Raw genomic sequence first — 55269 nt, 5'->3', positions numbered from 1 at the left:
GCCTATCAGGTCATGTGGAACCGGCTGATCTCGGTGGTCGAGGAACAGGCGCAGGCGCTGGTGCGCACGGCCTTTTCGACCTCCGTCCGGGAGGCCGGCGACCTGTCCGCCGGGGTCTATGACACCCACGGCAACATGCTGGCGCAGGCCGTCACCGGCACCCCGGGGCATGTCAACGCGATGGCTGACGCCGTGGCGCATTTCATCCGCCGCATCGGGCGGCAGAACATATTCGAGGGCGATGTCTACATCACCAACGACCCGTGGGAGGGCACCGGCCACCTGCACGACATCACCATGGTCACGCCGTCGTTCCACAACGGCGTGCTGGTAGGGTTCTTCGCCTGCACCGCGCATATCGTCGATATCGGTGGGCGCGGCTTCGGAGCGGACGCGGCCAGCGTCTATGAAGAAGGGCTTTATATCCCGATCATGAAATTCGCCGAGCGGGGCGAGGTGGACGAAACGCTGGTGCGGATCATTCGCGGCAATGTGCGTGAACCCGACCAGCTGATCGGCGACATCTACGCGTTGGCCACCTGCAACGAGATCGGCCACCGCCGCCTGATAGACATGATGACCGAGTTCGATCTGGATGACCTGGATGGCATCGCGGTGTTCATCCTTGAAAACTCGCGCCGCGCCACGCTGGAAGCGATTGCCGCCCTGCCACGAAAATCCGCCGAAGGCGAAATGACGGTGGACGGGTTCGACGCGCCGATCACGCTGAAAGTACGCGTCACGGTGCACGAAGACCGCATCGTGTCGGATTTCACCGGCTCCTCAGGGCTCGACAAGAAGGGCATCAACTGCCCGCTGGTCTATGCCAAGGCCTATGCGTGTTATGCGCTGAAGGTCGCCATCGCGCCCTCGATCCCCAACAACGCAGCCTCATTGGCCCCGTTCGAGATCACGGCCCCGGAAAACACCATCGTCAACGCGCTGCACCCCGCACCCGTCGCGCTGCGCCACATCGTCGGTCACTTCGTGCCGGACACGGTCTATGACGCATTCGTCAAGATCGTGCCGGGTCTGGTGCCTGCCGAAGGGGCTGGATGCCTGTGCAATTTTCAGGTCTCGCTGCGCCCGCGCTCTGACGCGCCGGCTTCAGTCGACGCACGGCGCGCCGAGGTGCTGACCTTCAATTCCGGTGGCTCCGGCGCGCGGCCCAAGCTGGACGGGCTTAATGCAACCGCCTTCCCTTCGGGCGTGATGACCATGCCGATCGAGGCAACGGAACACGCGGGGCCCGTGATCATCTGGCGCAAGGAGCTACGCCCCGACAGCGGCGGTGCGGGCAAGGCGCGTGGCGGGCTGGGCCAATACATGGAGGTCGGCGCAATGGAAGGCCACGAGTTCGACATCCAGGCGATGTTCGATCGGGTCGAACATCCCGCGCGCGGGCGGCGCGGGGGCATGGCCGGGGCCTGCACCACCATCGCGCTGGACGATGGCACGCCGATGCGCGGCAAGGGTAAGCAGTTCGTGCCCCACGGGCGCCGCGTCGTGATGGCTTTCCCTGGTGGCGCGGGCTATGGCTACCCTGCCGAGCGGCCACGGGATATGGTCCTGCGCGATCTGGCGCGGGGATACATCTCGGCGGAAACCGCAGCGCGTGATTACGGCCTGACGGCCGATGACATCAAGGCGGTCGAGGATGCCGTCGCAAAAGGGGAGATCGCCTGATGGCCGGACAAACGCAAAGCCCGAAACAGGCCCAGTATGACGTAGTGATTGTCGGCGGGGCGATCATGGGGGCCTCGACCGCCTGGTTTCTGAGCGACAACAAGGATTTCGACGGCTCGGTTCTGGTGGTGGAACGCGACACGACCTACCAGGCCTGCTCAACCGCCCACACCAACAGCTGCATGCGCCAGCAGTTCTCGGCCGAGCTCAACGTGCGGATCAGCCAGTTCGCGGCAAATTTTGTCAAGAACCTGCGCAGCTACATGGGCGGTGACGAACGGGTGCCGGAACTCAGCATCCGCAATTTCGGCTACATGTATCTGGCCGACAATGACGCCTTCGCCAATGTCCTGCGTGAAAGCCACAAGGTTCAGGTCGCGGCGGGGGCAGGCACGCAGTTGATGACACCCGACCAGATCAGGGCCGCCTATCCCTTCTACAATGTCGATGACATCGTGCTGGGCTCTATCAACACGGTGGACGAAGGCTTCTGGGACGGGTCGGCCGTGTTCGACTGGTGGCGACGGTCCTCGCGCGAACGCGGCGTGGAATATGTCGAGAACGAGGTCGTGGCGATGACGCTCAACCCCGCCGGCACGCGTGTGGACAGCGTCACGCTGAAATCGGGCGAGGTGATTGCCTGCGGCCATGTGGTCAACGCCTCGGGCCCGAGAGCGGCGCGCACCGCAGCCATGGCCGGCATCGAGACCCCGGTGGAGCCGCGCAAGCGCTATTCCTGGATTTTCAAGGCCGAACAGCCGCTGGAGATGGATCTGCCGCTGACCATCGACCCATCCGGCGTGCATGTGCGCGAAAACGGCGGCGGCACCTATCAGTGCGGCGGCCATTCCGAGATCGACCCGGCGGTGGACTACGACGATTTCGCGATGGATTTCTCGCTGTGGGAAAACCACGTCTGGCCGATCCTTGCCACCCGAATCCCGCAGTTTGAGGCGATCAAGGTGCAATCCGAATGGGCCGGGCATTACGCCATGAACACCTTCGATCACAACGCAATCTTGGGGCCGCACACGAAGGTGGAGAACTTCCTCTTCCTCAACGGATTCTCCGGCCACGGGCTGCAACAATCCCCTGCGATGGGGCGCGGTACGGCGGAATGGATCACCTATGGCGGCTATCGGGCGCTTGACCTGACGCCCTTCAACTACGAGCGCATCCCCAACCACTGCCCGATCATTGAAAAGGCCATCATCTGATGCAGCTTGCCGCCAATCCCTTTACAGCGGCGCTCACGGCGGGGCGCAAACAGGTCGGCCTGTGGATCAGCCTTGCCAGCAATTTTTCGGCCGAGGTCGTAGCGCCCGCGGGCTATGACTGGGCGCTGATCGACATGGAACACAGCCCGAACGACTATTTCAGCACTCTCGGGCAGCTTCAGGCTTTTGCCGCCAGCGACACAACCGCCATCGTGCGTGTCGAATGGAACGACCCGGTGGCGGTCAAGCGGCTACTGGATCTGGGCGCGCCTGGGCTCTTGTTTCCGATGATCCAGACGGTCGAGGAAGCGCGCTGCGCGGTGGCCGCCACGCGCTATCCGCCCAACGGGACCCGTGGTGTCTCTGGCGCGACGCGGGCGACCAAGTTCGGGCGGATCAGCGACTATACGGCGCGCGTCGAGGCGGAAACGGCGGTGCTGCTGCAGCTGGAAACCCGTGCGGCCGTTGAACAGGCCGAGGCGATTGCCGATGTCGATGGCGTCTCTGGCATCTTCTTCGGCCCGGCGGATATCGCGGCCGACATCGGCAAGCTTGGCAAGCCGATGGACCCCGAGGTCTGGGCGCTGATCAAACCGGCGGCGCAGAAGCTGATCGCCAAGGGCGTGCCGGTCGGAACGCTGGTGTTGGACCCGGGCTTTGCAACCGAGCTTTTGAACGAGGGCTTTACATTTGTGGCCTGCGGCACCGATGCCTCGATCCTGGCCCGCGGCGCCGACGCGCTGCTGGTGCAGGTGCGCGGAGGCATGGCATGATCGCGCTGTCGTCGCGGCTGGATCCGGTCAAGCCTTCGGCGTCAGCCTGGGTCAGTCAGGCGGCGAAAGTGGCCCGTGTGCGCGGCGAAGATGTGATTGACCTCGGGCTCGGCGAGCGGGATTTCGACACGCCCGAACACATCAAGCACGCCGCCCATGCCGCTGCCATGGCTGGACAGACGAAATACCCGCCCACCAGCGGCACGCTGGCACTACGCAAGGCGGTGGCCGACAAGCTGCGTCGTGAGAAAGATCTCGCCCATGGCGTTGACGAGTTCATCGTCGCCAACGGCGCCAAGCAGGTGATCTTCAACGCGATGAGGGCCACGCTGGAGGACGGCGACGAGGTCCTGCTCTGCGCGCCCTATTTCGGCCAATACAAGGATATCGTTCTGATCCTTGGCGGCAGGCCCGTCACGATCCCTTGCGTGGCCGAAAACGGGTTTCGGTTACAACCCGGAGACCTTGTCCGCGCCATCACGGCGCGCACGCGCTGGATCATACTGAACCTGCCCTCCAACCCCGCCGGCGCCGTTTACTCCGACGACGATCTGCGCAGCTTGGGCGTGGTGCTGGCCGACCATCCACAGGTGATGATCCTGTCGGACGAAATCTATGAGCACATCCTGTTCAACGGGCGCAAGTTTCGCTCTTTCGCCGCGATCAACTCGGACCTCAAGGACCGCACGCTGACGGTCAACGGCGTTTCCAAGGCCTATGCGATGACCGGCATTGCGTCAGCGGTCGCCCAACTTGAAAAGGAATCCAACTGATGAAGAAACTCGTCCTGACAGGCGCCGCCGGGCGGCTTGGCTCTTACTTGCGCGAACCGCTGACCATGATGTGCGACCAGCTTGTCTCGACCGACATCGCGGACGATATCGGCACGCTTTATGACGGCGAAACCTATGCTAAGGCGGATCTTGCCAGCCTTGACGACATGATGCGCGCGCTGGAAGGCGCCGACATGGTCGTGCATATGGGCGCCTATGCGGACGAAGGGCCGTTCGAGAAGCTTTTGGGGCCGAATTTCATCGGCGCCTACAACATCTGGGAGGCCGCGGCGCGCAACGGATTGCGGCGGGTGGTCTATGGCAGTTCCATCCACGCTGTCGGAATGTACCCCAAGACCGATTTCATCGACACCGAGGTTCGCCATCGCCCCGATACCTTTTACGGGCTGGCCAAGTGTTTCGCCGAGGATCTGGGATCGCTTTACTGGGACAAGCGCGGGCTGGAAAGCGTGCATATGCGCATCCTCTCCTGTGCGCAGGTCACCAGTGCCCGCGCGCTTGGGTCTTGGCTGTCCTATGATGACCTGATCCAGCTGGTGCAGCGCAGCATCGAAACACCGGTGACCGGGTTCGCCGTTGTTTACGGGGTTTCCAACAACGAACGCTGCCCGGTGGACAACAGCAAGGCCAGCTTCCTTGGCTATCGCCCGAAGGACAATGCCGAGCAATTCGCCGAACAGATCCTGGCTGAGACGCCTCCGCTGGACCCGCGCGACCCCGGTAACACGTGCCACGGCGGACCATTCGCGGCCGTGGAATTGGGCAATAGCGGCCTTGCCACGATGAAAATCGTGGACGATACGAAAAAGACCTGAAGGAAGGACCACTCGATGACGGCACCCCGCCCGATGCGCGATTTCGGCCTGGAAGTGTTCTTCTCGGAATGGGAATTCACCGCCCGCCACCACATGACGGCCTAGGACCTGGAAAGCATGTCGGTGCCGGACCTGTTGGCGCTTGCCACACCCGAAGATCGGGACGCCTATGAAAAGCTCTGGCTCGGCTATACCGAGACATGGGGGGCGCCCGCCCTGCGGGCGGAAATCGCGGCAACCTATGACGGACTGGCGGCCGAGAATATCCTGTGCCTCGCGGGCGCGGGCGAGGGGCTTTACGCGGTGTCCAAGGTTCTGCTGGATGGCGCGTCCCATGCCATCGTGCCGACCCCGAACTACCCGAGCACCGAGACCATTCCGCTGTCGGTCTGCGACGCCACTGGCGTGCCCATGCACCGGACGCAGATGAAAGGCGGCTGGCGGGTTGATCTTGATGACATCCGCGCCGCGATCCGCCCGAACACGCGGCTGCTATCGCTGAACTTTCCGCACAACCCGACCGGCATGTTGATGCCGCGCGACGATCTTCAGGCGCTGATCGACCTTGCCCGCGAGCATGGCATCTGGATCCTGAGCGACGAGGTCTATCGCGGCGTCGAACTCGACCCCGCCGACCGGATGCCTCAAATCGCCGATATCTACGAACGCGGTATTTCGCTCAATGTGATGTCCAAGGCCTATGGCCTGCCGGGCCTGCGCATCGGCTGGATCGCGGCGCAGGACAGGGACTTGCTGCAACGGGTCGAACGCTACAAGCACTACCTGTCGATCTGCAATTCCGGCCCCTCTGAGGTGCTGGCCCTGATCGCGCTGAAGGCGCGCGAGCGGATCCTTGCGCGCAACCACGCGCTTCTGTCCCGAAACGTTGTGGCGCTGGAACGGCTCTTCGCCGATTTCCCGGGCTTGATCGAATGGACGCGCCCCCTGGGCGGGTGCGTGGCCTTTCCGCGCTTTGTCGGGCCGGAAGGGGGCGATGCGTTTTGCTGCAAACTGCTGGAAGAAAGCGGTGTGCTTCTATTGCCCGGCGCGATCTATGCTTCGGAGCTGACCGAGATCCCGCAGAACCATTTCCGCATCGGTTTCGGCCGCGAACAGGTGTTCGAAGACGGTTTGGCCGCGATGCGTGCGCATTTCGAAACCCACTACGCCGATTTCCGGGCCTGAGGCAGCATCATGAGGATTGTGGCACTGGACGAATTGCGAGAGCTGATCGACATGCCCGCTGCCATTGCGGCGGTGCGACAAGGGTTCATCGACATGGCAAACGGGCTGATCGACCAGCCCGAGCCGATGCAGTTCCTGTTTCCGGGAGCGGTTGGCGAGCTGCTTGGCGATTGCCACATCAAGGGGGCCAAGGCCAAAGGCCGGCCGTGGTTCGTCGTCAAGCTTGCCACCGGGTTCTACCGAAACCCGTACCGGGGCTTGCCGGTGAATGATGGTCTGGTTCTGGTCCTGTCTTCGGAAACTGGCCGCCCTGTTGCGATCCTGCAGGACGAGGGCTGGCTGACCCAGATGCGCACGGCCGCAGCCGGCGCACTGGCGGCCCCGCTGAAGCCGGCAGAACGAGAGGCCACGCTGGGTATCGTTGGAACCGGCACACAGGCCCGCCTGCAAGCCGAGGCGATCCGTGCCGAGACCGGGATCTCGCGCCTGATCGTGAAAGGGCGCTCTCCCGAGAGCATGCGCACCTATGTCACTGACATGGAAGAGAAGGGCTTTACCGTCTCGGTCGCATCCACCGGGCGCGATCTCTGCCATGCTGCGGATATTGTCGTGACCACGACCCCGGCCACATCGCCGGTGCTTCACGCGGATGATCTGACGGACAGGCTCCATATCGTGGCGGTGGGTGCCGACAGTCCCGGCAAGATCGAACTGGCCCCCGAGGTATTGGCGCGCGCCGCCATCATCGCCACAGACAATCACGCGCAATGTCTGCATCACGGCGATTTCGGCGCCGCCGTGCGCGCCGGGTGCGTTTCAGATATGGCAGATCTGTCCCTTTGCGACATTCTTGCGGGCAAGTCGGAGGGGGCAAATTTCGCTGACGCGAGCCTTTCCGTCGTGGATCTGACAGGGCTTGGGGTCCAGGACCTGGCAATTGCCTCGGCTGTTGCATCAAGCCTTGGTGAGCCATAAGGGTCTCTCAGCTATATGCTGGATGCGCTCGCTGCTTCCCGGCGGCGCAGCCTGGGTCCAATCGGCTCACTTCTGACTGGGCGCAACCTTCGTCACGTACCGCGAAAGATGCGCGAGAAATGAACCGCTCCCCAAAGAGCCCGCGTTGACTGGTTAGCTCTGTTCGGGTTTTGGCCCACGGCGGACCGGTTAGCTTATTCCCTTGGTGTCAACCCACTCAGGCTCGAATGCGGGCGGTATTGGTTGTAGTCGTCGCGCGATGCCGCAATCAGATGACGGGCATGCCCGTCCGAACCCGAGGGTAGAGGCAGTTCCTCGCACACGTAGAAGACGGTGCGCAGGATCCGCATGAAGCCGTAGTTCCTGTGGAAATCTTAGTTCAAAAGCAGAAGCTTTGCACAACGATGAAGGCGAGCGATGTCACCGACACGCTGGAGTTGGCATAGGACACTTCAGGCCGCAACAGCGCTACCGGTGTGCACAAGAGGAAGCTGCTCAGCGACAACGGCTCGTCTTACGTGGCGGCTGATCTGGCAAGTTATCTTTAGGACAAGGGCATGGTTCTTGTCCGCGGTGCGCCAGTTGGCTCTCGAAATAGCGACGATTGAATGGCGGCGGCTCGCTGTCGAGCAATTCGCGCCATTGTTGCTTCAGGTCTGGCGTGGACTTGGTCTTGAGTGCGGCCACGCGGGCGGGAATAGGATCTTGATTGGTCATGTATTTCTCCGTCGAGTTGGAGTTGCATGACGTCATTCGCCGGCCGGATAGCTCGGCTCGGCGTACTGCAGGGGTCGGACATCTTGAGCGCGGTCAGGTCGCCTTGAGCCAGCTGCGCCGGTACCGGGAGCCGCGCCACCCGCACCGGAGCCTCGACCCGATGCGCGAAATGAAAGCGCGCCACGTCGCGGAAGGCCGGCACGCGCACCCCCTGGGGATCGGTGAAGCTGGTGCGGAACTAGAGCGTGCCGAGCAGCGACAAGCGGGTGAGGATATCGCTGAGCAGGTCTAACATGGTTTCCATGATTGTCCAGTTCTTCGGACGATCGAGCATGGAATGCGGACTTGGCAGCATTCAAACGTCGGAGATCCTCGGGCAGATCGGAGGAACCGAAACCACGAAACGGAGAATGACCGATGAAGACTATGACCCTTGCCCTCGGCCTTGCCCTTGCCAGCGGCGGTCTCGCTGCCCATGCCGCGGAGCCGATGAACGACCTCGAGATCGCCCACACCGCCTACACCGCCGGCGGTCTCGACATCCGCTATGCCCATTTGGCGCTGGCGATTTCCGAGAACGAGTCGGTGCGAGAGTTTGCGCTGACGATGATCCGTGACCATTCGGCGGTGAACGAGGCTGCGGGCGCGCTAATCGCCGAACTGAACGTGACCCCGCAGGACAACGCCCTTTCCCAAGCTCTTGTAGAGGGTGCCGAGGCCAAGCGTGCGGAGCTGATGGCGCTCAGCGGGAAGGCCTTCGATTGCGCCTATGCGACGAACGAGCTGGGCTATCATCAGGTCGTCAACCAAACCGTCGCCGAAAGCTTCATCCCGACGGTCACGGTCGAACCCCTGAAGGCACTGCTAGAGGATGCGCTTGTCACCTTCCGTGTGCATGAGCAGCACGCCGAACGGATGGTTGCGAGTCTGTCATGCATCGGCTGACGCGACGTGACTTTGGCCGGGGCCTGGGCTGTGCGCTCGCCCTGGCCGGGTCGGCCCCACGCGTGCTAGCCCACGACGGCCCACACGTGGTCGAGGTCCGTATTTCCCGATTTGCGTTCGAACCGGCACTGGTCGAGATCGCGATGGGCGACACCGTTGTCTGGATCAATGACGATCCAGCACCCCACACCGCCACAGCGGCGGACAGCTCCTGGGACACCGGCGAGATGACGCGCGACACCCGCGCCGCGATCACCTTCGACCAGCCGGGCGAACACCCTTACCTCTGCACCTTTCACCCGCAGATGCAGGGCAAGGTGGTCGTCCGATCCGAATCCAACCACTGAAATACCTGGTTCATGCAGGTAAACTGCCATGAACCGGTTGAATCACGAGGCTGCTATCATGACCGAAAACCTGACGCTGGTCAGCCATGCGCTCTGCCCATATGTCCAGCGCATCGCTATAGCCTTGGCGGAAAAGGGCATCGCCCATGACCGCGTGACTGTGGACCTTGCCGACAAACCCGGCTGGTTCCTCGAGATCTCGCCGATCGGGCGGACGCCGGTGCTGAAGGTGGGCGATGCGGCGCTATTCGAATCCGCCGCGATCCTGGAATATCTCGAAGAGACCCGGCCCAATCCCCTGCACCCGGCCGACCCGATCGACCGAGTGCGCCATCGCGCCTGGATCAGCTTAGGTTCGGAATGCCTGGGCGACATCGCCGGGTTCTATTCGGCCCGCGACGACGCAACGCTGGAGGCCACGGCCGGCAGACTGCACGCGCGTTTCCGGCTACTGGAGGATCAGCTTGGCGATGGCCCGTGGTTTGCGGGCGCACGGTTCAGCCTAGTTGACACCGTCTTTGCGCCGGTCTTCCGATACTTCGATACTTTCGACCGCATCGCGAATTTCGGTGTGTTCGGCGGGCTTGCGAAGGTGTCGCAATGGCGCGCGACACTGGCGGCGCGTCCATCAGTCCGCGACGTCGTGTCATCGGACTACCACACGTTGCTTGCGGCTTTCCTGCGCCGTCGCGAAAGCGCGCTGGATGACCGAGGGGGATCGAAGGCCGGGTTGTCGACATGAGCCTTTCCCACGACATACGCTTTGGTCGCCTGACCGAGGTCGCAATCGCCGATCTCGTTGCGCATATGTCGGACCCGCGCCTGCGCGAGCACATGCCCTTGCTGAAAGGCCCTTGGGGCGAAACGGACGCACGCGCCTTCGTCGCCGCCAAGGAGGCCTGCTGGGCGCGTGACAGTCTCTGCCACTGGGCCTTTTTCGCCGGGGAACGCTATGTCGGCTGGGGTGGCTTCCAGAAGGAAGGTTCCGAGTGGGATTTTGGTCTGGTCCTGCGCCCGCAGGACTTTGGCCTTGGCGCGTGCATCACCCGGCAGGCGCTTGAATTCGCGCGCCGGGAACCGAACATTCCATACGTGACATTTCTTCTGCCACCCAGCCGAAGGAGGCTGGCTGCACTGACTCGTCTGGGCGCGCGGGCATGCGACCCGGTTCAATGTGCGGGAACGGCCTTTCTGAAATTCTGTTTAAAGACAGATAGTTAAGATTGTCATAATGTCACTCGCCGCCCTCGCGGCCAGGCGCGATCCCTCGTTCGGACCCTGCGGCAACTCGGCTCGGATCAGAACGCCTGCCCCCTGTGGAGTGATGCACAAGCTGCTTCGGATACGGGCCGGCGCCGCACCCTTCGGGGCAGACGCTGTCGCCCAAAACCGGTGTGCCGTCGGGTTCGTATCCGGTTACGACGGGTGTCCACCACCAGACGGGATTGGCTTCGAAGCTTTCTCGCTCGTCGAGCCGGTCCAGCAGGGCCGCGATCTTGGCGAACCTTTCGAGCCCGACGTCGATGTCCAGCGGCCGTGCCTGAATGAAATGGACATGAGCGGCAAGAAAGATGCCCTGGATAGAGACACTTCCGGGCAGGAAACCCTCGGCGGGCGCGCCGATCTGCTTCTCGAGCCTTGCCAGAATGTGATGGAGCTTTTCGGCCGATCGCGCCAGGTGGCTGTTGTCGCTGACCCGAACCCCGGTCAGGTCATCTGGGAAATCGTCGTTGCCGCGGTGCCGAAGGTCTGGATGGTGGCCAGGATCATCTTGTCGCGCCAGAGGGGCTTGGGCCGGTAGGCCAGAGCGGCCAGTGACGGAGTTGCCGCCGGTCTTTCAGGATAGGTTTGCAGCAGGTATTCGGCGATCAGCCCGTTTTCCAAAACGCGTGACCGCACCGTCCCGAAGGATGGGCACCTGCAGGGTGGGCGCCGAGGCCGGATCGTCGGCCCCGGGGGGCCGAAAGCGCCTCGTTTCGGTCATAGTCGAGCCCGAGTTCGTCAAGCAGGATCCGCACGCCACGCGCGAAGGGGGACCCGGAGGTATAGAGCAGGCTTCGCATCGCGTCACCCGCTGCCGGAAGGCGCGCCTCGCCTGTCGAGGCGATGGGGCTGATCAATGGCTGCCGATGACATGGCAGCTCTCGAATATCGTCGCGTTCTGCGGTTGACCGTCATTCGTCATCGCATGTTCGACAAAGGCCGGCAGGCCGGGCGGGATGACCGTGTCGACACGGGCGACACCAAGGAAGATGTGCTTGGACGTTTCCGGTTCGATCGGGAACCAGCAGGGGTAATCGAACGTGCCGGCATAGATGCCGATCGCGCCGGGGAAGCGTTCGAAACTCAGCCACAGCCTTGTGCCGCAATCGGCGCAGAAATGGATATGGACGGTCTTGCCCGACCCGGCCGAGACCTGGTCATAGACCTTGGGCGTCCCGGTCAGGATCTCCAGCGCCGCCTCGTCGAAAATCGGTTCGACCATGTAGGCCGAGCCGGTCGCCTTCTGGCAGAACCGGCAGTGGCAGATCGTGACTCGGCTTGGCGGTGCCGATACCGCATAGCGAATGCTGCCGCAAAGGCAGCCCCCTTCCTGTCTGGTCATCATCTTCTCCTTTTGCCGCCGAAGTGTCTTGCCCGTTATTTTCCCCGGGCTTCTTCCTTTCTGCCAATTCTCGTGCGCCATGAGATTTACGACAAGTCGTTTCACCTTCGAGCTCCGCCAGCGCGAAGGCAAAGAGATCCGAGATCACATTCGCGGTCGAATTTTGGAGTTCTGCACAGTTCTTGGGGAATACGCCCGAAAGTTTGGTTTGGCTCCAGAGCAGGACCGCTCCGGCCATGCAGCAGAATTGTCGTGGATCGTCGAAGGTCTGATTGGTTCGACAGTCGCTTCCTCTCCAATTGGCCCCTACAAATGAATCCAAACAATCGATAACAGTGACTTATCAGCCAGAGAACGTTCGACTCTGGTCCCGTCCGCTCCGCCACTCAACATTCTTTTTCATTCTGTCCGGTGTGCGCAGGTCGAAGCTGTCAGAGCCCTTGATGCCTATTTGCACTAGGTATTGCATCTTCCCGAAAGATTAGAGGGCAACGGTCGCGCATAGCTTCTGTGCCGCGAGTCTCCTTAATCGTAAGACCGTCTTAAGGTGTTTCAGAACAAGAAAAACCCTTTCCGAATTACCGGTCACGATCCGGTAACGGCTTCATGCGAATCGTTGTTCCGTAGATCGGGAGAACAACATGCCGCAACATACTGTTCCATCTGAACCCTGGCAGGGCCTCGAGACGCGTATCCAAGGATTGGGCCGGGATCGGTGTCATTCGAACGCGCCGGTTGGAATCCGAGAGAGGGCGGCCGAAGAACATAACGGCGAAACAGATTTGTTTGCCGGGATTTGGCCCACGAGCTTTTCGAAGGGCTTGCGGCATGACGAAAATGGTATTGTTGACGCGCAGGTTTATACCGAATTTCTGGAAGAAGTGGCTGACCCTACCTGCACCGACAATTATGGAAACAGGCTGACGCTGTTTGATACTCCAGCCTATTCCGGGCCCTTCCGCACCACGCCATCAGAGGGTGGTGAATTTAGATGGCGTGCGTGGGAAGGGCCAATCCTGGGTCACCGGTTGGGCCTGAATGGTTTGGATGCCGGCGTTTTGGGTATCGCTCCGGCACCCAGGCTTGGATCAGATGAACTTGCAGCAGAAATGGCTGAACTCTATGCGATGGCCTATTTGCGGGATGTGCCGTTTGAAACCATTCGAGAGGGTGCCGAGGTATCCGACAAAGTGGTAGGCGCCCTTGGCAAGTTGGAGTGGTTCCGTGAAGACGGTTGTCCAAAGGACGCCAACGGCGCCGAGATCGGTAAAGTACCTTCGGCACGCCGGGTTCGAGATGGCCAGGGTCTGTCTTCCCGAACCTTGTTCCGCGGCTCGAGCCAAGGCTGCTTGGAAGGGCCATACGTGTCGCAGTTCCTTTTACAGGGGCATGACACGCTGACGTCAGACCAAGCGCATGCGCAAGGGCAGCGGTTGGCAAAAACAACGGCATCAGGGGCAATGCCATTTGGTGCATTGCGGCTTGACCAAAGGGTTGCTCCTCAGGCTGTTGGCGTGGATTATTTGCGGGACTGGGCCGAATGGCTGGATGTTCAGAACGGGGCAGACACAGCCGGCGAACAAGCCTTTGAGACGAGTGGCCCGAAATTCATTGAAACGCCGCGTGACCTTGCAACCTATGTACATTTTGACACGATCTATCAGGCTTTTTTCAACGCTTGCCTGTTGATGTTGGGCCGAGGTGTTGACGCAGATGACGGTCTGCCTGAGGGCGGGCATTCCTGCGCGAATGGTGCCAAGGCTGATTGGGGCGGGACCCATGTGCTGTCAATGCTGGCGGAAACTGCGACCAGGGCGTTGCGGGCCGTGCGACGCCAGACCTTTCAGGTGCACAACCGTGCCCGCCCTGAAAAGCTAGGCAATATTGCTACTCTGGTGGCGAATGGTCATGGCGCGGTGCTTGGAACAGCCGAGCCGTTTGCCGCAGCGCATCTGGAGAAATTGGAAAGCGTCGCCAGCGAAGACTTCAGTCTGATGGACGCCATTGCCGCTGCACCGTCCATCAGGCGGTTCGCGCACAACGCGGTGTCTCATAATGGGCTGCCGAAAATCGATTGCAACTTGCTGTTGCCAATTGCGTATCCAGAAGGCTCACCTATGCACCCGTCCTACGGCGCGGCGCATGGGGCAGTTGCCGGGGCGTGCGTCACATTGCTCAAGGGGTTTTTCCGGACCCATGCGCCGGACGGGTCCCGGGTGTCTTTGGCCGAGGCGGGTATGCCGCGCGTTTTTGTTCCGGCTGCAGGCGGCAAAACACTGATTGATTCTGAGCGACCAGACGACAGCTCAGAGAAACTGACGCTGAATGGCGAACTGAACAAATTGGCTGCGAATATCGCGATCGGGCGCAGTTTTGCAGGGGTTCATTTCTACAGCGACTACTTCGACAGTGTCCGAATGGGTGAACGCGTTGCCGTCGGCATTTTGGCCGAGCATATGGCGAACTTCCGGGGCACCGCGAAAATGTCGCTCGAAACGTTTGATGGAGATCGCCTCAGCATCGTCAGCGGTCGCTCCTCCGGTAGTGAAATTCATATCGCGAACAGTACGCCTGAACTTTGGTGGACCCGTCATTTGCCTGAACAGGCGGGCTGGGCAGGATGAAGGTGCCCGCCCCATGACAGGTCGTTTTTCATGATGCTCCCGTATTCGTCACCCGCCGGGACCCTCCCATTGGAAATGAAACCGCGCGGGCATAGGCCTCTGACTTTCCATTCTTGTATTTCTGATGCCCAACGGTGTTCGTTGATGTCTGTATTTCAATCGCCTGGACTTGCCGATCAGCGCGCGAACGACGCTGCCCTGTCAGCGTGGAATTCAAGCATTCAGAACACTTTTGAAAGGCAAGGCGTCAGCCCTTTTCTGGTCATGGATCCGCGTGACATCGAGGCGGGCCAGCCATCGAATCGGTTCAGATGGCGCGCCAGTCCACGAGAGCCGCGGGATTGTCTGGGCGATGAACTGGCAGCTCGCCTGTCAGACCAAGGCTGGTCCAGCAGGGTTGAACTGCACAACGAATACCTTGAATACGCGCTGGTAATGCGACCCGATGCCGGCGGCAGAATGCGTCCGAAGCGTTTTGTGGCCACCACCGAGTTGATGGAATGGTGGCGAACCATGGCGGTCTTCGATCTCGATCACTTCCTGTCGGTGGTCGCATCGGCGTCCGGGCGCTTCTACTCCTGCAAGGACCTGTTTGAAGTCTCGCGGTCGGTATGGACGTCGATGGATGTTTCCGAGCGCGCGGCCCTCTTTCACAAAAGGCTGGTGGGTACGGATTACGCGCATCCGCCGGAACATCCATTGAATATCCAGCATGTTTTGTTTCTGGCCAAGGATACGAACAGATTGACCGATCTGATCCAGACCATGCACTTATTCTCGTTCCCTTACGTCGTTAAGAATGGCGATAGCAGGCGGCGTGCCCGACCCGAAGAAGTGCTTGATTTCGCGAACCGGAAAGATCTGTACTGCCGGCATGCCGGGGTCTGTTTGGCGAGCGATACGCTCGAACTGGCCGTGGGAAAAGGTGGTAAGTCACCTACAGGCAAGGCAATGGCATTCTCTGATCCGCTTGGGCTTTATTTTCGGGCGTTCCAAACGTCAGAACTGTTCTTGGGCGAGCACAAGGTGCCTCTGGACTGGGTCCGGTTCCGGCGCGGCGCACCTGGAATGCCCATGCGCCTTGACTTCGGGCCTGCCGACGATGATCCCCGGTTTCTGGACGATATTATGCTGGGAACAGGCACATCGGCGCGCCCGGTCTCGGGCTATACACTCGCCAGTCTGATCGAGGTTGGACCCATGATCACAGTTGCCGCCAAACCACGCGTGATCACCCGTGTCGAATTTGTTGAAATCCCGCATGTTGACCCGGGACGGTTTGTCTGCGGCTTGCCCGAGACCCAGCGTTGCAGGCAGCTCTCGGAATTCGCGGATCGTTGCGAAGCAGGGACCAACCGCAACACGACGCGCTTTCGTAAAGACGGATCCTGACAGGTGCTCAGACTGGCACGGCTTTGACCACTGGCAGCGGGATTTCAGGTGCCGTCATATCAAAAATCGCAACCGGACGACCGAATGCACAGCTTGCGGCCGTTAATACAGTCGTCAGCGACGGGTTCGGGGTCTTCCACGCCTGAACGTCGAACAACTCTGTCGGAGCCGTGGGCCGGTCATTTAGCGCGCCGCGATAAAGCCGGAATAAACGTGCCTGCTCGGCATCCATGCCGTGATCCGTCACGCCGTTATGATCAAGCATCACCATGTTGCGCCAGGACACTACCGCCTCGGATGCTGCGTGCCAGACGCCCTGCGCCAGATTTGCGGAAAGCGCCGATCCATAGGTGGGCCTGCCGCCATCCGCGTCTGCGCAAACCGCGCGCAGCAGAAGGCCGATGCCCGGGACTTCGAGGGTGTGAATGCTCAGTTGCCGCAGTTGAACATTCAGCCACTGCGTCAAATCGTGGGGCAGTGCAGTCTCCGGCACCAGATGGTCAAATCCGTGTGATCCAAGAGCGTGTTCCAAACACTCCAGCGCCGCCCAAAGGGCGGCGGCTTCGTGTGTTGGACCGGCAGCGGCACCTTTCGAAGTGACCGTTCCGTCGCTGCCCGGAACACCCAGTGCAAGCGCTTCGGTTGACATCCCATGGGATGCACCATCCGACGCGATCAGGCTTTCGCGGGTTTGTGGTGCTTCGGTACTGTATTGCAAGGCATAGCGCTCAATCGCCTCAAACCCGGCCAGCCGCGCCGCCTCCTCCGGTGTGCGGCCGGTGCCGAAAGACACGCGATGGCCCATCCCGCCCTTGGGGGGCAGAGTCCCATTGCGCAGCTCGATCAAGCGAAAAGCCGCGTGGATTGGCGCACCCTTGGGGAATTCGGCAAACGAGGGTTCGGAAATTAGCCGAGCAGTTTCAGCGCGTTCAATCAACGTGTCGGTCATTTTCGTTTCCGGATAAGCATGTAACGGGGTATACAAATGGGCATTGTTGTTTGAGAAGGAGATTTTACATGGCTCGTTTGACAATCAACCCGAATTATTCATTGAAAGACTTGGGGTGTGAAGTTCTGAATGCCGCGCGCGGTCGTGCACTTGGGTCGCAAGATGATCAGGATGCGGCGGAACGCAAAATTCAAGAAATCCTGGCGGACAGTGGTAACCCAGAGGTCAGGTTTGTCTATGACACCAAGGATCTGGTTCATATCGTTGTTCCGGACCTGAGTGACAAAAAGCCGGATCCGAACCCCGATCACGAGTCATGGTGCTGCAAACTTGCCTATGAAGCGATGGGCGGTATCGTCATTTTTGGATGCAGCGGTTAACGACAACCCCCGAACGCTTTTGAGGGCCGTTAGTGACTGAGGCAAGAACCAAGGTTTTTTTGACCGGACCGTTTCAGATTATTTGCGACGACGGTCAGGATGTAACGCCTCGGGGCACCAAAGCGAAAGCTCTTCTTGCTTTGGTGCTCCTGTCGAAAAACGCGATACGCAGCAGGGCTTGGTTGCAGGACAAGCTCTGGAGCGAGAGTTCGCCCGCACAAGGCGCGGCGTCGTTGCGCAAAGAGCTTAGTGTTCTCAGCAAACACTTTTCCAAGCATAAAGTTGATTTTCTTGAAGTAACCCGTGAAACGGTGTCGATCAATCTGGCAGCAGTCGAGGTTGATCTGTTTGACGAGCAGCTCAGTTCAGACCGCGCTGAGTTGCTGGAAGGGTTGGACGTTGCCGACCCCGAGTTCGAGGCATGGCTGACGGTTGAGCGGCAGGCTTATTGGGACATCGATACAGAGTCAGACGGTCCGGTTCTGGCGGGCCGCGGTTTGCCGGTGCATTGGGGGCGTTTGCGTCCAGCGGTTGTTGTAGAGCCTTTTGAAGTTGTCGGGGAAACGCCGGATATCAGCATCGCTGCATCCTCCATACGAGACGAGCTCATGTTTCTTCTGGGCACAATGTCCGACGTGATCGAGCTTCGTGACGCGCGCAGGCAGGAAGGCCCGGTTGAAGGCTATGTTCTCAGCGGCAGTGTGGTCGGCGCAGAAGGCCTGCGGGTGGCCGCTCAACTGACGTCAACCGCGGATCAGGTTTGCCAGTGGACACAGCGGTTCCGCTTTCGCGCAAAGGAAACATTCGACGCGGTCGAAGAAATCGCCATGAAGGTCGTCGAGGCGCTCCAACTGCGATTGCGCGACGGGTATTGGTCAGAAATCTGGTCAGGTCGTGCCACATCGACCGAGGCTTGGTCGGCGTTCCAGAAGGCCCGCATTCTGGAAAGTCAGGCAACAGAAGACGGGTTGCAGGATGCCATCCGTCAATATCGCGCCTGTCTGGAGTTTGACCCGGGATACCTTCCGGCACGTGTCGCGATCGGTTTCTGTCATTTGGACATGATCCGCCTAGGCATGGATGCAAACCCGACCGAGACGCTGGCAATGGTAGAGGCCGAATGCAAGAAGCTGTGCAATCTGAACCCAACGGACCCGTACTGCTCGGCCCTCCATGCCTTCACCCACAGTGTTGCTGGCAACACGTCAGAGGCTTGCAGCTTGATGCTAGCCGTCGTGGAACGTTTCAGCGGAAGCCCGGAATTGTTGGGATATTACGGCATCCTGTTGGTGTATGATGACAGGGCTGAAGAAGGCGTTTCGGTCTGCAAGAAAGCGCTGGCATTGACGCCGCATCCCCCTATTTGGATCGAAGCAAACCTGGCAATTGCAATGATGATAACCGGGGACAAGGCCGCGTGGCAGCATGCCCATAACGTGTTGCGGGTTGACCCCGGACGCGTTCGTCCCAGGGTCGTGCTGTGCATGCTGTCCGCCGCCGCCGGGAACCATTCCCTGGCGCGTCGACATGCCCGACAGATTCTGGAATTGCAGCCGGGCTTTACCGCCGAGCGCTGGGCCTGGCCCGGCTGTTTCAAGAACAGGCGACACTACGAAGAAGGCGCGCGGCTCTTGTCGGCGGCTGGTCTGTGACGGGTCGTCAGGTTTCGTCCAGCACCTTGCGGGCCACGCGAAAACACTCCAGCGCTTGAGGGACGCCGCAATAAATCCCGATCACGTGGATGATGGCGCGGATTTCTTCCTTTGACACTCCGTTGTTGATGGCGCCCCGGCAGTGGATTTCCCATTCATGCATCTTTCCCAGCGCACCGATCATCGAAAGGTTCATCATCGACCGGGTCTTGGCGTCAATCACGTCGTCGCCCCACCCAAACCCCCAGCACCAGGCCGTCATGGCTTCCTGAAACGGGCGGGTGAAGTCGTCGGCGGCAGCAAGGTTTTTCTCCACATACTCTGCGCCCAGCGTGTTCTTCCTTTGCTCCAGTCCTTTCAGAAACAGGTCTTCGTCGAAAATGTCGGCCATTGCGGGTCTCCGGTGTGTCAGTGTGTCAGGCGGTGTTTGTAAAGGTGATCGTAATGCGGTTTCATCCTGCGGTGCACCTGTTTCACACGGTCTGGCGCGTCCGCGATTTCGATATGCGTGCGTGTCTGCGGCGCAAGCCCGGTCGATTTCACGAGGTTGCCATGGAACGACCCGCCGTCCCACCAACTGAGGGCGGACGGATCACCGCCCGGTTCCCATGTCAGCGCCTCTTGGATGAATGGGATTCCCACCGCGTCACAGAAGGCCCGGGTCATGCCGTGTGGGTCTTCCAGCAGGTCATCGCTGTCAATGACCGGCGGCGGAGTTCCGTTCAGTGCGGTCAACAGATCGAACAGGGCACGCTGTTCGGGAAAGCCAACCTCGCCTTCGGCAAAGTCCGGCCATTGCTTGTACATCGAAGTGATGGTCTTGGCCGGGTCCCGGATCAGGAAGGCGTGGGTGAAATGCGACAGCAACTCGGCATCCCACATGTGGTTGATGTAATGCGGAAAGTCCTTGAGGAAGACCGGCCCCCGTTTTGCCCGCTGTTGTATGTCCAGCCACACGCTGTCCAATGTCAGGCCTGGCGTTGTCACGTCCCCTGGTTGGAACCGATGCCAAAGCGGGTCTTCACCCTGATACCACGCCTCGCCGAAGGGCTCGTGCAGGCAGTCGAGATCACCGCGTTGCCGCATCATCCACTCGAACGCGGTTGACGTGGACCTTGGTACGGCCCAGAGCGCGAGGATTGTGTGCATGGTCATGGCCTCTCGAATAACTAAAGACGTTTCAGCAATTGCCCGTGCGGTGTACCGGGTGCGATACCGAGGGATTTGAAGACACGCCAGTAAAGCGCGATGTCATGACCAATCACCGGTTTGCCCAGCGCATCTTCAAGGGTATCGGCCAGATGCAGTGGGCGCTGCGGCAAGCCACCGGGCCCGGTACGGAAATTGCACATGCCATTGATCAAGATCGCTTCGGCCCGGGGTGCCTTGTCGGCCACATATTCAAAGCTTTTCAGTGCCAGATCGCCGTCAAAGACCCAGCGACAGGAATTGACCTCTTCCTGACTGCCGAACCAGCCCTGATCGTGGAAATTCCCGGCCCAGACCACATCAAACCCGGCTTCCTTCAAGAAGCCGGCCGTGCCCTGCCACCATTCCGGCCAATGATAGGCGGCGTTCAGGGCAACCTTTTCGACATTCAGGTCACGCAGTGCCTCGACCATGGCATATCCGGCCATGTGAAAGCGCGTGCCATATTTGTCTGACAGGTCTTCGCAGTGTTGCCGAACGCCTTCCACGCCCAGCCCGCAGGCATGGACCCAATTCGAACCGACCTGACCGCAGACATCCACACCGTTGCGGGACATGCAGTGCACGAAGTCTTCGAGCATGCCAAAGTTCTGTCTCCGCTGATCCAATCCGTGCACGTAGTCTGGCACGTGCAGCATCCACCCGTGAACGCCCACGGTTTCGGGGCACATGCGCAGGAAATCCGAGGGCGCGGCGTCAAAGTCGAACGGCGGGCAGGTGAACCCGACCTGATGGGGGAACAGTTTGTGTTCCGGGCGCCAGACTTCAGGCATCAGCATCAGCGTGCGACCTCGGCCACTAATCCACAGCCTCGCGCATCCATTGCTGAAGTCGCGCAATGGAATGTTCCGACATCACCCCGCAGCCCGGATCCAGAACAAGCGGTCCGGGGCGATAGCCCCGCGACTTGAGCCCGCGATGAACGGATTCCACAAGGCGGATGTCTTCCTCGACCGTCGTTTCGCGATCCTGGACCGCCAGTTGCCGGATAACTGCGCTGTCCGAGCCGCCTTCGGTGTACCAACCGCGCCAGACGGTGCAGTGATCGGCATCAACCGCGCGCCAGTGATAGGTGTTCAGCACATTGCCGGGATAACACTGGAACGAGAACATCGGCCACAGAAACCATGACTGATAATCGCCTGCGTGGGGTACCGACAGGTCGATGGGGTAGGTCATCTTGTCGAGGCTTTGGCATTCCGTCGTGTGACGCAACACATAGCCGCCACCCGCGTCCGGCTGAATGTCATAGGTCTCGGGCTTGACCACACCTTCGGCAAAGGTCGGGTGATTGGTCGGGCAATGGTAGCATTCCGAATAGTTCTCGATACTGACTTTCCAGTTGCAGTTTTCGGGAATCTCGACCCATTCCAGCGGTTCCAGATCGTCGATTTGCGGGACAAAGGCGCGGATTTCCTCGCGCACGCCGGGGTACCATTCATCCATCGGGGCGGCGTTGTCATCGAGATTAACGAAAATGAAACCATTGAACACTTCGGTGCGCACCGAGGTCAGGCAAATGGCGCTGCGGTAGAACCCGGGGACGGATTTGATGTTGGGTCCGGCGCGCAATTGACCGGACAGCTCATAAGTCCAGGCGTGGTAGGGGCAGACGACGACACGCGTGTTGCCCGCGCCGGTGACCATTTCATGCGCGCGGTGCTGGCAGACGTTATAGAAGGTGCGGATTTCGCCGTCGCGGCCGCGAATGCAGAACAGGTTCTGGCCGGCGATCTCAAACGCAAAGTAATCCCCCGTTTCCCGGACCTGCGCGACATGGCCCGCAAACTGCCACGTTCGGGCCAGAAGCCCCTGTATTTCCTGCTCGAAAATCGCAGGGTCGGTATAGTATCGCGCGTCCAGTGAGTGGGTCAGGGGTGCGTTCATTCGGGCTCCTCCGCGTAGAGGCCAAGTTGGTGTCTGCGTTGGTGAAACCGTTCCACCCTCTCGACGATCTCATCGCTGGACACGGCGATCACGAAGGACAGCAGTGTTTCCAACAAGGCGATGGTCGAGACGGATGACGGAAAAAACTGCGGCGTGTCGGCTGCAACGACAAAGCCGTGATGAGCATTCAGGATCACCGGGCTGGCCGGACTGTCGGAAATACCAATGACGGTCAGACCCTGTTGTCGGGCCAGCTTGATCGCCTCGATGACTTCGGTGCGATAGGGGTGGCACGTGATCGCGATCAGCACGTCCTGCTCATCGGCCCAGGCCAGATCATCCACCGGGGTCGAGCCGGGACGCGGGATGGCGTGAAACTGCTTCATGCCGGTTGAGGCCAGATAGGTGAAGTTTCGCGCGTTCGAATTGTTGACGCCTACACCCAGCGTGAAAATCTGGCGACAATTCCAGATATCCTCGGCCGCGGCCTTCAGCTTTGCGGCGTCGATCCCGGCAAAGGTCTCTTCAATATTGCGGATCGCGGAGCCGATCATATCGGCGTAGAGGCCGCCCAGTTCCCCTGACTTGCCGATGTCCTGCAACCAGCGGGCGCGATCCGGAAATGACACACGTCCCTGCCGGATCGCATCCCGGAACGGGGCACGGAAATCTTCGTAGCCTTCGAACCCCACCTGCTGGGCCATTCGCACGAAGGTGTTCGGTTTTACTCTGGCGGCCTCGGCAATCTCGCGCACAGTAGAAACCCCAACGTCCGTTGGGTTTTCCAGCACGTAGCGCGCGGCCTTCTGCGCCTCGGGCGTCAGGGCGTCCCATTCTTCGGACAGGCGATCCAGAACAGTTGATGATACATTTGTGTCATTCATGATTGACGATGGTACATCTGTGGAATTAGCCTGTCGAGCAGAAACGCGACTCGGGAAGAGGAAAAATCATGTCCGGGAACGAACTGCCGTCACACGCCCGCGTGGTCATTGTCGGAGGCGGCGTGATGGGGGTCGGTCTGGCCTATCATCTGGCGCATGAAGGATGGGGCGGTGATACCGTCCTGCTGGAGAAGGCCGAGTTGACCAGCGGCAGCACCTGGCATGCAGCGGGACAGATCACGCATTCGACCTCCAGCTTTGGACTGGGCAAGTGCGTGGATTACAACATCGGGCTGTATTCCGGCCGGTTGGAAGCTGAAACCGGCCAACCCGTCACATGGCACGGCTGCGGTTCGTTCCGTCTGGCCTATACCCAGGATGAGATGGACTGGCTGCGCCACACCTTGTCGGTTGGTCGGTCGCTGGGCTTCAATATCGAGCTTGTCGGCCACGAAAAGGTGGCTGAACTGCATCCATTCTACAATCTCGATGGCGTTCTGGGCGCGCTTCATACGCCGGATGACGGCCATGTGGACCCGACCAATGTGACGATGGCGATGGCGACCGGCGCGCGTCAGAAGGGCGTCTGCATCTTCCGTAGCTGCCGCGCCACCAACATCACGCAGGCCGGGAACGGTGAGTGGGTTGTTGAAACCGAGAACGGCACAATCACCTGCGAGCATGTAGTGAACGCAGGCGGAACCTATGCAAGGCAAATGGGCGAGTGGTCGGGGCTGCAACTGCCGATGACCTCGATGACGCACCATTATTTCGTGACAGAACCGGTGCCGGAATTCCAGAACCTGGACACCGAATTGCCGGTGATCCGTGATGACCGCAAGGTCTCGGGCTATATCCGGATGGAACAGCAGCGCGGTCTGATCGGGATTTACGAAAAAGAGAACCCGAACTCGGTCTGGCATGACTATTGCCCGTGGGAATACGAGAACTGGCTATTCGACGCGGACTACGACCGGGTGATGCCGTGGCTTGAGGAAAGCCTGAACCGGATGCCGATCTTTGCCGAGCTTGGCATTCAGCGCGACGTTCACGGGGCGATCTCGCACCCGCCGGATGGCAACCCTCTGATCGGACCAGCGCCGGGTGTTCGGAACTATTGGTGCTGCTGCGGGACGCAGATCGGCATCGGCTGGGGGCCGGGTCTGACCCGCGAACTGGCGCGGTGGATGGTGCATGGTGCCGCCGATATCTCGATGCGCGAATTCGATCCGCGCCGGTTCGGCAGCTATGCCACGAAGGATTGGCAGGTGATCAAGGCCGAGGAAGATTACTGCCTGCGCCACGAAATCCCCTTTCCGCATTTCAACCGTCTGGCCGGGCGACCGATCAAGCCGTCGCCGCTCTATGAGCTGCTGAAATCCAAGGGCGCGGTGCATGAAGAAGTGTATGGTTTTGAACGCCCCCGATGGTTCGCCCGCGACGGTGTGGAACAGCGCGACCATTATTCCTTCTGCCGCACGCCTGCCGACGACATGGTGGCGACCGAAGTGAAGGCGGTGCGCGAGAGCGTCGGCGTCATGGACGTCACCGCCTTCACCAAGGTTGAAGTTTCGGGGCCGGGTGCCTATGCCCTGCTTGACAGGCTGACCGCAAACCGAATGCCTCAGAAGGTTGGTTCGATCACACTGACCCACATGCTGAACCGTCGCGGCCGTATCGAATTGGAGACCACGATTGTACGCATGGCCGACGACCGCTTCTATCTGGTCTGTGCCGCCTTCTTTGAACAACGCCTGCTGGATCATCTGGCACAGCAATGCGCGGATGACGATGTGCAGGTAACTGCCCTGTCCGCAGACTGGTCGGCCCTGTCGCTGAACGGTCCCCGATCGCGGGATGTGCTGGCGCGCTGCACCGATGCCGATCTGACCAATGCTAGGTTCCGCTGGCTTTCCGCGCAGGAAATCAACATCGCCGGTCACAAGGTCTGGGCTTTCCGCATGTCCTATGCCGGGGAACTGGGCTGGGAGCTGCACATGCCCAACACCGCCTGCATCGACGTCTACAACGCGCTTTGGGCCGCAGGCGAGGCGTATGGCATCGCCGACTACGGCAGCTTCGCCATGAACGTGATGCGAATGGAAAAGGGTTTCAAAGGCGCAGGAGAGCTGACCAACGAGGTCACTCTGGCCGAGGCCGACGTGCTGCGTTTTGCGCGCACCGACAAGGAATATCTGGGCAAGGACAAGACGCTCAACACCGATCTGCCCTGGATCTGTGCCTATCTTTCAATTGAACCGGATGGAGAGATTGATGGGCATGGTGGAGAGGCGGTGCTGCTGGACGGGCGCGTCGTCGGGTCCACAGCGTCGGTCGCTTATGGCCACACCGTCGGCAAAATCCTGGCCTTTGCTTACCTCAAGCCCGAAGCGGCCAAAGCCGGGACAGAGCTGGAGGTCGTGATCCATGGCCAACCCCGCGCCGCCCGTGTTCTGGGTGAACCTGCCTACGATCCCGACAGTTTGCTGCCCCGCAGTGACGCCATACTGGAGACCGCATGATGAGACTGCCCGATACGATGAGAGCCATGGTCACAATGGGCCACGGTGGACTGGACCAGATGATGATGCAGGAAGACTGGCCGCGCCCCGAACCCGCGGCTGGTGAAGTGCTGATCAGGGTCGCAGCCTGTGGCCTGAACAATACCGACGTCAATACGCGATCCGGCTGGTATTCCAAGACCGTCACGGATGCGACGACAGGTGGCGCGTTCGATGAGGTGGGTGAAAAAGACCCCACCTGGGGCGGCAATCCGATTACCTTCCCGCGCATTCAGGGCGCAGATGTCTGTGGGCATATCGTGGCCGTTGGCGAAGGCGTTGACAGCGCCCGTATCGGCGAGCGTGTTATCACGGATGGCTGGCTGCGAGATCCGGCTGATCCTGGCAACATGAACAAGACAGGTTACTTCGGCTCAGAACGCGATGGCGGGTTCGCCGAATATACCACGACTCTGGCGGTCAATGCGGTGCCGATTGCTTCGGAACTGTCGGATGCCGAGCTTGCGACCTTTTCCTGTTCTTACTCTACTGCCGAAGGGATGCTGTCGCGTGCCAATTTGACGGAAAAAGACACCGTTCTTGTACCCGGTGCCTCGGGCGGGGTGGGTGGTGCTTTGGTTCAATTGGCCAAACGCCGAGGCGCGCGTGTGATTGCGATGGCATCCGAATCCAAACACGCCGACGTGGCCGACCTTGGCCCTGATCTGGTTTTGCCCCGCGCACCTGAAGACCTGCGGTCGGCGCTGGGCGGCGAGAGGATCACGGTGGTCGCCGATGTGGTAGGTGGCCCTTACTGGCCGAACCTGATCGACGTACTGGAGCGCGGCGGGCGCTACACCTGTTCGGGGGCCATTGCAGGCCCGATGGTCGAGCTCGACCTGCGGACCTTCTATCTGCGCGATCTGACTTTCACCGGTTCGACCGTGATTGACCCGCAGGTTATGCATAACCTAGTGAAATACATCGAAGCGGGTGAGATCAAACCGGCGCTGGCTGCGACCTACCCCTTGGAAGAGCTGCGGGAAGCGCAAGCCGCCTTTATCGCCAAACAGCACACTGGCAATATTGTGGTGATCCCATGATGCTGGATGATGTTCTCGAGGCGGCCCGCCAATTGCATCAGGCGCATCCTGACCTTGCCGCGTTTGCATCATGGCCGGACGATCTGACACCGACGAGTTTGCAGCCTGCGCACATACCGGCGACCGATCTGGCGGGCGATTTTGGCCTTGATGGCGTGGCGCCAACCCGTGATCTGGTCGCGGCGATCCAGGCCAGTGCGCGTCTGGCGCACTGGAAACACACATACACCGAAGAGGAAGTCGGCGCGGATTTCCTGAATCGGTATGGGTATTACGAACTGTTCGGACCGACCGGGCATTTCCACTCGACCCAATTGCGCGGCTACGTGGGATATTGGGGCGCTGGATTGGACTATGACTGGCACAGCCATCAGGCGGAAGAGCTGTATCTGACCTTGGCGGGCGGAGCGGTTTTTCGGAGCGACGAGGATGAAACCTTCGTTGGCCCGAACCAGATACGGCAGCACAAAAGCTGGCAAAGCCACGCCATGACCACGACGGACCAACCGATCCTGACCTTTGTCCTGTGGCGCGGCGAGGGGATGGGCGACTTGCCCAGAATGGACGCAGCATGAAAATCACCCGCATCCGAATCTACCAGACCGGGCTTCCCTATGTCGGCGGCACGTATGTCTGGGGTGCGGGCAATGCAATTCAAACAGCGACAGCCTCGGTTGTGGTAGTCGACACTGACGCGGGTTTGCAGGGATGTGGTGAGTTCACCCCCTGTGGCGAAAACTACATGATGGCCCATTCCGAAGGTGTGACTGCGCTGGCGCGACTTGTCGCTGGCAAGCTGCTGGGCGAAGATCCGCGTCAGGTGGGGCGGATCGAGCACCTGATGGACCATCTGGTACAAGGGCATGGCTATGCCAAGGCCCCGTTCGATGCGGCGTGCTGGGATATACTGGGTCAGGAGTGTGATCAGCCGGTCTGGATGCTGTTGGGCGGTAAGCTGACTAATGGCGCGCCAATGTACCGGGTCGCGCCGCAGAAAGCGGTAGAGGACACCGTGGCCGAGATGGACCAGTACCGGGAACAGGGTTATCAGCAATTTCAGGTCAAAGTGGGAGGTGACTGGGCCAGTGACATTGACCGGATACGCACCACTGTACCGTTGCTGAAACCCGGCGAGAAAGCCATGGCCGATGCCAATCAGGGCTGGCGCGTAGACGATGCGATCCGCGTGGCACGCGAGACCCGGGATCTGGATTTCATTCTGGAGCAACCCTGCCGCACGTATGAGGAATGCCAGCAAGTGCGCCGGATTGCCGAGCAGCCACTGAAGCTAGATGAATGCGTGACCGGGATCCACATGGCTCAGCGTATCGTCGCGGACCGGGGGGCAGAGATTTGTTGTCTCAAGATTTCAAACCTTGGCGGCATCAGCAAGGCCCGGCGGGTACGAGACTACCTGATCGACAACCGCATCCCTGTGGTCAGCGAAGACACTTGGGGTGGAGAGATCACGTCTTCGGTTGTCGCCCATTTCGCGGCATCGACCCCGCCTGAATACCTGCAGAACACCACGGATCTGATGAACTACAACACGCGATCTACGGGCGTCGGCGGTCCTGTCGTGAAAGACGGAAAGCTTTATGCAACCAATACGCCGGGATTGGGTGTAACCCCTGATTTTGAAAGCCTCGGCGCACCCGTGGCGGAGTATGCTTTATGAAGATTGAAACCATTACCGTTTTTCAGGTCGATTTGCCGCTTGAGCATCCATATTGGCTGTCCGGGGGTCGCCTGAAGTTCGAAAGGCTTGATGCGACGCTGGTCAAGCTCGAAACCGATACCGGTCTGGTCGGCTGGGGCGAGGGCACGCCCTGGGGGCACACCTATGTACCCGCGCACGGGCCAGGCATCCGGGCCGGGATCGAAACGATGGCCCCCTTCATCCTCGGCCTTGATCCGCGTCGGGTTTTGGACGTGGAACGGGCCATGGATATTGCCTTGCCCGGACACCTCTATGCCAAAAGCCCCATAGATATGGCCTGCTGGGATATTGCTGGGCAGGCAGCGGGTCTGCCGATTGCCGATCTGATGGGCGGCGGATCGCGGACACCGCGCCCGATTGCGTCCTCGGTCGGGGCGAAAACCGTCGAGGAAACACGCGACGTCATGGAGCGGTATCGCAAGCGCGGCTATATCGCCCATTCGGTGAAGATCGGCGGTGATGTCGAGCGGGACATTGCCCGTGTGCGGGATGTCGAAAGCATCCGGCAGCCCGGAGAGATTGTTCTGTATGATGTCAACCGTGGCTGGACGCGCCAGCAGGCCTTGCGGGTGATGAGCGCCTGCGAAGACCTGAACGTGATGTTCGAGCAACCCTGTGAAACACTGGATGATATCGCGGCGATCTCGGGGCTTCATGCGTCTCCGGTGTCTGTGGACGAGTCCCTTGTGACCTTGCAGGATGCCGCCCGGATTGCCCGCGATGGTCTGGCCCAGATATTCGGGATCAAGCTGAATCGCGTGGGTGGCCTGACCAAGGCCGCGCGGATACGGGATATCGCGCTGGCCCATGGGATAGACATGTTCGTGATGGCCACCGGCGGAACGGTTCTGGCCGATACCGAAGCGCTGCATCTGGCCGCCACGATCCCGGATGACCATTGCCACGCGGTCTGGGCCTGTCAGGACATGATCACGGTTGATGTTGCAGACGGCCGTGGGCCTCGCAATGTCGATGGCCATCTGCATCTGCCCGAAGCGCCGGGGCTTGGCGTGCATCCTGATGAAGCCAAATTGGGTGATCCAGTAGGAGAATATGCTTGAGGATTGACAAGCTAACGCTCTGGTCCATCGAACTGACCAGCCATGAAACCTACCACATGGCTGACGGCAAGACCTGTGCGACCGTGACGTCTCATATCCTGCGCCTTGAGACGGATACAGGTCTGACGGGTTGGGGTGAGGTCTGCCCGATCCCGCATTATCTGCCAGCCTATGCGGATGGCGTACCGGGGGCCGTTGCTGAAATGGGCCCCGAGATTCTCGGGATTTCTCCGATTGGGGTCGATGCGCCGATGCGAAAGCTGGACGGGTTTCTGCAAGGCCACAGCTACGCGAAATCGATCGTGGACATTGCGCTGTGGGATCTGTTCGGCCGCGCGGCGGGGGTGCCGGTTTACGCATTGCTGGGCGGGCGAACACGGGCGGATATGCCGCTCTATCATTCGATCACCTGCATTGCGCCGGACGAGATGGCCAGAATTGCCAAGGCGGCTTTCCAAACCGGGATTCGCCAGTTTCAGGTCAAGCTGGGAGTCGAGGGCGATTGGCAGGCCGATGCCGAGCGGCTGATCAAAGTGCGCGAGGCCGTGGGACCTGGGCCGCTTGTGTATGGCGACTGGAACTGCGGGGCATCGCGCCTTCAGGCAACGCGAACCGGGCGCGCGGTGGCACATCTGGATGTGATGCTGGAACAGCCCTGTAAAACACTGGAAGCCTGTGCTGCTGTCTGTCAGTCGACGGGTCTGCCCATGAAGATCGACGAAAACGCCTTTGATCTTGCGTCACTGATGCGGGCGCATGAATTGGGGTGCATGGATGCGGTTGCGTTGAAGCTGTCGAAATTCGGTGGCCTGTCAGCGATGCGCCGTGCGCGCGATCTGACCGTTCAGCTGGGCGCCGAGATTTGCGCAGAATGCACATGGGGGTCAGATATCGTAACGGCGGCCTCGCTGCATTTTGCCGCTTCCACGCCGCGGGGGTCGCTGATGAACACATGCGATCTTTCTTCTTACGTTGCGCCACGTATTTGCCCGGATGCACCAAAACGTGAAAATGGCCGGATTGCCCCGCCTGAAGGTCCGGGTTTAGGTGTTGCACCTGACCTCGAAATTCTTGGCTCCCCGATTTTGGAGATTGATTGAGATGCTGAAAGTCCAAACGCAGTCGGAGTGGATAGCGCGCGCAAACGAAGTTCTGCCTGCCGGTGGTTTCGGCAACTTCGATCCGGGCATCATCATCGCCCGTGGCGAGGGCAGCCGTGTCTGGGACGAGGATGGAAACGAATATATCGACTATCTGATCGGGTCCGGCCCGATGCTGCTGGGCCATGGCCACCCCGAGGTGATGGAAGCGGTGCTGGAGCAGCTGCCCAAGGGCCTGACCTTCTTCGCCAACAACAGCAAGGGCATCGAACTCGCCGAGGCCATCATCGAAGCCGTTCCCTGTTGCGAGCAGGTGCGTTTCGTTGCCTCTGGGGGCGAGGCAGACATGTACGCCATGCGGCTGGCGCGCGCCTACACCGGGCGCGACAAGATCCTCAAGTTTGAAGGGGGGTATCACGGTATGAGCGCCGAGGCACAGATGAGCCTGGCCCCCAGCCGCCGGGTCAATTTCCCTCAGGCCGTTCCCGACAGTGCCGGTATCCCCGAAAGTGTGGCCGAGCAGATGCTGATCGCGCCTTTCAATGATCTTAAGGCGGTGGCAGCGCTGCTTGACGAACATGATGATATCGCTGCGATCATGGTCGAACCCTTGCAGCGGATCATCCCGCCCGAGCCGGGGTATTTGCATGGCTTGCGGGCGTTATGCGACAAATTTGGTGTTCTGCTTATTTTTGATGAGATCGTCACCGGGTTCCGACTGGCTTACGGCGGTGCACAAGAGCGATACGGAGTGACCCCGGATATCTGCACGCTTGGCAAGATCACCGGTGGTGGCTTTCCTCTGGCTGCGCTGGGCGCCAGTGCCGAGATCATGACGCACTTCGACAAATCGAAAGTCGGAGAAGAGGGCTGGCTGATGCAGTTGGGTACTTTGTCCGGCAACCCCGTTGCCTCAGCTGCGGGGTTGAAGACGATGGAGGTTTTGCGGCGCGAAGGCACCTATGAACACCTGCGCTCGATTGGGAGGCAGTTGCAACAGATGCAATCGAACGCTTTGAATGAGGCAGGCATTGCCCATCGCATCTGCGGCGATGAGACCTTGTTCGACATTTATTTCACCAAGGCCGAATGTCGGGATTATCGCAGCGCAAACCATGATGACCCGAAGCGCAACGCCACTTACAATGCAACGTTGCGGGCGCATGGGATATTCAAAGCTCCGGGCAAACTGTACCCGTCGCTGGCGGTTACCGAAGCGGATCTGGAACAGACCAGAGAGGCCGTTCGTCACGCTGTCGAAGCAATTTCCTGAACGCGGGTCGGGTACAACGTAAACGGGTCGCTGTTGAACCCAACAGCGACCCGCTACCTTTGGAAGCCGGGGGTCAGTCTCGCCCCCTCGAATACTGATTAAAACACCGGCAATCTGAAATCTTTTCGATACTTTCGAGACTGACCCGACTTCCTCTTCGGTATGTCCCATTAATGCCTGATCGCGCCGCCTGCTACAGTGATCAAGTTCACACTGAGCAAATTTATTTTGAATTTTTCCAATCGAATAGATCAGGTCCTGCCTGTTCAAGCAGTTCTGCCGCCATCGCGCGGGCCATTTCAGGCCCATCTTCGACGGGGCCGGTCATATCTCTGCTGGCGGTTTCCGTTCCGTCCGGGCGCAGCACTTCGCCTCGCAACCTTAGGGTGTCGCCGTCCAGTTCGGCAAGGCCGGCGATCGGGGTTTCGCAGGACCCGTCCAGCGCGGCCAGCAATGTGCGTTCGGCCGCCAGGCGCCATCCCGTTTCCGTGTGATGAATCGCTTCCAGCATTTCGGCTGCGCGCATGTCGTTGCTGCGCCGTTCTATGCCGATGGTACCCTGCGCGATCGCCGGCAGCATATCGTCAGGAGAGATGGCGCTGGCCGGAACCTCATCCATCCCCAAACGGCGAATGCCTGCCATCGCCAGAAACGTGCAATCGGCAACTCCGTCTTCCAGCTTTTTCAGCCGTGTCTGCACGTTTCCGCGAAACTCGACTACTTTCAGATCCGGTCTCCGGTTCAGCAACTGCGCACCGCGTCGTAAAGACGAGGTGCCCACCACGGCCCCCTCGGGCAGATCGTGGATCGAGCCCAATCGCGGAGAGATAAAAGCGTCGCGCACATCCTCGCGCGGCAGGAACGTGCCCAGAACCAGCCCTTCGGGTTGTTCAACCGGCATGTCCTTTGTTGAATGCACGGCGATGTCGATCTCGGCGCGCAGCATCGCCTCTTCGATTTCTTTGGTGAACAGGCCCTTGTTGCCGATTTCCTTCAGCGGTCGATCCGCGTCGATCATGGCGCGATTGTCGCCGGTCGTCTTGATCACTACGATCTCGAACGCATCCTGTGGCAGATCGAACGCATCGCTCAGGCGCTGGCGCGTTTCGTAGGCCTGAGCCAGAGCCAGTGGCGAACCACGGGTGCCGATTCTGAGGGGCGATGCGGGGGTGGGCAGAGTCAAAGTCATGTGCACAGCTTTAGTCGCGTCACATTGCCCTGACAATGGGGGCTGAGCTTGACAAATTGCCGCCGAAGGACGACCCGTTGCCAAAACCTGAATGCTGGGGGCGAACATGGCCGAGACAAAGAAACTGCTGCGGGCGCTGGCGGGTGAGGTGCAGAATGTGCCGCCGATCTGGATGATGCGTCAGGCGGGCCGGTATCTACCGGAATACCGGGCCACACGTGCCCAGGCCGGGGATTTCCTGTCTTTGTGCTATAACCCGGAACTGGCAGCAGAAGTCACCTTGCAACCAATTCGGCGCTACGGGTTTGATGCGGCGATCCTGTTTGCCGATATTCTGCTGGTGCCACAGGCGCTGGGCGCTGACCTTTGGTTCGTGACCGGCGAAGGCCCGCGTTTGTCGACCATCACGAAACAGTCCGAGTTTGACGCGTTGAAACCGGTTGACGCGATTCATGATACATTGTCACCCGTGTACGAAACGGTGCGCATTCTGTCGCGAGAATTGCCGTCCGAAACCTCCTTGATCGGATTCGCAGGCGCGCCGTGGACTGTGGCCACGTACATGATTGCAGGGCGCGGCACGCCGGATCAGGGTCCCGCCCATGCGCTGCGCGAAGGTAATACTGCTTTGTTCGAGGCGCTGTTGGATCGCATAACCGCGGCAACGATTGAATATCTGTCCGCTCAGATCGACGCCGGGGCCGAGGTGGTCAAGATATTTGACAGTTGGGCGGGGTCTTTGAACGGCGAAGCTTTCCGCAAATACGCGGTCGAGCCGTGCCGGGTGATCACGCAAGCCATCAAGGAACGCCACCCCGGTATCCCTGTGATTGGATTTCCGCGGGAAGCAGGCGACGGGTACATAGGGTTTGCAAAGTCGACCGGCGTGGATTGCGTGGCGCTGGACAATTCCGTGTCGCCTGAATGGGCTGCTGAGAAAGTACAGGTTGATGGCTGTGTGCAAGGCAACCTTGCCTCATCGCATATGGTGACAGGTGGTCAGGCGCTGGTGGATGAAACCCGGCGCATCGTTGAGGCGTTTTCCAAGGGGCCGCACATCTTCAACCTTGGGCATGGAATCACACCAGATGCAGATCCTGAGAATGTTCAGCTGATGATCGACACGGTGCGCGGCGGATAGGGTGCGTGGGAGGGGGCCAGCCCCCTCTTGGCCGCTGGCCAATTCACCCCCGGGATATTTCCGGCCAGATGAAGAGTGGGTCAGGCGCTTTTGGGGTCTCGGAGTTCGTTCAGGATCTCGGCGGTGTGTTGTCCGCGCGCCGGGCTGGGTTTCGGATGCCATTGGTGTGTGGAGAAGCGCGGGGCGGCGGCGGCCTGCAGGGTTCCGTCTGTCTCGCGCCAGGATAGACGAGCAGTATTCATCGGATGGGTTGCGGCCTCATCGGGACTGAGAACCGGGGCGACGCAGGCGTCTGACCTGTCGAACAGTTTGGCCCAATGTTCGCGCGGCCTGGACGCGAAGACTTCTGCCAGGCGCCGGGTCAGGTCCGGCCAGAGTTTGCGGGTGTATTGTTGCTGGAACGCCGGGTCATGGGACAAGTCCAGAATTTCCAGGAATCGGGCGTAGAATTTCGGTTCGAGGCATTGGACCGAAACAAATCCGCCGTCTGCGCAGGTGTAAGTTCGGCTCCAATGCGGGCCGTCCAACAGGCTTTGGCCGCGGGTTTCAGACAGGTTTCCGGTTTGGCGCATGGTCATAAGAAGGTTCATCATATGGGCCGAGCCGTCGTAGATGGCGGCGTCAACCACGGTGCCTTTTCCGGTTCTTTGCGCGTTGATCAAGCCTGCCAGGATGCCCGTGACGAGATACATGGCTCCTCCGCCAATATCACCGACCAAAGTGGCCGGGGTTTGAGGCGGCTGATCAGGAAGAGAGGCGTACCAGAGCGCGCCGGACAAAGCGATGTAATTCAAGTCATGTCCGGCTGTGTCAGCCAATGGACCATCCTGCCCCCAGCCTGTCATGCGACCATATATCAGTTTCGGGTTGCGGGTCAGGCAAAGATCCGGGCCAAGACCCAGCTTTTCCATCACGCCGGGGCGGAAGCCTTCGATCAGTGCGTCTGCCGTGTCAATCAGGCGGCGGGCGGTCGCCAGATCGTCAGTGTCCTTCAGATCAAGTGCGATAGATCGTTTGCCGCGGTCCAGAAGCGAGCGGTTCGGCATGCCCGGGGTTACAGTCTGGCCTTTGCGATGGATCGTGATGACGTCGGCGCCCAGATCAGCAAGCTGCATGGCGGCAAACGGGCCGGGGCCCAGCCCTTCGATTTCGACAATACGTATTCCATTCAGCATCAGCGCCTCCGTTGTGGCAGAGTTTGCGGGTGGGTTGACGGATTGCAAGTTGGAATTGAGCATGGTTCTGACAACCATTAGAAAATGCGCAGCACGTTGTGCGAAATTGCCCTGTTGCAGGCTGGTTCCGCGCGATAGGGTCTCGGTCGGAACGGGGAACAGATATGACGACCATTTTGTCCATCAAAGATCTTCGCAAATCTTACGCCGATGGGTTCGAGGCCCTGAAGGGTGTGTCTCTGGATATTGAAGAGGGCGAGATACTTGCGCTTCTGGGACCAAATGGCGCCGGGAAGACAACCCTGATTTCGACGATTTGCGGGATAACAAACCCGACATCGGGGGTGGTCACAGTTGGTGGACATGACATCCAGTCCGACTATCGCGCAGCGCGCAGGATGATCGGGCTTGTGCCGCAAGAGATCGCGTTGGAACCATTTGAAAAGGTCAGGAACACGGTTCGGTTGTCGCGCGGGCTGTTCGGGCTTGGCAAGGACAACGCGCGGATCGAAGAGATTCTGCGCAAGCTGTCCCTATGGGACAAGCGCAACAACGCGATCAAGGAATTGTCCGGTGGCATGAAGCGGAGGGTGCTCATTGCCAAGGCCCTGGCCCATGAACCTCGGGTGCTTTTTCTGGACGAGCCGACTGCCGGAGTGGATGTCGAGTTGCGCAAGGATATGTGGGAGCTTGTGGCGGAACTGAAACGGGACGGTGTCACCATCATTCTGACCACCCATTATATTGAAGAAGCTGAAGCGATTGCGGATCGTGTCGGCGTCATCGACAAGGGAGAGCTTTTGCTGGTGCAGGACAAAGCCACACTCATGTCGCAGATGGGTAAAAAGCAGATCGAAGTCATGCTGACCGAACCCATCGCTCGGATTCCCGACAGTCTGGCCAGCCACAATCTTGCCCTCAATGGCGCAGGTGATTGCCTGATCTATACCTACGATACCCACGCGGATCGTACCGGCATAACGACCTTGCTGAATGACGTGTCCGAGGCAGGTTTGGTGTTGCGCGACGTGCAGACCAGGCAATCAAGCCTGGAAGAGATTTTCGTCAATCTGGTATCCGGAGAGGCCGCATGAACTGGACCGCGATCGCTGCCATCTACCGGTTCGAAATGGCCCGTTTCTTCCGCACTCTGGCACAGAGCTTTCTGTCGCCGGTTCTGTCTACGTCGCTTTATTTTGTGGTGTTTGGCACCGCCATCGGCAGCCGTATCCAAGAGGTCGAGGGCGTTTCATACGGTGCGTTTATTGTGCCGGGGCTGATCATGTTGTCGGTGGTGATGCTGTCGATTTCGAACGCGTCGTTCGGGATTTATTTCCCCAAGTTTCTGGGCACCATCTACGAGCTGTTGTCCGCTCCGGTCAATTTCATCGAGATCGTGATCGGATATGTCGGTGCCGCCGCCACAAAGGCGCTGTTTGTGGGGTTGGTGATATTGGTCACTGCGACGTTTTTTGTCGATATTCGGATAGAGCATCCATTCGCCATGGCCGCGTTTCTGATCCTGTCCTGTCTCAGCTTTTCGTTGCTGGGATTCATCATCGGGATCTGGGCCAGCAACTTCGAGCAGATGTCGTTGGTGCCGCAGTTGGTGGTGACGCCACTGATCTTTCTGGGGGGTACGTTTTATTCGATCTCGATGCTGCCGCCATTGTGGCAGACCATCACGCTGTTCAATCCCGTGGTCTATCTGATTTCGGGTTTCCGCTGGTCCTTTTACGGGCTGGCAGATGTGCCGATTGTTTTCAGTCTTCTTGCCATTGTCGCTTTTACAGGTCTGTGCCTGGCGGTCATCGGTTGGATCTTCAAAACCGGTTGGCGCATTCGCAGCTGACCTTCGCCAAGGCGTTGCATTTTTGCCCATCGAGTGTGGGAATTTGGTTCACGTCGCGTTTAAGGCTCGTAGAGTCCCTTGTTTACGAGTTGGGGGCACTCTACATCGGCACCCATGAAACTCAGCCTACCGTTTGTCAAAAAGCACCCCTGTGTGGCCGTTGTTCGCTTGTCCGGCGCCATTGGTATGGCCGGTCGCGGTTCTCTCAACGACACCTCTCTGGCCCCGGTTCTTGAGAAGGCGTTTCGCAAAGGAAAGCCTGTAGCTGTCGCGCTCGAGATCAACTCTCCGGGCGGGTCGCCTGTGCAAAGCTCTTTGATTGGCGCACGTATCCGGCGATTGTCGGAAGAGCTGGACGTGCCCGTGATCGGGTTTGTTGAGGACGTTGCGGCGTCAGGCGGCTATTGGCTGGCTGCTGCTGCGGATGAAATCTGGGCCGACGACAGTTCGGTTCTCGGGTCGATCGGGGTTATTTCGGCCGGGTTTGGCGCGCATGTCTTTTTGGCGCGGCAGGGATTTGAACGGCGTGTCCATACAGCTGGCAAGTCGAAATCGATGCTGGATCCCTTCTCGCCGGAAAAGAAAGAGGATGTGGCGCGCCTGCAAGGGCTGCTGGGCGACATCCACGAAAACTTCACAGCGCATGTCAAAGCCCGCCGGGGCAACAAGCTGGATCAAACCGCCGATCTGTTCACGGGTGAAATCTGGCTGGCGCGTCATGCGCAGGAGCTGGGTTTGATCGACGGCATCGCCCATCTGAAACCCAAGATGCAGGAACGCTTTGGCGACAAGGTCAAGTTCCGCCGGTATGGCGTGCGCAAACCGATCTGGTCGCGTTTCGGGGCCAGCCTGGCACAGGATGCCATTGCCGGATTAGAGGAGCGGGCGGCCTACGCGCGTTTCGGTTTGTGACGTGATCATCAAGGTTGTCACACTTTTTCTGATTGGCATGGGCGTCTTGGCGATGTTTGGCAAACTGCGCTTTCCGGGGCAAAAGAAACTGAGCTCGGCCAAGTGTCCACGCTGCGGGCGGTTTCGCATAGGTAAAGGCCCCTGTGCCTGCGAAAAAGGGGGCCGGACTTGATCACCACATGGCTGCTGTCTGGTCTTGGCCTGTTGATCCTGCTGCTGGCAGGCGATGCCTTGGTGCGTGGTGCGGTGAATCTGAGCCTGCGTCTCGGCGTCCCGGCGCTGATCGTCAGCCTGACGATTGTAGCCTTTGGTACGTCGGCACCCGAGTTGCTTATTGCGATCAGCGCGTTGAAAGAGAACGCGCCCGGTATCGCGCTGGGCAACGTTGTCGGATCGAACACGGCCAACATCCTGTTGGTTCTTGGCCTGCCCGCATTGCTGGCAACGATTCACACCAGTGAATGCAATAGCCGCAGGAACTATGTGTTCATGCTGATGGCGACGGTTCTGTTCATCGGGCTGGCTTTTTGCGGCACGTTCACCGTCTTCAGTGGCCTGATCCTGCTGGCGGCTTTGGGTCTGGTTCTTACAAATGCCTTTCGTGAGGCAAAGGCACATCGCAAGGCCTGTGGTGAGGCATGCGCGGAGGATGACGAACTGGAAGGTCTGGAAGAAGCTGACCCGGACATGCCCTACTGGAAGGTATCGATTTACCTGATCCTGGGCCTGGTGGGACTTCCGATGGGTGCCCATTTGCTGGTGGACAACGCGACCACGATTGCGAAAACTTATGGAGTCAGCGAAACGGTCATCGGCCTGACCCTTATCGCGGTAGGAACCTCTTTGCCCGAACTTGCGACGACGCTTATGGCCGCACTGCGCAGACAAGCCGATGTCGCGCTGGGTAACGTGATCGGTTCGAACATGTTCAACCTTCTGGCCATCATTGGGATCGCAACCTGGTTTGGTCGTATACCAGTTACCCCAGAGTTCTTGCGGTTCGACTTGTGGGTCATGCTGGGCGCATCGCTGCTTCTGGTTCCGTTTGTGTTCCTCAAACAGGACATCTCGCGCGTCTGGGGGTTGGTGTTGACTTTCCTTTATGTGCTTTATGTCACCGTATTGCTGGTGTGATCTGACAAAACGAGGTGAAGCATGACCCGAGCTTTAGTGACCGGTGCCGGTATTCGTTTGGGCCGGGCCATGGCGCTGTATCTGGCGGGTCGTGGTTTTGATGTGGCCGTGCACTACGCCTCCTCCGAAGGCCCGGCGCAGGAGACAGCGGCAGAGGTGCAGGCGCTTGGCCGTCAATCCGTGGCCCTGCAGACCGATCTGCTGGACGAGGCTCAGGTTCAGGCGCTGCTGCCCAAAGCGGCAGAGGCGCTGGGCGGGCCGATCACCTGTCTGGTGAACAACGCGTCGATTTTTGAATATGACAACATCCGCACGGCAACCCGGCAAAGCTGGGATCGACATCTCGACAGCAACCTGCGTGCGCCCTTTGTTTTGACGCAGGCAATGGCGGATCAGGGGCTGAGCGTTGGCACAGATGAAAATGGCGAACCGCTCGCAACCGGCCTTATCGTCAACATGGTGGACATGCGAGTGCGTAAACTGACGCCCGAGTTCATGTCATACACCATCGCGAAAATGGGTCTGTGGACGCTGACCCGAACGGCGGCGCAGGCATTGTCTCCGACGATCCGCGTCAATGCGATCGGGCCGGGCCCAACGATGCAGGGTCACCGCCAAAGCGAAGAACATTTTCTGACACAGCGTTCCAATACCGTATTGGAGCGGGGGTCCAACCCGTCTGACATAACTGCCGCGCTTGGGTATTTTCTGGATGCACACGCGGTTACCGGGCAGCTTTTATGTGTGGATGGCGGTCAGCATCTGGGTTGGAAAACTCCGGATGTTCTGGGCGTAGAATAAGCAATTTTGCTGCAAGTTTTGCACCGCTCTCAATTGTGTTACATGCGCGTTACAAAATTGTCTTTTTTTTCATACACTTGCTAAGTATGTAAAAAAATATCATTTAAAAACAAGTATTTAAATTGTTGCTTAATTTTTGTGCAAGTAAGGGAAGAGGCAAGGAAACAAGGGGATTTTCGATTTTCCGAAAACTTATCTTCACACTTATCCACAGAAACCGTGGATTTGTTTACTCTTGATCTGAGTGGCGTGAGATTGCAGCCATTGTCAGAGAATCATATCTCAGGGTCATGACTATCGACAGCGAATCGTCCCTTTCCGGCTATGCCTGCATTCAGCGCCATGTAAAAACGCTGGACAGTTCTCCGGGTGTTTACCGCATGCTCGATGCCGACAGCCGGGTTCTGTACGTCGGAAAAGCTCGAAACCTCAAGGCACGGGTGTCGAATTACACACGTCCGGGTCATTCGGGTCGGATCGAAAAGATGATCGCCGCGACGGCTTCGATGATGTTTTTGACCACGCGAACCGAGACCGAGGCATTGCTGCTGGAGCAGAACCTGATCAAGCAGCTCAAGCCGAAATACAATGTATTGTTGCGGGATGACAAAAGCTTTCCGAACATACTGGTCGCCAAGGATCATGACTTTCCGCAGATCAAGAAACACCGCGGGGCGAAGAAGGAAAAAGGAGCCTATTTCGGTCCCTTTGCCAGCGCAGGTGCGGTGAACCGGACATTAAATCAGTTGCAAAAAGCGTTCCTGCTGCGCAACTGCTCGGATTCGATGTTCGACAGCCGAACACGGCCTTGCCTGCTGTATCAGATCAAGCGTTGCTCCGGGCCGTGTGTTGGCCTGATCTCGGAGGAGGATTACCGTGAAAGCGTGAAGGATGCTGAACGCTTCCTGTCGGGTCGCTCGACCAAGGTACAGGAGGAGCTGGCCGAGCAGATGATGGCTGCGTCCGAGGCGATGGAGTTCGAACGCGCCGCCGGTCTGCGTGACCGTATCCGGGCGCTGACGCAGGTGCAGACCTCTCAGGGTATCAACCCGCGCGGTGTTGCTGAGGCGGACGTGATCGGCCTTTACATGGACAGCGGTCAGGCCTGTGTGCAGGTGTTTTTCATCCGTGCGAACCAGAACTGGGGCAACAAGGATTTCTATCCGCGCGTCGGACCGGATGTTTCATCTGCCGAAGTGATGGAGGCCTTTCTGGGTCAGTTCTACGACAACAAGGAACCGCCGCGACAGTTGATCCTGTCGGACGGAATCGAAAACGTTGATCTGATGCAGCAGGCGTTGGCTGAAAAAGCCGGGCGCAAGGTCGAAGTCCTTGTGCCGCAACGTGGCGAAAAACATGAACTGGTTGCCGGCGCCTTGCGCAACGCACGCGAGGCTCTGGCCCGCCGCATGTCGGAAAGCGCCACGCAGGCAAAGCTGTTGCGCGGGCTGGCCGAGGCGTTCGAACTGGACGGTCCGCCGGGTCGGATTGAGGTCTACGACAACTCTCACATTCAAGGCACCAACGCGGTTGGCGGCATGATCGTAGCGGGCCCAGAGGGGTTCATGAAAAACGCCTACCGCAAGTTCAACATTCGCGGAGATGACCTCACACCGGGTGACGACTTCGGCATGATGAAAGAGGTACTGAACCGTCGTTTCACCAGATTGCAAAAGGAAGACCCGGATCGCGACAAAGGGCTGTGGCCTGACCTGCTGCTGATTGATGGCGGTGCCGGGCAGGTAAGCGCCGTGCATGAGATCATGGTCGAACATGGGGTCGAAGACATTCCCATGGTCGGCGTCGCCAAAGGGGTCGACCGCGATCACGGCAAGGAAGAGTTTCACCGGATCGGCCAGCGCCCATTTGCGCTGAAACGAAACGATCCTGTATTGTATTTCATTCAACGCTTAAGGGATGAGGCGCACCGGTTTGCCATCGGCACCCATCGCGCAAAGCGGGCAAAGGCCGTAGGTGCGACACCGCTGGACGAGATCCCCGGTGTCGGGGCGGCACGCAAACGTGCTCTGCTGGCTCATTTCGGCAGCGCCAAAGCCGTCAGCCGGGCCAATCTGGCCGATCTGAAAGCGGTCGAAGGGATCTCGGCCGGTTTGGCGCAGAAGGTTTACGACTTCTTCCACGACAAGGGCTAGGCACGCCGACCCCGCCACAGGATATAGAGGCCCGAGGCAACGATCAGCGCGCTGCCGATCCACATGGTAGCGTCCAGGCTTTCACCGAACATGGCCACACCCAACCCGATGCCGAACAATAGTCGGGTGTACCGGAACGGGGTCACGGCAGACACTTCGCCCGTGCGCATGGCCTTCATCAGCGACGCATAAGCCATTACCCCCATCAGCACCGCCCCGGTTAGGTGCAGGCTTGTGTGCACGCTGAGTGAGACCATCGGCGCGCCTTCCCAAAACCGATAGGCCACGCCGGCCACGATGATGCTGAGGAAGCCGTAAAACCCCAGGACTTCGGTTCCAAGCGTGGCAGGTGCTGCGCGGCTGGCCAGATCACGTCCTGCAAATCCCAGCATTCCCAGCACTGCCAGTATCGACAGCAGCGAAAAACTGTCTCCGGTGGGTTGCAGGATGACGACGACGCCGATCATGCCGACAAAGATAGCGCTCCAACGCCGCCAACCGACTGTCTCGCCAAAGAACAACGCGGCGCCTGCAACAACGACCAGAGGCGTGGCTTGCAGAATCACCGTAGCCGAGGACAAAGGAGTCAGAGCAATGGCCAGAACGTAAAACAATCGACCAAAGACCTCGAAAAGTACTCGAATTTTCATCGGGCGGGACAGAACGTCAGGGTGCAGCAACCGATGCCCGCGCGCCAAAGCCACCGCAGCAAATATCACGGACCCACCCACACCAAAAAGAACCAGAACCTGCCATATCGGGAGTGCGGCTGAGGCGGCTTTCAGCAACGCATCCTCCAGCGCAAAGCCCGCCATCGCGGCGATCATCCAGAGGCTGCCGATCATGTTTGATCGGGCGTCGGTTTGAATATGCGCTGTCATCTGGTACTTTCTGGTTCGGCTTGCGCGGCAATCTGACCGCAAAGCCGGGAAAGGCCAAGAGGTTCTGTTCTGAGACGCCAGGCCTGCGGCGCTTTGACCAAGCGTTTGTGAGTGATGAAGTTTTTTGCCTGATTGGCTTTTCTGTTCCGGACCAGCAATATAGGGTCCAAGCCATGAAGTGGAATTTACCCAATCTCCTGACTGTGCTGCGCCTGCTGGCCGCGCCCGGACTGGCTGTTATGTTTTTGTATTTCACCCGTCCCTATGCGGACTGGTTTGCACTGATCCTGTTTCTGTCAGCGGCGATTACCGATTGGTTCGATGGGTATCTGGCCCGCGCATGGAAGCAGGAGACCAAAATCGGAGCGATGCTGGATCCGATCGCCGACAAGGCCATGGTGGTGATCGCGCTTATGATCCTTGTGGGCTATTCGACCGAGCACTGGACACCCTGGCTTGTCCTTCCTGCAACCGTGATCCTGTTTCGTGAAGTTTTTGTGTCGGGCCTGCGGGAATACCTGGGCGATGTGGCCGGCACGCTCAAAGTCACCAAACTGGCCAAATGGAAGACCACGGCCCAGATGGTCGCCATCGCGGTTCTGTTTTCGCAGGGTATCTTTGAGCACTATGCCGTGATGGCGAGTTTTGGTATGGATGCCGAGCTGGTCGAGCAAATCATTGCGGGTCAGGTCGAAGACGTGAACCACCTGCGCTTGAATGTCGATGGCATGTACTGGGCTGGTCAGGTTGGGCTGTGGCTGTTGTGGATCGCCGCAACGCTAACATTGATCACCGGCTATGATTATCTACGTAAGGCCATGCCTCATCTGAAGGAGAGCTAACCGATGGATGTTCTGTATTTCGCATGGGTGCGCGAACGCATCGGCTTGCCAAAAGAAAAGGTCGAAACGCAAGCGGCCACAGTTAGCGACCTGGTGGCTGAACTGAGCGCTCGGGAAGACCGCTACGCCGCGGCGTTTGCCGATTTGTCCGCCCTTCGCGTCGCGTTGGATCAAGAGCTGTCGGACTTCGATGCTTCGCTGGCAGGAGTTCGGGAAGTTGCGTTTTTCCCACCGATGACGGGCGGTTGAACGATGCGGATCGCGGTTCAGGAAGAGGCATTTGATCTGGGGGCAGAGGCCAATGCTTTTGCCGCCGGGGATGATTCCAACGGGGCCATCGTTACTTTCACCGGCGTTGTGCGCGACCTTGCAAGCGGTGATCTGGATGTGATGGAGATCGAGCATTATCCGGGTATGACCGAGCGCGCCCTGACCAAGATCGCCCAAGAGGCCAAGGATCGTTGGTCGTTGGGCGATGTGCTGGTGATTCATCGTCATGGACGTCTGGCACCGGGCGACAAGATCATGATGGTGGCCACGGCGGCACCGCACCGCAAGGATGCGTTTGAAGCGGCGGAGTATCTGATGGATTATCTGAAATCGCGTGCGCCGTTCTGGAAGAAAGAAATCACCCGTTCCGGCGCGGAATGGGTCGCGGCCAAAGAACAGGACGAAGACGCGTTGACCCGCTGGTAGTGCGGCGCGACCGCCGTGGTGGCTTGTGGACCCGAGCGGGTTCAATTCTCATCCAGACACTGGTTCGCGAATCTGCACCAAATCCGTGAAAAATGGATCGGTAGGATGGCGGCTTGCACTACGGATTGAGTTGCTAAGGCCTTGCGAAACAGACAATTCATTCGGACAAAGCCCGGCCCCGATCAGCGGTGCGTATGCCCGGCAGATGATCGATAAACTCTGGATCGTCCACTATGCCGTGTCGCTTGGTCGCCATTGCAGTCTGGTTTTCCGGATGGGAACCGAAGCTTTGATGCAAACGTCCTTCCGTCTGGAAGGGGCGCAATTGGCGCGTTGTAGGAATTGCGCAGGGGATGGCGTGTTCTGGCCGTCGGTTGGCCTGGAAGACCCCGAAGACCCGTTCGCAGATTTGGCACAGGTCTTGTGAGACGACCGGAAAGACGGTCGTTCAGTCGGCGTTGTTGATCCGCCCGCGCATTTCCTCGGCCTCTTGCCGCGCGGCGCGCAGGCCGTCCATGGCTGCGGCCAGTTCTGCCTCTGTCTGGGTCAGCTGATTGGTCAACTCGGCTTCGCGTTGCTGAAGGTAGGTTATGGCCTGATCGCGGGTTTCTTCCGCTTCGTGCAATTCCTGGCTCATGCGATCCAGATCAGCAACGTCGCTTTGGCGGACGCGGGACAGGCGGTGGGCCAGCCAGTTGGCAAACCAGCCCATGCAGAAGGCCGCAAACAGAATGACGGCAGTGGCGATGATGAATTCGGTTCTGTTCAACTTACTGGTCCTCTGCATCCGCATCTGGTGCGGTCGTGTCGGTCTGATCCGCCTCGGGCGGGTTAGTCTCGGCCTCGAGCGCTTCGAGACCTGTTTCGGAGGCCTCGACTGGTTCGGGGCGGATCAGCCGGAACTCGATCCGCCGGTTTTCCTCGCGGCCTTCTTCGGTGTCGTTATCCGCAATGGGCTGTGTTTCACCGTATCCCACGGCAGTGTAGCTGCTAGTGGGAATGCGCCGCCCGCGCAGCTCGTTCAGAATGGATTGAGCCCGTGCCTGGCTGAGCTGCTGGTTCATCTCTTCGCGGCCCTGGCTGTCGGTATGGCCTTGTATTTCCATACGGATCGGTCCGCAGTCGCGCAGGATATCCGCGATCTGGTTCACGGCATCGCGCGAGTCGGACGCAATCGTCGCCGATCCGGGTTCGAAAGCAATTTTGCTGAAAGTCTGAACTTCGGCGATCTGCGCTTCGCAGACTTCAGGATCGGGCAGAGCATCTTCGGGTTCTGGCGGTGGCTGATAAGTGATCGTCAGGGTGAATTCTTGCCCCTCTCCCAGCTTGTCCGACAGCTGACCCGCAATACGGGCCTTGGCATCTTCTTCATGGCTGAGGCCAGTCAGTTCGACTGTGTCCGGCGTCACGGTCAAGGCGCCGTTGTGAAGTTGTGCCAACGCCTCAAGGCCAGCGAGAACACGCACCGGCCAATCTGCCGGAAGCCCCGGCACGATGCGGGTTGCTGTATAGACCTGGTCCGAGCCAAAGGCCGCGCGGGCATAGCTGTCGACCATATCCCGCAAGGTTTCATCCCCCAGACGCCCTCGCAGTTGCACCAGCCCTTCGGGACTGCGGGTCGCCGAGAACTCTATGGGTCCGGCCTGTTCGCTGGTTTCGGGTTCTGGCAGAACAGCGTGCAGGGCAAAGACCTGAGGCAACGCTGTTTCAAGTTCGCCCACAATTCGGTCGAACATGGCTGGATCGGTGCCTTGCGCCGCAACCAAGGTAATGTCGGCATCCGACATTGTGACCGAGCCTTTGCCGATTCTGGCAAGCGCCTGAATGCTCATCTCGGCTGCTTCGGGCCAACGCGGTGAGGGCTCACCCAGACCGATGGTACAGGAATATGGCCCTGACAGTCCGGCTTCGCGCGCGGCGGTCACGATCCGGTCGCGGGCCTTTTCATCCTGTGCCGAGCAGGCATCAAATTGCCCACCTTCTTCGTTGATCAGATAACGCAGCGTAAAAGGCGTAATAACGGGCCGGGGGGCCGAAATCGCCAGCCCGATCCGCAGGCTGGGCGGTGCGGCGCGAGTCAGATCTTGTTCGAGACGTTGTTTTTCCTGTTGGCTGTCCGCAATGGCGGTGATTTTGACCAAATCCGCACTTGCGGAAATTTTGGCGCGAGGCAGGCTGGCCAAAGCCTCGATGGCATAGGATATCGCTGCATCCCAACCGTCGGGCTTGGGGTAATCTGCCGTTTCCATCAGGTCCGAGACCGCGATGTTGCGGTCGAGATTGCTCAGCCGTCTGATCAGGTCATCCCTGTCTTCACTGGCGGGGATCAAACCGATGATCGAGATACCGTGATCATTGCGCAGAATTTCTGCTGAAAAGCGTGGTGACGCCAGGGCCGAAGTCGCTTCAACCTCCATTTCATCGATTACGCGGGACGCATCGACCTCGGTTCCGGCTGCTGTCAGCGCGTTAAAGCGGGTCGCCTCATCCGGTGCAGTTCCGGTCAGGGCCACGCGCAAGCCATGGGATTCAACCTCGGCCCAGTCATGGCCTTTGAGATCAAGCGACCGGCGCACAGCGAATTCCGAAGTCTCTTCGATCTTTGTAACGGCATAGCTGGCTGCCAAAAGCGACAGCCCGGCTGACACAAGAAAGATCAGGGAAACAACGATAAAATACGGCAGACGCATATTTGGGCTCGACACTCCTCAGGCGGTTGGGCCGATCTTTACAGGCCCCGTTCAGCAGGTGCAATCAGAGCAACAGGGCAACGCAGAGGAAGATCAGCGGAATCAAGCCAGTGTCGCGGTTGACCCTGAACAATTGCAACAGCCTGGCATTGTCTTCGATGTCCAGCGCGCGGAGTTGCCACATCATGTGCCAGCCCATTGCCCAAGGCCCACAGAGCGCAACGCCCAATGCCAGCATCGAGGCATCCGGCACCCCTGCATCGACGATGGCCAGTCCCATCAGCGACACCGTCGCCACCAAAAAGTACTTCAGCCACCTCGCTGTATCGGCTCCGAACAGCCGGGCGGTTGACTTGATGCCGATCAGTTCGTCATCCTCGGCATCCTGATGCGCATAGATGGTGTCGTAGAACAGGGTCCACGCGATTCCAGACAGGTAAAGCGTCACTGCAGGCCATCCCACGGAACCGCTATGCGCCGCCCAGGCCAGAAGGGCGCCCCAGTTGAAAGCCAACCCCAGGAACACCTGAGGCCACCAGGTAAACCGTTTGGCAAACGGATAGATCGTCACTGGCAACAGGGACAGTACGCCCATGGCAATGGCCGCCTGATTGAAACTGAGGAGGATGCCCAACGCCAGAATGCATTGCAGGACCATCCACGCCGCGGCCTGCCGGACACTGACCTGACCCGAAGGGATCGGGCGCGAGCGTGTGCGTTCGACCTGCCCGTCGAATTCCCGGTCCGTAATGTCATTCCAGGTGCAACCTGCGCCCCGCATCAGAAAGGCTCCGAATGCGCATCCTATGGCGATCCACAGATCTTCCCAACGCGGCTGACCGTCGTGCAGGATGGCCAGCGCCAGCCCCCACCAGCACGGAATCAGCAACAGCCATGTCCCGATGGGCCGGTCCGCGCGGCTGAGGCGCAGGTAGGGGCGGGCAAAGGCCGGGGCACGGGTGTCAACCCAGTTGCCGGTGACGGCATCAGCGACTTGACCATCTGGTGTTGGGGCATTGCCTTGCATATGTAAGGTCTCATGAGTGCGAAGATCAGACTGTATGTAGAGCAGCCCTTGGGTCAGGGGCAATCGGTTCCTTTGACGCGCGACCAGGCACACTACCTCTTTGGTGTCATGCGCCTTGCGGTCAAAGGGCAGGTCGCCCTGTTCAACGGGCAGGACGGAGAGTGGTTGGCCGAAGTCTCGGAGGCGGGAAAACGCGGAGGAACGCTGACCTGCCTTGAGCAGACGAAACCGTTGCAGTTGCCGCCCGATCTTTGGTTCCTGTTTGCACCGATAAAAAAGGCCCGCACTGATTTCATCGTGGAAAAAGCCGCGGAAATGGGCGCGGCGCGTATCATGCCGGTGCAGACCGAGTTCACAAATTCCGAACGTATCCGGCAAGACCGCTTGCAGGCCCATGCCGTCGAGGCGGCCGAGCAATGCGGCGGAACCTTCGTGCCCGAGGTCGCCGATTTGCAGCGGTTGGATCGGCTGTTGGATGCATGGCCCGAAGATCGGCAACTGATGTTCTGCAACGAAGCCGAGGTTGGATCGGCCTTGCGATTGGCCGCCAATGAAAAAGGTTACCCGTGGGCGATTCTTATCGGCCCGGAAGGCGGGTTTTCTGACAAGGAACGCGCGCGTCTGACAGGGTTGCCATTCGCGCATGTCGTCAGTCTTGGTCCGCGTATCCTGCGGGCCGACACGGCGGCAGTCGCTGCACTGACCATGTGGCAGCAGGCGCTGGGGGATTGGGCGTAATGTGGCGCGCAGCGCTACAGAAGGATGTTCCAGAAGTTCAGCGGTTTTTGCGCCTCCACCTCCAAAGCTCGATGTTTCCTTTGGGCAATTTGGAAGATTTCGGTCTGGGTGGTTCCCATCCTCGGTGCATGTCGTTTTGGTTGCTGGGTAACCCGCTGCGCGGTGTCTTGGGTATCACCAATGAAGGAATGGTCTTTCCGCAATGCCCCAACGTGAAGCGTGCAGAGCTTTTTGCCGCCTGGGATTGGATCCAAAACCGAGCTGTCTCGGGAATCATCGGTGAAACGGCGCAGGTTAGAGACTTCGTCAAAATCGTAGGTTGGCGAGACTGGCTGACGGGTCTCAATGACGATGAACCGGCATTCTCACTTAACCTGAACAACCTTGTTGTTCCTCAAATGGAAGATGTGCGCCTTGTTCCGTTGGCCGGAGTGGATCGCAATCAAGTGATTGCCTGGCGGAAGCAATACCTTCAGGAAACGCCGGGTTTGCTTCACAAGGAACTGGACAAGCAGGCCAGAGAAGACCTGAAACGTTATCTGGAGCGCGACAGTCACAGAGCCCTTATCTACAAAGGACAGCCGGTTGCGATGACAGGCTTCAATTCGGCGCTTTCGGATGTCGTTCAGGTAGGTGGTGTATTTACCCCTCGCGAGCTGCGCGGGCGAAGTTATGCGCGCACCGCTGTCGCTTTGCATTTGAAAGAGGCGCGCGAGGCAGGTGTGAACCGAGCCGTCTTATTTGCCGCTTCAAATGCGGCCGCTCGTGCTTACATAGCGATTGGATTCATGCCGGCCGGTTCGGTCTCACTGATTCTGTTCAACGATCAAACGGAGTCCGCTCAATGAGCTTTTTTCGACCCGAGGCAAAACTGGCACTTTGGCGCTGGCGTGAAGTTTTGGTCTCGGTTTTTGTCCTGATCCTTGGCGTCAGTTGGGTCAGCGGGCCGGGTGGGTTGCTGGCCTGGGTCGGTTGGTTCCTGATCGTCGTGTCCGCGGCTTTGGCCGTGATCGGCATACAGCGCGCACGGTTCAGAACCGGCGCAGGCGGGCAGGGCGTCGTTACGGTTGATGAAGGGCAAATCACTTATCTCGGCCCTCTGGATGGCGGCATTGTTGCGACACGAGAAATCGAACGGCTTGCACTTGATCCGACCTCCAGTCCGGCGCATTGGGTTCTGGATCAGCCTGGGCAACCGACGCTTCACATTCCTGTGAACGCTGAAGGAGCCGAAGCTCTGTTCGACGTTTTCTCAAGCCTGCCGGGCTTGAAAACCGAACAAATGCTGTCTGAACTCAACGGCAGATCGCCGCATAAGGTCGTTATCTGGGAGCGTACGCCCTCGCGCCCTCCACACCTTCGGCTGCATTGACACTGGCGCAGTTTGCCCCCACGACTGGCCAAAAGACAGACACATCAGGATCGGAGCACGGTTCATGTCCATCCCTCAGTCCGGCGGCGGTCCGATCGAACGCCACGAGCAATTGGCCGAATATCTGGAGTCGGGCTGCAAGCCCAAGGCAGACTGGCGCATCGGCACCGAGCATGAGAAATTCGGCTACTGCAAGGACACGCTGAAACCGTTGCCCTTCGAGGGCACCCGTTCGATTGTGGCCGTGCTGGAAGGTCTGCGGGATCGCCATGGCTGGGCTGAAGTCCGCGAAGCAGGTCATCTGATTGGTCTGGAAAAGGACGGCGCCAATGTCAGCCTGGAGCCGGGCGGCGCGCTTGAGCTGTCGGGTGCTCCGCTTGAGACCATCCACGAAACCTGCGATGAGGTGAACACCCACCTGCGTGAGGTGAAGGACATCGCAGATGAGATCGGCGTGGGTTTCATCGGTCTCGGCGCGGCTCCGACCTGGACCCATGACGAAATGCCGTTGATGCCCAAGGGGCGTTATCGGCTGATGAACGATTACATGGAAAAGGTCGGCACCATGGGCCGCGCCATGATGCGCCGAACCTGCACCGTTCAGGTCAATATCGACTTCGGGTCCGAGGCCGACATGGTGCAGAAACTGCGCGTCGCGTTGGCCTTGCAGCCGGTGGCAACGGCGTTGTTTGCGAACTCGCCCTTTTTTGAGGGCAAGGTAAATGGCCAGAAAAGCTGGCGCAGTTACATCTGGCGGCATCTGGACGATGCCCGCACAGGAATGCTGCCCTTTGTTTTCGAAGACGGCTTCGGGTTCGAGCGTTACGTGCAATACGCGCTCGATGTGCCGATGTATTTTGTGTATCGCGACGGCCAGTACATCAATGCGCTGGGCATGTCCTTCCGTGACTTCCTGAAAGGTGAACTGCCCGCCCTGCCGGGTGAAACGCCCACGCTCAGCGATTGGGCCGACCACCTGACCACCGCCTTCCCCGAAGCTCGGATCAAGAAGTTCATGGAAATGCGCGGGGCCGATGGTGGACCGTGGCGTCGTCTGTGCGCCTTGCCTGCCTTCTGGGTTGGCCTGACTTACGACCAAACGGCATTGGACGCGGCCTGGGATCTGGTCAAAGGCTGGGACACCGAGACCCGCGAGGCGCTGCGTGTCGCGGCCGCCAAAGATGGCCTGCAAGCGAAAGTCGGTAACATCAACATGCACGATCTGGCGCGTGAGGTGGTGGCGGTCTCTGAGGCCGGCCTGAAAGCCCGCGCCTATCCCGGGGCCGGTGGACTGGTGCCGGACGAGACCCATTTCCTCAACGCGCTCAAGGACAGCATCCAAAGCGGGAAAGTGCCTGCGGATGAGTTGCTGGAACACTACAACGGCGACTGGAACGGTGATCTGACCCGGATTTTCCCTGAATACAGCTATTGACCCGACCGGTCCCGCTTGCATTCGCGGGGCTGGCCCGATAGCAGGTTGGCGACCAAATTCAGAGGGCGTCATGGACGATCTTAAGGCAAAATATCTGGGCCAAATCGCCGAGGCAGGCGACGAGAACGCGCTTGAGGCGATCCGCGTCGCCGCCGTGGGCAAAAAAGGCGAAGTCGCGCTGAAGATGCGCGAGCTGGGCAAGATGACGCCCGAAGAACGTCAGGTTGCTGGCCCCGCGCTGAATGCCCTGAAGGATGAGATCAACTCGGCGCTCTCTGCCAAGAAGGCGGCGCTGGCTGATGCCGCGCTGGATGAGCGTCTGCGCACTGAATGGCTGGATGTCACGCTGCCGACCCGGCCACGTGGCCAAGGCTCGATCCACCCGGTCAGCCAGGCGACCGAGGAACTGACCGCGATCTTTGCCGAACTGGGCTTTTCAGTGGCCGAAGGGCCGCGGATCGAAACCGACTGGCACAATTTCGACGCCCTGAATATCCCCGGCCACCACCCCGCACGGGCCGAGATGGACACGTTCTATATGCACCGCGCCGAAGGCGACGAGCGACCGCCGCATGTGCTGCGCACCCATACTTCGCCCGTCCAGATCCGATCAATGGAGCTGCAGGGCGCACCGATCCGCATCATCTGTCCGGGCGGCGTCTACCGCGCCGATTATGACCAGACCCACACGCCGATGTTCCATCAGGTCGAGGGGCTGGCTATCGACAAGGACATCTCGATGGCGAACCTGAAATGGGTTCTGGAAGAGTTCGTGAAGGCGTTTTTCGAGGTCGACGACGTCGAACTGCGCTTTCGCGCCTCGCACTTCCCCTTCACCGAGCCGTCGGCCGAGGTCGATATCCGCTGTTCGTGGGATAACGGTCAACTGAAGATCGGTGAGGGTGACGACTGGATGGAGATTTTGGGCTCGGGCATGGTCCACCCCAAGGTGATCGCCGCCGGTGGGATTGATCCTGAGGTCTATCAGGGCTTTGCCTTTGGCATCGGCATCGACCGTCTGGCGATGCTGAAATACGGCATTCCGGATTTGCGGGCCTTCTTTGACAGTGATCTGCGCTGGCTGCGTCACTATGGGTTTGCGGCGTTGGATATGCCGAACCTGCATGGTGGTTTGAGCCGCTAAGTGTTTCCGATAGGAGTATATCTGGCACGCTACTTCGATTGGTGGAGCGACCGAATAACGAGCGCTCCAGTACGGTGGATTGTTGCGTTGTTTATCGGTCCTGTATTGTTGTCTTTCGTACCCACCGTGGTACCCGCCATGCCAGCGTTTGGGGTCGTCTTAGGGATACTAGGCTTTGCACTTGTTATTTTTGTCTACCCTGGCCTGTTGGTGGGATACATCCGGTATGGAATCCAGTTTCTACAAGAGCGTGAAGAACTAGAGCAGATCAAAAAAGTACAGGTCGTAATTAAGCAGAAGAAGGCGCGGAGCAAAGGCCGATAGGCCGCCGCGCCATCGCCAGACCGCCCGCACGGGCTGGCGATTTGTCTCCGCAAGCGCACCGTTTGAATGATGCACAGGCTTGGCCAAGATAAACTGCCCACTACAACCCGTTGATCGCCATCCCGCGGTCTGGCGACAGCGCGGCTTGTCACAATCTCCCACGCGGTTGTGACGTGACAGCGGGCGCAGGCTCGCTAGGGTTCGACGGATGATGTATCGACTGCTCTGCCTCTTCCTGCTGACCGCCACCCAAGCCATCGCAATCGAATCCTGTCACGGCGATACCGCCTGTCAGGTCGGCGACCGCTCGTATCATGTGCTGGAGCCGGACGGGTGGGATGGCGAAACGCCTCTGCCGGTGTTGCTGCATTTCCACGGCTGGGCGCGGCAGGGAACGGTTGTGGTGAACCATGAGCGTATCGCCGGAGCCACAAAGCTGCGCGGTGTGCTGCTGGTGGCCCCGAACGGGTTAGGCAAAAGCTGGGATTTCTGGACTTCGGATACCGGAGACGTCCCCTTTGCCGACGCGGTGCTGGAAGACGTCGCCAAGCGCTATCCGATTGACCCCGAACGCATCTATGTTTCGGGCTATTCCTATGGCGGTGCGATGGCGTGGCGCTATGTCTGCCAGTCGGGCAATGACATCTCCGCCTTGCTGGCCGTTGCGGGCAGCATCCGCCAGACCGAAGATTGCCCCGAAGCCCCGCGCGAGGTGCGCCACGTGCATGGGCTGGACGATACGGTGATGGGTTTTCCCTTTGGACCGGGCGGCGATACCACCTATCCGGTGGCGCTGTGGAAAGCGAAGTTTGACTGCAACGGCGCAACCCCGCGCGGGGACTGGAGCGTGAGACCGTTCCTGACGCTCAGCCGCGTGGAATGGACCGATTGTGCGCAGGGGCAGGTGGTGCTGGACACCCATCCGGGCGGGCATTTCATCCCGCATGGCTGGATCGGGCGGCAATTGGACGAGCTTTTGGGCCGCACCCCCACCTATCCGTGACCCGCAGCGCTTGCACCTTGGCGCATTCTTTGTCATTGCCTTTGCCAAACGGATATCTGCCAAAAAAGGCCCCGAGCAATGAAATTCACTCTGTCCTGGCTGAAAGACCACCTCGACACCGATGCGTCGGTTGATGAGATCACTGAGGCGCTGACCGACCTTGGCCTTGAGGTCGAAGAGGTTATCAACCCGGCTGACAAGCTCAAGGACTTTACGCTGGGCTATGTGAAACACGCGGAAAAGCACCCCGACGCCGACAAGCTGCGCGTCTGCAAGGTGGACACGAATGAAGGCGAATTGCAGATCATCTGCGGCGCGCCCAACGCCCGCGAAGGGATCACTGTCGTCGTCTGCAAACCGGGCATGTATATCCCCGGGCTGGACCTGACGATCAGCGTCGGCAAGATCCGCGGCGTCGAAAGCTTTGGCATGATGGCGTCCGAGCGTGAGCTGGAATTGTCGGACGAACATGACGGCATCATCGAATTGCCCTCGGGCGAGGTCGGTGACAGGTTCGTTGATTGGCTTGCCGAGAATGAGCCCTCGAAAGTCGATCCTGTGATCGAAATCGCGATCACTCCGAACCGGCCGGATGCGCTGGGCGTGGAAGGCATCGCGCGTGATCTGGCGGCGCGTGGGATCGGCACTCTGAAACAGCGCGACTACGTGCCGGTGCCAGGCGATTTCGAAAGCCCGATCAAAGTATCGATTGATGAGGATACGCTGGATGGTTGCCCGCATTTCACGGGCCGCCTTATCAAGGGTGTCAAGAACGGCCCCAGCCCACAGTGGTTGCAGGATCAGTTGAAGGCGATCGGGCTACGTCCGATTTCGGCGCTGGTGGATATCACCAACTACATGACCTTTGACCATAACCGCCCGCTGCATGTGTTTGACGCGGACAAGGTGCAGGGCAACCTTCGTGTTCATCGCGCAAAAGGCGGTGAAACCCTGGTGGCGCTGGAC

The 55269-nt window shown here is 59.5% G+C and carries 55 protein-coding genes and 3 pseudogenes (2 of these 58 cut by a window edge); 43 read left to right on the top strand and 15 right to left on the bottom strand.

From position 1 onward, the window contains the following. The 7 genes from AC2FJB_RS09340 to AC2FJB_RS09310 form a co-directional block, all read left to right on the top strand. On the top strand, positions 1-1686 hold the 3' portion of the coding sequence (locus AC2FJB_RS09340) for a hydantoinase B/oxoprolinase family protein (RefSeq protein ID WP_496717855.1). The gene continues 24 nt to the left of window position 1, outside the view; only the last 1686 of its 1710 coding nucleotides appear in the window; its start codon lies off the left edge, out of view; its stop codon occupies positions 1684-1686. Continuing rightward, a complete protein-coding gene (locus AC2FJB_RS09335; RefSeq protein ID WP_496717856.1) occupies positions 1686-2903 on the top strand; it encodes an NAD(P)/FAD-dependent oxidoreductase in 1218 nt (405 codons plus the stop codon). The genes AC2FJB_RS09340 and AC2FJB_RS09335 overlap by 1 nt, the downstream gene beginning before the upstream one ends. Next, the gene (locus tag AC2FJB_RS09330; protein WP_496717858.1) at positions 2903-3676 is read left to right on the top strand and encodes an HpcH/HpaI aldolase family protein; all 774 of its coding nucleotides are present in this window, start codon (positions 2903-2905) and stop codon (positions 3674-3676) included. The genes AC2FJB_RS09335 and AC2FJB_RS09330 overlap by 1 nt, the downstream gene beginning before the upstream one ends. After that, positions 3673-4449: an aminotransferase class I/II-fold pyridoxal phosphate-dependent enzyme gene (locus AC2FJB_RS09325; protein ID WP_496717859.1), complete on the top strand. Its 777-nt coding sequence runs from the start codon at positions 3673-3675 to the stop codon at positions 4447-4449. The genes AC2FJB_RS09330 and AC2FJB_RS09325 overlap by 4 nt, the downstream gene beginning before the upstream one ends. After that, positions 4449-5285, top strand: coding sequence for an NAD-dependent epimerase/dehydratase family protein (locus AC2FJB_RS09320; RefSeq protein WP_496717860.1), 837 nt, complete (start codon positions 4449-4451; stop codon positions 5283-5285). Before AC2FJB_RS09325 ends, AC2FJB_RS09320 begins: the two co-directional genes overlap by 1 nt. Positions 5286-5402: 117 nt before the next feature. After that, positions 5403-6470 carry an aminotransferase class I/II-fold pyridoxal phosphate-dependent enzyme gene (locus AC2FJB_RS09315; RefSeq protein WP_496717861.1) on the top strand — a complete coding sequence of 356 codons (1068 nt, stop codon included), beginning with the start codon at positions 5403-5405 and terminating at the stop codon, positions 6468-6470. Positions 6471-6479: 9 nt separating this feature from the next. Next, complete coding sequence (locus AC2FJB_RS09310; protein WP_496682377.1) at positions 6480-7445, top strand: Rossmann-fold NAD(P)-binding domain-containing protein; 966 nt, start codon at positions 6480-6482, stop codon at positions 7443-7445. A gap of 194 nt (positions 7446-7639) precedes the next feature. Here the strand turns inward: AC2FJB_RS09310 and AC2FJB_RS09305 are convergent. Next, positions 7640-7729, bottom strand: a pseudogene (locus tag AC2FJB_RS09305) (integrase core domain-containing protein); the annotation flags it as partial. A gap of 105 nt (positions 7730-7834) precedes the next feature. Here AC2FJB_RS09305 and AC2FJB_RS09300 point away from each other — a divergent pair. Beyond that, positions 7835-7990, top strand: a pseudogene (locus AC2FJB_RS09300) (IS3 family transposase); the annotation flags it as partial. 16 nt (positions 7991-8006) lie between these two features. Here the strand turns inward: AC2FJB_RS09300 and AC2FJB_RS09295 are convergent. Then, a pseudogene (locus AC2FJB_RS09295) lies at positions 8007-8162 on the bottom strand (DUF2924 domain-containing protein); the annotation flags it as partial. Between the two features lie 160 nt (positions 8163-8322). On the opposite strand from AC2FJB_RS09295, the gene AC2FJB_RS09290 reads away from it, so the two are divergent. From AC2FJB_RS09290 to AC2FJB_RS09265, 6 genes are all read left to right on the top strand, one after another. Beyond that, positions 8323-8454, top strand: coding sequence for a hypothetical protein (locus AC2FJB_RS09290; protein ID WP_366140776.1), 132 nt, complete (start codon positions 8323-8325; stop codon positions 8452-8454). Between the two features lie 125 nt (positions 8455-8579). Next, positions 8580-9107 (top strand): DUF4142 domain-containing protein, encoded by a 528-nt coding sequence (locus AC2FJB_RS09285; protein WP_299899359.1) that lies wholly within the window; start codon positions 8580-8582, stop codon positions 9105-9107. A gap of 62 nt (positions 9108-9169) precedes the next feature. Next, positions 9170-9454, top strand: coding sequence for a cupredoxin domain-containing protein (locus AC2FJB_RS09280; RefSeq protein WP_496717862.1), 285 nt, complete (start codon positions 9170-9172; stop codon positions 9452-9454). Between the two features lie 28 nt (positions 9455-9482). Next, entirely contained in the window at positions 9483-10196 is a 714-nt protein-coding gene (locus tag AC2FJB_RS09275) for a glutathione S-transferase family protein (protein WP_496818188.1), read from the top strand. Further along, positions 10193-10675, top strand: coding sequence for a GNAT family N-acetyltransferase (locus AC2FJB_RS09270; RefSeq protein WP_496717865.1), 483 nt, complete (start codon positions 10193-10195; stop codon positions 10673-10675). The genes AC2FJB_RS09275 and AC2FJB_RS09270 overlap by 4 nt, the downstream gene beginning before the upstream one ends. A 103-nt stretch (positions 10676-10778) precedes the next feature. After that, positions 10779-11255, top strand: coding sequence for a hypothetical protein (locus AC2FJB_RS09265; RefSeq protein ID WP_496717866.1), 477 nt, complete (start codon positions 10779-10781; stop codon positions 11253-11255). A gap of 315 nt (positions 11256-11570) precedes the next feature. Here AC2FJB_RS09265 and AC2FJB_RS09260 read toward each other — a convergent pair whose 3' ends face one another. Beyond that, positions 11571-12059 carry a GFA family protein gene (locus AC2FJB_RS09260; protein ID WP_496717868.1) on the bottom strand — a complete coding sequence of 163 codons (489 nt, stop codon included), beginning with the start codon at positions 12057-12059 and terminating at the stop codon, positions 11571-11573. A gap of 641 nt (positions 12060-12700) precedes the next feature. Here AC2FJB_RS09260 and AC2FJB_RS09255 point away from each other — a divergent pair. Next, positions 12701-14683: a phosphatase PAP2 family protein gene (locus tag AC2FJB_RS09255; protein WP_496717869.1), complete on the top strand. Its 1983-nt coding sequence runs from the start codon at positions 12701-12703 to the stop codon at positions 14681-14683. A 144-nt stretch (positions 14684-14827) separates the two neighbouring features. After that, positions 14828-16075: a DUF8225 domain-containing protein gene (locus AC2FJB_RS09250; protein WP_496717870.1), complete on the top strand. Its 1248-nt coding sequence runs from the start codon at positions 14828-14830 to the stop codon at positions 16073-16075. 7 nt (positions 16076-16082) lie between these two features. Here the strand turns inward: AC2FJB_RS09250 and AC2FJB_RS09245 are convergent, their stop codons facing one another. Further along, positions 16083-17024, bottom strand: coding sequence for a hypothetical protein (locus AC2FJB_RS09245; protein ID WP_496717871.1), 942 nt, complete (start codon positions 17022-17024; stop codon positions 16083-16085). Between the two features lie 68 nt (positions 17025-17092). Here AC2FJB_RS09245 and AC2FJB_RS09240 point away from each other — a divergent pair, with 68 nt between their 5' ends. Next, a complete protein-coding gene (locus AC2FJB_RS09240; protein WP_171171326.1) occupies positions 17093-17404 on the top strand; it encodes a hypothetical protein in 312 nt (103 codons plus the stop codon). 32 nt (positions 17405-17436) lie between these two features. Next, positions 17437-19056, top strand: a complete 1620-nt coding sequence (locus AC2FJB_RS09235) for a hypothetical protein (RefSeq protein ID WP_496717872.1) — start codon at positions 17437-17439, stop codon at positions 19054-19056. A gap of 7 nt (positions 19057-19063) precedes the next feature. Here AC2FJB_RS09235 and AC2FJB_RS09230 read toward each other — a convergent pair whose 3' ends face one another. From AC2FJB_RS09230 to AC2FJB_RS09210, 5 genes are read right to left on the bottom strand one after another with little or no spacing between them, the layout of a single operon-like run. Beyond that, on the bottom strand, positions 19064-19447 hold the full coding sequence (locus AC2FJB_RS09230; protein ID WP_299644568.1) for a carboxymuconolactone decarboxylase family protein: 384 nt from the start codon (positions 19445-19447) through the stop codon (positions 19064-19066). A gap of 17 nt (positions 19448-19464) precedes the next feature. Then, on the bottom strand, positions 19465-20211 hold the full coding sequence (locus AC2FJB_RS09225) for a sulfotransferase-like domain-containing protein (RefSeq protein ID WP_496818184.1): 747 nt from the start codon (positions 20209-20211) through the stop codon (positions 19465-19467). A gap of 14 nt (positions 20212-20225) precedes the next feature. Beyond that, on the bottom strand, positions 20226-21044 hold the full coding sequence (locus tag AC2FJB_RS09220; protein WP_117870589.1) for an aspartate racemase/maleate isomerase family protein: 819 nt from the start codon (positions 21042-21044) through the stop codon (positions 20226-20228). A gap of 19 nt (positions 21045-21063) precedes the next feature. Next, on the bottom strand, positions 21064-22152 hold the full coding sequence (locus AC2FJB_RS09215) for an aromatic ring-hydroxylating oxygenase subunit alpha (RefSeq protein WP_117870587.1): 1089 nt from the start codon (positions 22150-22152) through the stop codon (positions 21064-21066). Next, positions 22149-23036: a MurR/RpiR family transcriptional regulator gene (locus tag AC2FJB_RS09210; protein WP_117870585.1), complete on the bottom strand. Its 888-nt coding sequence runs from the start codon at positions 23034-23036 to the stop codon at positions 22149-22151. Before AC2FJB_RS09210 ends, AC2FJB_RS09215 begins: the two co-directional genes overlap by 4 nt. A 68-nt stretch (positions 23037-23104) precedes the next feature. On the opposite strand from AC2FJB_RS09210, the gene AC2FJB_RS09205 reads away from it, so the two are divergent. The 7 genes from AC2FJB_RS09205 to AC2FJB_RS09175 are packed head-to-tail and all read left to right on the top strand — an operon-like array spanning position 23105 to position 31794. Next, positions 23105-25558 (top strand): FAD-dependent oxidoreductase, encoded by a 2454-nt coding sequence (locus AC2FJB_RS09205; RefSeq protein ID WP_496717875.1) that lies wholly within the window; start codon positions 23105-23107, stop codon positions 25556-25558. Continuing rightward, complete coding sequence (locus AC2FJB_RS09200) at positions 25558-26640, top strand: alcohol dehydrogenase family protein (RefSeq protein WP_496717877.1); 1083 nt, start codon at positions 25558-25560, stop codon at positions 26638-26640. The genes AC2FJB_RS09205 and AC2FJB_RS09200 overlap by 1 nt, the downstream gene beginning before the upstream one ends. Then, positions 26637-27215: a dimethylsulfonioproprionate lyase family protein gene (locus AC2FJB_RS09195; RefSeq protein ID WP_496717878.1), complete on the top strand. Its 579-nt coding sequence runs from the start codon at positions 26637-26639 to the stop codon at positions 27213-27215. The genes AC2FJB_RS09200 and AC2FJB_RS09195 overlap by 4 nt, the downstream gene beginning before the upstream one ends. After that, positions 27212-28318, top strand: coding sequence for a mandelate racemase/muconate lactonizing enzyme family protein (locus AC2FJB_RS09190; protein ID WP_496717879.1), 1107 nt, complete (start codon positions 27212-27214; stop codon positions 28316-28318). Before AC2FJB_RS09195 ends, AC2FJB_RS09190 begins: the two co-directional genes overlap by 4 nt. Further along, positions 28315-29421: a mandelate racemase/muconate lactonizing enzyme family protein gene (locus AC2FJB_RS09185; RefSeq protein WP_496717881.1), complete on the top strand. Its 1107-nt coding sequence runs from the start codon at positions 28315-28317 to the stop codon at positions 29419-29421. Before AC2FJB_RS09190 ends, AC2FJB_RS09185 begins: the two co-directional genes overlap by 4 nt. Further along, a complete protein-coding gene (locus tag AC2FJB_RS09180) occupies positions 29418-30521 on the top strand; it encodes a mandelate racemase/muconate lactonizing enzyme family protein (RefSeq protein WP_496717882.1) in 1104 nt (367 codons plus the stop codon). Before AC2FJB_RS09185 ends, AC2FJB_RS09180 begins: the two co-directional genes overlap by 4 nt. A gap of 1 nt (position 30522) precedes the next feature. Next, on the top strand, positions 30523-31794 hold the full coding sequence (locus AC2FJB_RS09175) for an aspartate aminotransferase family protein (protein ID WP_496717884.1): 1272 nt from the start codon (positions 30523-30525) through the stop codon (positions 31792-31794). A 223-nt stretch (positions 31795-32017) separates the two neighbouring features. Here AC2FJB_RS09175 and hemC read toward each other — a convergent pair whose 3' ends face one another. Beyond that, positions 32018-32983 (bottom strand): hydroxymethylbilane synthase, encoded by a 966-nt coding sequence (hemC, locus tag AC2FJB_RS09170; protein WP_496717886.1) that lies wholly within the window; start codon positions 32981-32983, stop codon positions 32018-32020. Between the two features lie 106 nt (positions 32984-33089). On the opposite strand from hemC, the gene hemE reads away from it, so the two are divergent. Further along, entirely contained in the window at positions 33090-34124 is a 1035-nt protein-coding gene (gene hemE, locus AC2FJB_RS09165; RefSeq protein ID WP_496717888.1) for a uroporphyrinogen decarboxylase, read from the top strand. Between the two features lie 80 nt (positions 34125-34204). On the opposite strand, the gene AC2FJB_RS09160 is transcribed toward hemE, so the two are convergent. Continuing rightward, a complete protein-coding gene (locus AC2FJB_RS09160; protein ID WP_496717889.1) occupies positions 34205-35299 on the bottom strand; it encodes a CaiB/BaiF CoA transferase family protein in 1095 nt (364 codons plus the stop codon). A gap of 164 nt (positions 35300-35463) precedes the next feature. On the opposite strand from AC2FJB_RS09160, the gene AC2FJB_RS09155 reads away from it, so the two are divergent. The 6 genes from AC2FJB_RS09155 to uvrC all read left to right on the top strand — a co-directional run bounded on the left by AC2FJB_RS09155 (position 35464) and on the right by uvrC (position 42151). Beyond that, positions 35464-36393, top strand: a complete 930-nt coding sequence (locus tag AC2FJB_RS09155) for an ABC transporter ATP-binding protein (protein ID WP_117870559.1) — start codon at positions 35464-35466, stop codon at positions 36391-36393. Then, the gene (locus AC2FJB_RS09150) at positions 36390-37151 is read left to right on the top strand and encodes an ABC transporter permease (protein ID WP_117870556.1); all 762 of its coding nucleotides are present in this window, start codon (positions 36390-36392) and stop codon (positions 37149-37151) included. Before AC2FJB_RS09155 ends, AC2FJB_RS09150 begins: the two co-directional genes overlap by 4 nt. Positions 37152-37265: 114 nt before the next feature. Further along, entirely contained in the window at positions 37266-38063 is a 798-nt protein-coding gene (locus AC2FJB_RS09145; protein WP_117870553.1) for a S49 family peptidase, read from the top strand. Positions 38064-38234: 171 nt separating this feature from the next. Then, positions 38235-39197 carry a calcium/sodium antiporter gene (locus tag AC2FJB_RS09140; protein ID WP_117872883.1) on the top strand — a complete coding sequence of 321 codons (963 nt, stop codon included), beginning with the start codon at positions 38235-38237 and terminating at the stop codon, positions 39195-39197. 21 nt (positions 39198-39218) lie between these two features. Continuing rightward, the gene (locus tag AC2FJB_RS09135) at positions 39219-39998 is read left to right on the top strand and encodes an SDR family oxidoreductase (RefSeq protein ID WP_496717890.1); all 780 of its coding nucleotides are present in this window, start codon (positions 39219-39221) and stop codon (positions 39996-39998) included. Positions 39999-40288: 290 nt separating this feature from the next. Continuing rightward, the gene (uvrC, locus tag AC2FJB_RS09130; RefSeq protein ID WP_496717892.1) at positions 40289-42151 is read left to right on the top strand and encodes an excinuclease ABC subunit UvrC; all 1863 of its coding nucleotides are present in this window, start codon (positions 40289-40291) and stop codon (positions 42149-42151) included. Here uvrC and AC2FJB_RS09125 read toward each other — a convergent pair. Continuing rightward, on the bottom strand, positions 42148-43032 hold the full coding sequence (locus AC2FJB_RS09125) for a DMT family transporter (RefSeq protein WP_496717893.1): 885 nt from the start codon (positions 43030-43032) through the stop codon (positions 42148-42150). The two genes, uvrC and AC2FJB_RS09125, sit on opposite strands and share 4 nt — an antisense overlap. 173 nt (positions 43033-43205) lie before the next feature. Here AC2FJB_RS09125 and pgsA point away from each other — a divergent pair, with 173 nt between their 5' ends. From pgsA to AC2FJB_RS09105, 4 genes are all read left to right on the top strand, one after another. Beyond that, a complete protein-coding gene (pgsA, locus tag AC2FJB_RS09120) occupies positions 43206-43874 on the top strand; it encodes a CDP-diacylglycerol--glycerol-3-phosphate 3-phosphatidyltransferase (RefSeq protein WP_117872882.1) in 669 nt (222 codons plus the stop codon). 3 nt (positions 43875-43877) lie between these two features. Further along, the gene (gene moaD, locus AC2FJB_RS09115; protein ID WP_010443581.1) at positions 43878-44123 is read left to right on the top strand and encodes a molybdopterin converting factor subunit 1; all 246 of its coding nucleotides are present in this window, start codon (positions 43878-43880) and stop codon (positions 44121-44123) included. A gap of 3 nt (positions 44124-44126) precedes the next feature. Beyond that, positions 44127-44570 (top strand): molybdenum cofactor biosynthesis protein MoaE, encoded by a 444-nt coding sequence (locus AC2FJB_RS09110; RefSeq protein ID WP_117870539.1) that lies wholly within the window; start codon positions 44127-44129, stop codon positions 44568-44570. A 205-nt stretch (positions 44571-44775) separates the two neighbouring features. Continuing rightward, entirely contained in the window at positions 44776-44997 is a 222-nt protein-coding gene (locus AC2FJB_RS09105) for a hypothetical protein (RefSeq protein WP_162896831.1), read from the top strand. Between the two features lie 21 nt (positions 44998-45018). Here AC2FJB_RS09105 and AC2FJB_RS09100 read toward each other — a convergent pair whose 3' ends face one another. The 3 genes from AC2FJB_RS09100 to ubiA form a co-directional block, all read right to left on the bottom strand. After that, positions 45019-45339, bottom strand: a complete 321-nt coding sequence (locus AC2FJB_RS09100; RefSeq protein ID WP_117870533.1) for a hypothetical protein — start codon at positions 45337-45339, stop codon at positions 45019-45021. A gap of 1 nt (position 45340) precedes the next feature. After that, positions 45341-47260 carry an OmpA family protein gene (locus tag AC2FJB_RS09095; RefSeq protein WP_496717894.1) on the bottom strand — a complete coding sequence of 640 codons (1920 nt, stop codon included), beginning with the start codon at positions 47258-47260 and terminating at the stop codon, positions 45341-45343. A 64-nt stretch (positions 47261-47324) separates the two neighbouring features. Beyond that, the gene (gene ubiA, locus AC2FJB_RS09090; RefSeq protein ID WP_496717896.1) at positions 47325-48287 is read right to left on the bottom strand and encodes a 4-hydroxybenzoate octaprenyltransferase; all 963 of its coding nucleotides are present in this window, start codon (positions 48285-48287) and stop codon (positions 47325-47327) included. Positions 48288-48299: 12 nt separating this feature from the next. Here ubiA and AC2FJB_RS09085 point away from each other — a divergent pair, with 12 nt between their 5' ends. From AC2FJB_RS09085 to pheT, 7 genes are all read left to right on the top strand, one after another. Beyond that, complete coding sequence (locus tag AC2FJB_RS09085) at positions 48300-49025, top strand: 16S rRNA (uracil(1498)-N(3))-methyltransferase (protein WP_496717897.1); 726 nt, start codon at positions 48300-48302, stop codon at positions 49023-49025. A 128-nt stretch (positions 49026-49153) separates the two neighbouring features. Beyond that, complete coding sequence (locus AC2FJB_RS09080; RefSeq protein ID WP_496717898.1) at positions 49154-49873, top strand: GNAT family N-acetyltransferase; 720 nt, start codon at positions 49154-49156, stop codon at positions 49871-49873. Then, complete coding sequence (locus AC2FJB_RS09075; RefSeq protein ID WP_496717899.1) at positions 49870-50397, top strand: hypothetical protein; 528 nt, start codon at positions 49870-49872, stop codon at positions 50395-50397. Before AC2FJB_RS09080 ends, AC2FJB_RS09075 begins: the two co-directional genes overlap by 4 nt. A gap of 64 nt (positions 50398-50461) precedes the next feature. Further along, positions 50462-51832, top strand: coding sequence for a glutamate--cysteine ligase (locus AC2FJB_RS09070; RefSeq protein ID WP_496717900.1), 1371 nt, complete (start codon positions 50462-50464; stop codon positions 51830-51832). Positions 51833-51902: 70 nt separating this feature from the next. Next, positions 51903-52976: a phenylalanine--tRNA ligase subunit alpha gene (pheS, locus tag AC2FJB_RS09065; RefSeq protein ID WP_496717901.1), complete on the top strand. Its 1074-nt coding sequence runs from the start codon at positions 51903-51905 to the stop codon at positions 52974-52976. Between the two features lie 532 nt (positions 52977-53508). After that, a complete protein-coding gene (locus AC2FJB_RS09060; protein WP_496717902.1) occupies positions 53509-54303 on the top strand; it encodes a CE1 family esterase in 795 nt (264 codons plus the stop codon). Between the two features lie 78 nt (positions 54304-54381). After that, positions 54382-55269 carry the 5' portion of a phenylalanine--tRNA ligase subunit beta gene (gene pheT / locus AC2FJB_RS09055; protein WP_496717903.1) on the top strand. The gene runs 1509 nt beyond the window's last position, so the window shows 888 of its 2397 coding nt (coding positions 1-888); the start codon lies at positions 54382-54384; the stop codon falls past the right edge of the window.

The organism is Ruegeria sp. CDSC085, from assembly GCF_059610465.1.
This window is presented reverse-complemented; position numbering and strand designations above follow the sequence as displayed.

Excerpts from the sequence above, each read along its gene's own strand:
- AC2FJB_RS09335 (WP_496717856.1), top strand. The coding sequence starts at position 1,686 with ATGGCCGGACAAACGCAAAGCCCGAAACAGGCCCAGTATGACGTAGTG.
- AC2FJB_RS09330 (WP_496717858.1), top strand. The coding sequence starts at position 2,903 with ATGCAGCTTGCCGCCAATCCCTTTACAGCGGCGCTCACGGCGGGGCGC.
- AC2FJB_RS09325 (WP_496717859.1), top strand. The coding sequence starts at position 3,673 with ATGATCGCGCTGTCGTCGCGGCTGGATCCGGTCAAGCCTTCGGCGTCA.
- AC2FJB_RS09320 (WP_496717860.1), top strand. The coding sequence starts at position 4,449 with ATGAAGAAACTCGTCCTGACAGGCGCCGCCGGGCGGCTTGGCTCTTAC.
- AC2FJB_RS09315 (WP_496717861.1), top strand. The coding sequence starts at position 5,403 with ATGTCGGTGCCGGACCTGTTGGCGCTTGCCACACCCGAAGATCGGGAC.
- AC2FJB_RS09310 (WP_496682377.1), top strand. The coding sequence starts at position 6,480 with ATGAGGATTGTGGCACTGGACGAATTGCGAGAGCTGATCGACATGCCC.
- AC2FJB_RS09290 (WP_366140776.1), top strand. The coding sequence starts at position 8,323 with ATGCGCGAAATGAAAGCGCGCCACGTCGCGGAAGGCCGGCACGCGCAC.
- AC2FJB_RS09285 (WP_299899359.1), top strand. The coding sequence starts at position 8,580 with ATGAAGACTATGACCCTTGCCCTCGGCCTTGCCCTTGCCAGCGGCGGT.
- AC2FJB_RS09275 (WP_496818188.1), top strand. The coding sequence starts at position 9,483 with ATGAACCGGTTGAATCACGAGGCTGCTATCATGACCGAAAACCTGACG.
- AC2FJB_RS09270 (WP_496717865.1), top strand. The coding sequence starts at position 10,193 with ATGAGCCTTTCCCACGACATACGCTTTGGTCGCCTGACCGAGGTCGCA.
- AC2FJB_RS09265 (WP_496717866.1), top strand. The coding sequence starts at position 10,779 with ATGCACAAGCTGCTTCGGATACGGGCCGGCGCCGCACCCTTCGGGGCA.
- AC2FJB_RS09260 (WP_496717868.1), bottom strand. The coding sequence starts at position 12,059 with ATGACCAGACAGGAAGGGGGCTGCCTTTGCGGCAGCATTCGCTATGCG.
- AC2FJB_RS09255 (WP_496717869.1), top strand. The coding sequence starts at position 12,701 with ATGCCGCAACATACTGTTCCATCTGAACCCTGGCAGGGCCTCGAGACG.
- AC2FJB_RS09250 (WP_496717870.1), top strand. The coding sequence starts at position 14,828 with ATGTCTGTATTTCAATCGCCTGGACTTGCCGATCAGCGCGCGAACGAC.
- AC2FJB_RS09245 (WP_496717871.1), bottom strand. The coding sequence starts at position 17,024 with ATGACCGACACGTTGATTGAACGCGCTGAAACTGCTCGGCTAATTTCC.
- AC2FJB_RS09240 (WP_171171326.1), top strand. The coding sequence starts at position 17,093 with ATGGCTCGTTTGACAATCAACCCGAATTATTCATTGAAAGACTTGGGG.
- AC2FJB_RS09230 (WP_299644568.1), bottom strand. The coding sequence starts at position 19,447 with ATGGCCGACATTTTCGACGAAGACCTGTTTCTGAAAGGACTGGAGCAA.
- AC2FJB_RS09225 (WP_496818184.1), bottom strand. The coding sequence starts at position 20,211 with ATGACCATGCACACAATCCTCGCGCTCTGGGCCGTACCAAGGTCCACG.
- AC2FJB_RS09220 (WP_117870589.1), bottom strand. The coding sequence starts at position 21,044 with ATGCTGATGCCTGAAGTCTGGCGCCCGGAACACAAACTGTTCCCCCAT.
- AC2FJB_RS09215 (WP_117870587.1), bottom strand. The coding sequence starts at position 22,152 with ATGAACGCACCCCTGACCCACTCACTGGACGCGCGATACTATACCGAC.
- AC2FJB_RS09210 (WP_117870585.1), bottom strand. The coding sequence starts at position 23,036 with ATGAATGACACAAATGTATCATCAACTGTTCTGGATCGCCTGTCCGAA.
- AC2FJB_RS09205 (WP_496717875.1), top strand. The coding sequence starts at position 23,105 with ATGTCCGGGAACGAACTGCCGTCACACGCCCGCGTGGTCATTGTCGGA.
- AC2FJB_RS09200 (WP_496717877.1), top strand. The coding sequence starts at position 25,558 with ATGAGACTGCCCGATACGATGAGAGCCATGGTCACAATGGGCCACGGT.
- AC2FJB_RS09195 (WP_496717878.1), top strand. The coding sequence starts at position 26,637 with ATGATGCTGGATGATGTTCTCGAGGCGGCCCGCCAATTGCATCAGGCG.
- AC2FJB_RS09190 (WP_496717879.1), top strand. The coding sequence starts at position 27,212 with ATGAAAATCACCCGCATCCGAATCTACCAGACCGGGCTTCCCTATGTC.
- AC2FJB_RS09185 (WP_496717881.1), top strand. The coding sequence starts at position 28,315 with ATGAAGATTGAAACCATTACCGTTTTTCAGGTCGATTTGCCGCTTGAG.
- AC2FJB_RS09175 (WP_496717884.1), top strand. The coding sequence starts at position 30,523 with ATGCTGAAAGTCCAAACGCAGTCGGAGTGGATAGCGCGCGCAAACGAA.
- hemC (WP_496717886.1), bottom strand. The coding sequence starts at position 32,983 with ATGACTTTGACTCTGCCCACCCCCGCATCGCCCCTCAGAATCGGCACC.
- hemE (WP_496717888.1), top strand. The coding sequence starts at position 33,090 with ATGGCCGAGACAAAGAAACTGCTGCGGGCGCTGGCGGGTGAGGTGCAG.
- AC2FJB_RS09160 (WP_496717889.1), bottom strand. The coding sequence starts at position 35,299 with ATGCTGAATGGAATACGTATTGTCGAAATCGAAGGGCTGGGCCCCGGC.
- AC2FJB_RS09155 (WP_117870559.1), top strand. The coding sequence starts at position 35,464 with ATGACGACCATTTTGTCCATCAAAGATCTTCGCAAATCTTACGCCGAT.
- AC2FJB_RS09150 (WP_117870556.1), top strand. The coding sequence starts at position 36,390 with ATGAACTGGACCGCGATCGCTGCCATCTACCGGTTCGAAATGGCCCGT.
- AC2FJB_RS09145 (WP_117870553.1), top strand. The coding sequence starts at position 37,266 with ATGAAACTCAGCCTACCGTTTGTCAAAAAGCACCCCTGTGTGGCCGTT.
- AC2FJB_RS09135 (WP_496717890.1), top strand. The coding sequence starts at position 39,219 with ATGACCCGAGCTTTAGTGACCGGTGCCGGTATTCGTTTGGGCCGGGCC.
- uvrC (WP_496717892.1), top strand. The coding sequence starts at position 40,289 with ATGACTATCGACAGCGAATCGTCCCTTTCCGGCTATGCCTGCATTCAG.
- AC2FJB_RS09125 (WP_496717893.1), bottom strand. The coding sequence starts at position 43,032 with ATGACAGCGCATATTCAAACCGACGCCCGATCAAACATGATCGGCAGC.
- pgsA (WP_117872882.1), top strand. The coding sequence starts at position 43,206 with ATGAAGTGGAATTTACCCAATCTCCTGACTGTGCTGCGCCTGCTGGCC.
- moaD (WP_010443581.1), top strand. The coding sequence starts at position 43,878 with ATGGATGTTCTGTATTTCGCATGGGTGCGCGAACGCATCGGCTTGCCA.
- AC2FJB_RS09110 (WP_117870539.1), top strand. The coding sequence starts at position 44,127 with ATGCGGATCGCGGTTCAGGAAGAGGCATTTGATCTGGGGGCAGAGGCC.
- AC2FJB_RS09105 (WP_162896831.1), top strand. The coding sequence starts at position 44,776 with ATGATCGATAAACTCTGGATCGTCCACTATGCCGTGTCGCTTGGTCGC.
- AC2FJB_RS09095 (WP_496717894.1), bottom strand. The coding sequence starts at position 47,260 with ATGCGTCTGCCGTATTTTATCGTTGTTTCCCTGATCTTTCTTGTGTCA.
- ubiA (WP_496717896.1), bottom strand. The coding sequence starts at position 48,287 with ATGCAAGGCAATGCCCCAACACCAGATGGTCAAGTCGCTGATGCCGTC.
- AC2FJB_RS09085 (WP_496717897.1), top strand. The coding sequence starts at position 48,300 with ATGAGTGCGAAGATCAGACTGTATGTAGAGCAGCCCTTGGGTCAGGGG.
- AC2FJB_RS09080 (WP_496717898.1), top strand. The coding sequence starts at position 49,154 with ATGTCGTTTTGGTTGCTGGGTAACCCGCTGCGCGGTGTCTTGGGTATC.
- AC2FJB_RS09075 (WP_496717899.1), top strand. The coding sequence starts at position 49,870 with ATGAGCTTTTTTCGACCCGAGGCAAAACTGGCACTTTGGCGCTGGCGT.
- AC2FJB_RS09070 (WP_496717900.1), top strand. The coding sequence starts at position 50,462 with ATGTCCATCCCTCAGTCCGGCGGCGGTCCGATCGAACGCCACGAGCAA.
- pheS (WP_496717901.1), top strand. The coding sequence starts at position 51,903 with ATGGACGATCTTAAGGCAAAATATCTGGGCCAAATCGCCGAGGCAGGC.
- AC2FJB_RS09060 (WP_496717902.1), top strand. The coding sequence starts at position 53,509 with ATGATGTATCGACTGCTCTGCCTCTTCCTGCTGACCGCCACCCAAGCC.